The 54,541-nt window shown below is 61.4% G+C and carries 61 protein-coding genes, 2 tRNA genes and 3 pseudogenes (1 of these 66 cut by a window edge); 42 read left to right on the top strand and 24 right to left on the bottom strand.

All coding sequences use genetic code 11. From position 1 onward, the window contains the following. Positions 1-496, top strand: the 3' portion of a protein-coding gene (locus RFN30_RS24210; protein ID WP_320264590.1) for an SAM-dependent methyltransferase. Its footprint begins 401 nt before the window's first position; 496 of the gene's 897 nt are visible here — the last part of the coding sequence; its start codon lies off the left edge, out of view; its stop codon occupies positions 494-496. A 7-nt stretch (positions 497-503) separates the two neighbouring features. Here the strand turns inward: RFN30_RS24210 and blaOXA are convergent, their stop codons facing one another. From blaOXA to RFN30_RS24195, 3 genes are all read right to left on the bottom strand, one after another. Next, a complete protein-coding gene (blaOXA, locus tag RFN30_RS24205) occupies positions 504-1,313 on the bottom strand; it encodes a class D beta-lactamase (RefSeq protein ID WP_320264589.1) in 810 nt (269 codons plus the stop codon). 448 nt (positions 1,314-1,761) lie between these two features. Next, complete coding sequence (yidD, locus tag RFN30_RS24200; protein WP_320264588.1) at positions 1,762-2,136, bottom strand: membrane protein insertion efficiency factor YidD; 375 nt, start codon at positions 2,134-2,136, stop codon at positions 1,762-1,764. 75 nt (positions 2,137-2,211) lie between these two features. Further along, entirely contained in the window at positions 2,212-2,373 is a 162-nt protein-coding gene (locus RFN30_RS24195) for a hypothetical protein (RefSeq protein WP_320264587.1), read from the bottom strand. A 95-nt stretch (positions 2,374-2,468) separates the two neighbouring features. Between RFN30_RS24195 and RFN30_RS24190 the strand changes: the two genes are divergently transcribed. Next, positions 2,469-3,365 (top strand): LysR substrate-binding domain-containing protein, encoded by an 897-nt coding sequence (locus tag RFN30_RS24190; protein ID WP_320264626.1) that lies wholly within the window; start codon positions 2,469-2,471, stop codon positions 3,363-3,365. A 19-nt stretch (positions 3,366-3,384) separates the two neighbouring features. On the opposite strand, the gene RFN30_RS24185 is transcribed toward RFN30_RS24190, so the two are convergent. Continuing rightward, positions 3,385-3,831, bottom strand: a complete 447-nt coding sequence (locus tag RFN30_RS24185; RefSeq protein ID WP_320264586.1) for an iron-sulfur cluster assembly scaffold protein — start codon at positions 3,829-3,831, stop codon at positions 3,385-3,387. A gap of 237 nt (positions 3,832-4,068) precedes the next feature. Here RFN30_RS24185 and folE point away from each other — a divergent pair, with 237 nt between their 5' ends. The 3 genes from folE to RFN30_RS24170 all read left to right on the top strand — a co-directional run bounded on the left by folE (position 4,069) and on the right by RFN30_RS24170 (position 6,373). Next, positions 4,069-4,695, top strand: coding sequence for a GTP cyclohydrolase I FolE (gene folE / locus RFN30_RS24180; protein ID WP_320264585.1), 627 nt, complete (start codon positions 4,069-4,071; stop codon positions 4,693-4,695). 166 nt (positions 4,696-4,861) lie between these two features. Continuing rightward, positions 4,862-5,320, top strand: coding sequence for a phosphoribosyl-AMP cyclohydrolase (gene hisI / locus RFN30_RS24175; RefSeq protein WP_320264584.1), 459 nt, complete (start codon positions 4,862-4,864; stop codon positions 5,318-5,320). An 84-nt stretch (positions 5,321-5,404) separates the two neighbouring features. After that, positions 5,405-6,373: a patatin family protein gene (locus RFN30_RS24170; RefSeq protein WP_320264583.1), complete on the top strand. Its 969-nt coding sequence runs from the start codon at positions 5,405-5,407 to the stop codon at positions 6,371-6,373. A gap of 20 nt (positions 6,374-6,393) precedes the next feature. On the opposite strand, the gene recJ is transcribed toward RFN30_RS24170, so the two are convergent. The 5 genes from recJ to RFN30_RS24145 all read right to left on the bottom strand — a co-directional run bounded on the left by recJ (position 6,394) and on the right by RFN30_RS24145 (position 12,658). After that, positions 6,394-8,178 (bottom strand): single-stranded-DNA-specific exonuclease RecJ, encoded by a 1,785-nt coding sequence (gene recJ / locus RFN30_RS24165; protein ID WP_320264582.1) that lies wholly within the window; start codon positions 8,176-8,178, stop codon positions 6,394-6,396. A gap of 140 nt (positions 8,179-8,318) precedes the next feature. Continuing rightward, positions 8,319-9,302 (bottom strand): class II fructose-bisphosphatase, encoded by a 984-nt coding sequence (glpX, locus tag RFN30_RS24160; RefSeq protein WP_320264581.1) that lies wholly within the window; start codon positions 9,300-9,302, stop codon positions 8,319-8,321. Between the two features lie 206 nt (positions 9,303-9,508). Further along, on the bottom strand, positions 9,509-10,822 hold the full coding sequence (locus RFN30_RS24155; protein WP_320264580.1) for a homoserine dehydrogenase: 1,314 nt from the start codon (positions 10,820-10,822) through the stop codon (positions 9,509-9,511). Positions 10,823-10,983: 161 nt separating this feature from the next. Then, positions 10,984-12,201: an LL-diaminopimelate aminotransferase gene (locus RFN30_RS24150; RefSeq protein WP_320264579.1), complete on the bottom strand. Its 1,218-nt coding sequence runs from the start codon at positions 12,199-12,201 to the stop codon at positions 10,984-10,986. Between the two features lie 49 nt (positions 12,202-12,250). Next, on the bottom strand, positions 12,251-12,658 hold the full coding sequence (locus RFN30_RS24145) for a hypothetical protein (RefSeq protein WP_320264578.1): 408 nt from the start codon (positions 12,656-12,658) through the stop codon (positions 12,251-12,253). Between the two features lie 97 nt (positions 12,659-12,755). On the opposite strand from RFN30_RS24145, the gene phaC reads away from it, so the two are divergent. The 3 genes from phaC to RFN30_RS24130 all read left to right on the top strand — a co-directional run bounded on the left by phaC (position 12,756) and on the right by RFN30_RS24130 (position 16,281). Further along, complete coding sequence (gene phaC / locus RFN30_RS24140) at positions 12,756-14,591, top strand: class I poly(R)-hydroxyalkanoic acid synthase (RefSeq protein WP_320264577.1); 1,836 nt, start codon at positions 12,756-12,758, stop codon at positions 14,589-14,591. 200 nt (positions 14,592-14,791) lie between these two features. Next, positions 14,792-16,087 (top strand): YcbK family protein, encoded by a 1,296-nt coding sequence (locus RFN30_RS24135; RefSeq protein WP_320264576.1) that lies wholly within the window; start codon positions 14,792-14,794, stop codon positions 16,085-16,087. Between the two features lie 119 nt (positions 16,088-16,206). Continuing rightward, positions 16,207-16,281: transfer RNA gene (locus RFN30_RS24130), tRNA-Glu, on the top strand. Between the two features lie 265 nt (positions 16,282-16,546). Here RFN30_RS24130 and RFN30_RS24125 read toward each other — a convergent pair. Beyond that, the gene (locus RFN30_RS24125; protein ID WP_320264575.1) at positions 16,547-17,674 is read right to left on the bottom strand and encodes a sensor histidine kinase; all 1,128 of its coding nucleotides are present in this window, start codon (positions 17,672-17,674) and stop codon (positions 16,547-16,549) included. A 156-nt stretch (positions 17,675-17,830) separates the two neighbouring features. Here RFN30_RS24125 and RFN30_RS24120 point away from each other — a divergent pair, with 156 nt between their 5' ends. Continuing rightward, on the top strand, positions 17,831-18,517 hold the full coding sequence (locus RFN30_RS24120; RefSeq protein ID WP_320264574.1) for an aspartyl/asparaginyl beta-hydroxylase domain-containing protein: 687 nt from the start codon (positions 17,831-17,833) through the stop codon (positions 18,515-18,517). Between the two features lie 4 nt (positions 18,518-18,521). Here RFN30_RS24120 and RFN30_RS24115 read toward each other — a convergent pair whose 3' ends face one another. The 3 genes from RFN30_RS24115 to RFN30_RS24105 all read right to left on the bottom strand — a co-directional run bounded on the left by RFN30_RS24115 (position 18,522) and on the right by RFN30_RS24105 (position 19,773). Beyond that, the gene (locus RFN30_RS24115) at positions 18,522-18,827 is read right to left on the bottom strand and encodes a DUF982 domain-containing protein (RefSeq protein WP_320264573.1); all 306 of its coding nucleotides are present in this window, start codon (positions 18,825-18,827) and stop codon (positions 18,522-18,524) included. 199 nt (positions 18,828-19,026) lie between these two features. Continuing rightward, positions 19,027-19,263: a hypothetical protein gene (locus RFN30_RS24110; protein WP_320264572.1), complete on the bottom strand. Its 237-nt coding sequence runs from the start codon at positions 19,261-19,263 to the stop codon at positions 19,027-19,029. Positions 19,264-19,377: 114 nt separating this feature from the next. Continuing rightward, a complete protein-coding gene (locus RFN30_RS24105; RefSeq protein WP_320264571.1) occupies positions 19,378-19,773 on the bottom strand; it encodes a hypothetical protein in 396 nt (131 codons plus the stop codon). 219 nt (positions 19,774-19,992) lie between these two features. On the opposite strand from RFN30_RS24105, the gene map reads away from it, so the two are divergent. The 11 genes and pseudogenes from map to RFN30_RS24055 all read left to right on the top strand — a co-directional run bounded on the left by map (position 19,993) and on the right by RFN30_RS24055 (position 28,179). Then, entirely contained in the window at positions 19,993-20,820 is an 828-nt protein-coding gene (map, locus tag RFN30_RS24100) for a type I methionyl aminopeptidase (protein ID WP_320264570.1), read from the top strand. A 36-nt stretch (positions 20,821-20,856) separates the two neighbouring features. Next, positions 20,857-21,327: pseudogene (locus RFN30_RS24095) on the top strand (UPF0758 domain-containing protein); the annotation flags it as partial. A gap of 115 nt (positions 21,328-21,442) precedes the next feature. Beyond that, positions 21,443-21,706, top strand: a complete 264-nt coding sequence (locus RFN30_RS24090) for a hypothetical protein (protein WP_320264569.1) — start codon at positions 21,443-21,445, stop codon at positions 21,704-21,706. Further along, the gene (locus tag RFN30_RS24085; RefSeq protein WP_320264568.1) at positions 21,687-23,171 is read left to right on the top strand and encodes an AAA family ATPase; all 1,485 of its coding nucleotides are present in this window, start codon (positions 21,687-21,689) and stop codon (positions 23,169-23,171) included. The genes RFN30_RS24090 and RFN30_RS24085 overlap by 20 nt, the downstream gene beginning before the upstream one ends. A gap of 630 nt (positions 23,172-23,801) precedes the next feature. Next, positions 23,802-24,143: a P27 family phage terminase small subunit gene (locus RFN30_RS32330; RefSeq protein ID WP_347349919.1), complete on the top strand. Its 342-nt coding sequence runs from the start codon at positions 23,802-23,804 to the stop codon at positions 24,141-24,143. A gap of 1 nt (position 24,144) precedes the next feature. Further along, a complete protein-coding gene (locus RFN30_RS24080) occupies positions 24,145-24,438 on the top strand; it encodes a hypothetical protein (protein ID WP_320264567.1) in 294 nt (97 codons plus the stop codon). Positions 24,439-25,316: 878 nt separating this feature from the next. Then, the gene (locus RFN30_RS24075) at positions 25,317-26,177 is read left to right on the top strand and encodes a hypothetical protein (protein WP_320264566.1); all 861 of its coding nucleotides are present in this window, start codon (positions 25,317-25,319) and stop codon (positions 26,175-26,177) included. A 204-nt stretch (positions 26,178-26,381) separates the two neighbouring features. After that, on the top strand, positions 26,382-26,918 hold the full coding sequence (locus tag RFN30_RS24070; RefSeq protein ID WP_320264565.1) for a hypothetical protein: 537 nt from the start codon (positions 26,382-26,384) through the stop codon (positions 26,916-26,918). Next, positions 26,911-27,480: a hypothetical protein gene (locus RFN30_RS24065; protein WP_320264564.1), complete on the top strand. Its 570-nt coding sequence runs from the start codon at positions 26,911-26,913 to the stop codon at positions 27,478-27,480. Before RFN30_RS24070 ends, RFN30_RS24065 begins: the two co-directional genes overlap by 8 nt. Beyond that, complete coding sequence (locus tag RFN30_RS24060) at positions 27,470-27,655, top strand: hypothetical protein (protein WP_320264563.1); 186 nt, start codon at positions 27,470-27,472, stop codon at positions 27,653-27,655. Before RFN30_RS24065 ends, RFN30_RS24060 begins: the two co-directional genes overlap by 11 nt. Then, complete coding sequence (locus RFN30_RS24055) at positions 27,652-28,179, top strand: HK97 family phage prohead protease (protein WP_320264562.1); 528 nt, start codon at positions 27,652-27,654, stop codon at positions 28,177-28,179. The genes RFN30_RS24060 and RFN30_RS24055 overlap by 4 nt, the downstream gene beginning before the upstream one ends. A gap of 193 nt (positions 28,180-28,372) precedes the next feature. Here the strand turns inward: RFN30_RS24055 and RFN30_RS24050 are convergent, their stop codons facing one another. Next, positions 28,373-29,875 (bottom strand): hypothetical protein, encoded by a 1,503-nt coding sequence (locus RFN30_RS24050; RefSeq protein ID WP_320264561.1) that lies wholly within the window; start codon positions 29,873-29,875, stop codon positions 28,373-28,375. A gap of 198 nt (positions 29,876-30,073) precedes the next feature. Here RFN30_RS24050 and RFN30_RS24045 point away from each other — a divergent pair, with 198 nt between their 5' ends. Both RFN30_RS24045 and RFN30_RS24040 read left to right on the top strand, forming a co-directional pair. Further along, positions 30,074-30,742, top strand: a complete 669-nt coding sequence (locus tag RFN30_RS24045) for a LamG-like jellyroll fold domain-containing protein (RefSeq protein WP_320264560.1) — start codon at positions 30,074-30,076, stop codon at positions 30,740-30,742. Between the two features lie 89 nt (positions 30,743-30,831). Beyond that, entirely contained in the window at positions 30,832-31,896 is a 1,065-nt protein-coding gene (locus RFN30_RS24040; RefSeq protein WP_320264559.1) for an acyltransferase family protein, read from the top strand. Here the strand turns inward: RFN30_RS24040 and RFN30_RS24035 are convergent. Beyond that, entirely contained in the window at positions 31,893-32,198 is a 306-nt protein-coding gene (locus RFN30_RS24035) for a hypothetical protein (RefSeq protein WP_320264558.1), read from the bottom strand. The genes RFN30_RS24040 and RFN30_RS24035 overlap by 4 nt on opposite strands. A gap of 444 nt (positions 32,199-32,642) precedes the next feature. Here RFN30_RS24035 and RFN30_RS24030 point away from each other — a divergent pair, with 444 nt between their 5' ends. Next, positions 32,643-33,020: a DUF768 domain-containing protein gene (locus RFN30_RS24030; protein WP_320264557.1), complete on the top strand. Its 378-nt coding sequence runs from the start codon at positions 32,643-32,645 to the stop codon at positions 33,018-33,020. A 332-nt stretch (positions 33,021-33,352) separates the two neighbouring features. On the opposite strand, the gene RFN30_RS24025 is transcribed toward RFN30_RS24030, so the two are convergent. After that, positions 33,353-33,574 (bottom strand): hypothetical protein, encoded by a 222-nt coding sequence (locus RFN30_RS24025; RefSeq protein ID WP_320264556.1) that lies wholly within the window; start codon positions 33,572-33,574, stop codon positions 33,353-33,355. 224 nt (positions 33,575-33,798) lie between these two features. Here RFN30_RS24025 and RFN30_RS24020 point away from each other — a divergent pair, with 224 nt between their 5' ends. Next, entirely contained in the window at positions 33,799-33,984 is a 186-nt protein-coding gene (locus tag RFN30_RS24020; RefSeq protein WP_320264555.1) for a hypothetical protein, read from the top strand. After that, a complete protein-coding gene (locus tag RFN30_RS24015; protein WP_320264554.1) occupies positions 33,981-34,259 on the top strand; it encodes a DUF768 domain-containing protein in 279 nt (92 codons plus the stop codon). The genes RFN30_RS24020 and RFN30_RS24015 overlap by 4 nt, the downstream gene beginning before the upstream one ends. Before the next feature lie 60 nt (positions 34,260-34,319). On the opposite strand, the gene RFN30_RS24010 is transcribed toward RFN30_RS24015, so the two are convergent. Next, the gene (locus tag RFN30_RS24010) at positions 34,320-34,535 is read right to left on the bottom strand and encodes a hypothetical protein (RefSeq protein WP_320264553.1); all 216 of its coding nucleotides are present in this window, start codon (positions 34,533-34,535) and stop codon (positions 34,320-34,322) included. 895 nt (positions 34,536-35,430) lie between these two features. Continuing rightward, on the bottom strand, positions 35,431-35,595 hold the full coding sequence (locus RFN30_RS24005; RefSeq protein WP_292571117.1) for a hypothetical protein: 165 nt from the start codon (positions 35,593-35,595) through the stop codon (positions 35,431-35,433). 99 nt (positions 35,596-35,694) lie between these two features. On the opposite strand from RFN30_RS24005, the gene RFN30_RS24000 reads away from it, so the two are divergent. The 14 genes and pseudogenes from RFN30_RS24000 (at position 35,695) to RFN30_RS23935 (ending at position 47,535) form a co-directional block, all read left to right on the top strand. Next, positions 35,695-35,886 (top strand): hypothetical protein, encoded by a 192-nt coding sequence (locus RFN30_RS24000; RefSeq protein ID WP_320264552.1) that lies wholly within the window; start codon positions 35,695-35,697, stop codon positions 35,884-35,886. Between the two features lie 341 nt (positions 35,887-36,227). Next, positions 36,228-37,445, top strand: a complete 1,218-nt coding sequence (locus tag RFN30_RS23995; protein ID WP_320264551.1) for a site-specific integrase — start codon at positions 36,228-36,230, stop codon at positions 37,443-37,445. A 71-nt stretch (positions 37,446-37,516) separates the two neighbouring features. Beyond that, positions 37,517-37,825, top strand: a pseudogene (locus RFN30_RS23990) (JAB domain-containing protein); the annotation flags it as partial. Positions 37,826-37,979: 154 nt separating this feature from the next. Further along, positions 37,980-39,125 carry a TRAP transporter substrate-binding protein gene (locus tag RFN30_RS23985; protein WP_320264550.1) on the top strand — a complete coding sequence of 382 codons (1,146 nt, stop codon included), beginning with the start codon at positions 37,980-37,982 and terminating at the stop codon, positions 39,123-39,125. A gap of 91 nt (positions 39,126-39,216) precedes the next feature. Then, complete coding sequence (locus tag RFN30_RS23980) at positions 39,217-39,885, top strand: TRAP transporter small permease subunit (protein ID WP_320264549.1); 669 nt, start codon at positions 39,217-39,219, stop codon at positions 39,883-39,885. After that, positions 39,882-41,633, top strand: coding sequence for a TRAP transporter large permease (locus RFN30_RS23975; RefSeq protein ID WP_320264548.1), 1,752 nt, complete (start codon positions 39,882-39,884; stop codon positions 41,631-41,633). The genes RFN30_RS23980 and RFN30_RS23975 overlap by 4 nt, the downstream gene beginning before the upstream one ends. 133 nt (positions 41,634-41,766) lie before the next feature. Further along, complete coding sequence (locus RFN30_RS23970; RefSeq protein WP_430699082.1) at positions 41,767-41,973, top strand: DNA-binding protein; 207 nt, start codon at positions 41,767-41,769, stop codon at positions 41,971-41,973. 99 nt (positions 41,974-42,072) lie between these two features. Continuing rightward, positions 42,073-42,242: pseudogene (locus RFN30_RS23965) on the top strand (JAB domain-containing protein); the annotation flags it as partial. Between the two features lie 169 nt (positions 42,243-42,411). Next, positions 42,412-43,296 carry a cytochrome c oxidase subunit II gene (locus tag RFN30_RS23960; protein WP_320264547.1) on the top strand — a complete coding sequence of 295 codons (885 nt, stop codon included), beginning with the start codon at positions 42,412-42,414 and terminating at the stop codon, positions 43,294-43,296. A gap of 21 nt (positions 43,297-43,317) precedes the next feature. Next, entirely contained in the window at positions 43,318-45,093 is a 1,776-nt protein-coding gene (gene ctaD / locus RFN30_RS23955) for a cytochrome c oxidase subunit I (protein WP_320264546.1), read from the top strand. Continuing rightward, the gene (locus RFN30_RS23950) at positions 45,090-45,794 is read left to right on the top strand and encodes a cytochrome c oxidase subunit 3 (RefSeq protein WP_320264545.1); all 705 of its coding nucleotides are present in this window, start codon (positions 45,090-45,092) and stop codon (positions 45,792-45,794) included. Before ctaD ends, RFN30_RS23950 begins: the two co-directional genes overlap by 4 nt. A gap of 10 nt (positions 45,795-45,804) precedes the next feature. Then, the gene (locus RFN30_RS23945) at positions 45,805-46,527 is read left to right on the top strand and encodes a heme-copper oxidase subunit III family protein (RefSeq protein ID WP_320264544.1); all 723 of its coding nucleotides are present in this window, start codon (positions 45,805-45,807) and stop codon (positions 46,525-46,527) included. 23 nt (positions 46,528-46,550) lie between these two features. Then, the gene (locus RFN30_RS23940; RefSeq protein WP_320264543.1) at positions 46,551-46,943 is read left to right on the top strand and encodes a cytochrome C oxidase subunit IV family protein; all 393 of its coding nucleotides are present in this window, start codon (positions 46,551-46,553) and stop codon (positions 46,941-46,943) included. A 118-nt stretch (positions 46,944-47,061) separates the two neighbouring features. Continuing rightward, positions 47,062-47,535, top strand: coding sequence for an aminoacyl-tRNA deacylase (locus tag RFN30_RS23935; RefSeq protein ID WP_320264542.1), 474 nt, complete (start codon positions 47,062-47,064; stop codon positions 47,533-47,535). Between the two features lie 40 nt (positions 47,536-47,575). On the opposite strand, the gene RFN30_RS23930 is transcribed toward RFN30_RS23935, so the two are convergent. From RFN30_RS23930 to tig, 4 genes are all read right to left on the bottom strand, one after another. Next, entirely contained in the window at positions 47,576-48,394 is an 819-nt protein-coding gene (locus RFN30_RS23930) for a DUF2189 domain-containing protein (protein ID WP_320264541.1), read from the bottom strand. A gap of 480 nt (positions 48,395-48,874) precedes the next feature. After that, positions 48,875-49,255 (bottom strand): c-type cytochrome, encoded by a 381-nt coding sequence (locus tag RFN30_RS23925; RefSeq protein WP_320264540.1) that lies wholly within the window; start codon positions 49,253-49,255, stop codon positions 48,875-48,877. Positions 49,256-49,496: 241 nt separating this feature from the next. Then, complete coding sequence (locus RFN30_RS23920) at positions 49,497-50,021, bottom strand: hypothetical protein (RefSeq protein WP_320264539.1); 525 nt, start codon at positions 50,019-50,021, stop codon at positions 49,497-49,499. A 179-nt stretch (positions 50,022-50,200) separates the two neighbouring features. Next, positions 50,201-51,700 carry a trigger factor gene (tig, locus tag RFN30_RS23915; RefSeq protein WP_320264538.1) on the bottom strand — a complete coding sequence of 500 codons (1,500 nt, stop codon included), beginning with the start codon at positions 51,698-51,700 and terminating at the stop codon, positions 50,201-50,203. Between the two features lie 344 nt (positions 51,701-52,044). Here tig and RFN30_RS23910 point away from each other — a divergent pair. Beyond that, positions 52,045-52,129, top strand: a tRNA-Leu gene (locus RFN30_RS23910). A gap of 97 nt (positions 52,130-52,226) precedes the next feature. On the opposite strand, the gene RFN30_RS23905 is transcribed toward RFN30_RS23910, so the two are convergent. Together RFN30_RS23905 and RFN30_RS23900 are read right to left on the bottom strand one after the other, a co-directional pair. Continuing rightward, a complete protein-coding gene (locus RFN30_RS23905) occupies positions 52,227-52,808 on the bottom strand; it encodes a GDYXXLXY domain-containing protein (protein WP_320264537.1) in 582 nt (193 codons plus the stop codon). Then, positions 52,805-53,923: a DUF2157 domain-containing protein gene (locus RFN30_RS23900; protein WP_320264625.1), complete on the bottom strand. Its 1,119-nt coding sequence runs from the start codon at positions 53,921-53,923 to the stop codon at positions 52,805-52,807. The genes RFN30_RS23905 and RFN30_RS23900 overlap by 4 nt, the downstream gene beginning before the upstream one ends. 234 nt (positions 53,924-54,157) lie before the next feature. Here RFN30_RS23900 and RFN30_RS23895 point away from each other — a divergent pair, with 234 nt between their 5' ends. Continuing rightward, positions 54,158-54,298 (top strand): DUF1127 domain-containing protein, encoded by a 141-nt coding sequence (locus RFN30_RS23895; protein ID WP_320264536.1) that lies wholly within the window; start codon positions 54,158-54,160, stop codon positions 54,296-54,298. Between the two features lie 49 nt (positions 54,299-54,347). Beyond that, entirely contained in the window at positions 54,348-54,488 is a 141-nt protein-coding gene (locus RFN30_RS23890) for a DUF1127 domain-containing protein (RefSeq protein ID WP_071096637.1), read from the top strand. Positions 54,489-54,541 lie beyond the last annotated feature (53 nt).

Genomic DNA, 54,541 nt, shown 5'->3' with positions numbered 1-54,541 from the left:
AGCCTGGAAACGCCAGCGTATCGCCGAAGCCGGCCTTGCCGAACCCGCCGGCACAGCCTTCGTGCCGGTGAATTTCGAGCGCCAGCTTCTGTCGGAAGAACTGCCATCGGCCGGTCTCAAGCCGACCGAGGCGAGCTTCTTCATATGGCTTGGAGTGGTGCCCTATCTCACTCGGGAAGCTATCTTCGGCACCCTGTCCTACATTGCCGGCATCCCTGGCTCCGAGGTCGTGTTCGACTATAGCGAACCGGCTGAGAACCGCGACGTGGCGAGACGGGCGACGCTTGCCTTCCGTGCCGCACGCGTCGCATCCGTCGGCGAGCCTTGGATCAGCTTCTTTGATCCTCGCGCGCTGGCGAAGTCCCTCAACGATCTCGGCTTCGACGACATCGAGGATCTCGAGAGCGGCGACATTGCCGCCCGTTTTGCCAGGGCCCCTAATGCTGGCCGCGGCAATTCGGGCGGGCACTTGCTGCGCGCCCGCCGAAGCGTCTGAAATCCGGTCACTTCACCAGCTGCGGCAGATCCTTGAGGAAGGCCGCCCGCGTCGCGAGGCCCTTCGGCATGTCGCTGCGCTTGGCATCGACAACCAGCCGGGCGAACACGATGCGGCGGCCATCCTTCTCGGCCCAGCCGACGAACCAGCCGAGCGACCGCTTGTTCTTGTCGAGTCCCGTGCTGCCGGTCTTGCCTTGCACCGTCCAGTCACCGGCCTTGAAGCTCGGGATGATCGCTTTCGTCATCTCGTGCGCCTTGGCCGAGACCGGCATCTTGCCGGCAAGCAGCCGGCGCAGGAAGTCGGTATGCTCGACCGGCGAGATTTCGAGCGAGGAATCCACCCAGGAATTGGTCAGGCCATCATTCTTGCCGGCCGTCCCTGAGACATCCGCATTGCCGTAGCCGAACTTCGATACGTAGCCGGCGAAACTTTTCGCGCCGAGCCGGCGCGTGATCTCGCGCGAATACCAGATGATGGAATCGCGTTCCCAGATCGTCGGGTCGACGGTCTTCCGGTCGCGCTTCACCGCGTTGAACTCGGGCTTGTAGTCCCAGCTCGGCGTGTGCTGGTCGCTCAGGATGCCGGCATCGTAGCCGATCAGCGCCAGGGGCACCTTGAAGGTTGAAGCCGGGCTGACGCGCTGGTCGCAGACGCCGTCCTGATAAAGCGTCGCGCCGCTTTCCTGGTCCTGGATCAGCGTGCAGTGAATGTCCTTCAGTGGCGCCGATTGCGCCCGCATCGGCAGGCCGAGCATCCAGGCCAGAAGGAACAGAATAATGGCAATAAAGAACGGATAGCGGTCCATCTGGCGCATCGAAGCTCACTCCGGAAAGGGATTACGGGACGGCGGCTTAGCGAGGCGTCTTGTCTCGATTTTGTCTCAAATTCGCAGTGTTTGTGCAGCTTGGCGTTAACCCTACCAGACCGTTAAGACCCGACCCGATTTCGAATACAGCGGGCTATAGGACAACCGGTTTTCGGACCGGCCTGCGCTCCCGCGGATCTTGCCTGGCAGCGCTTTTCGGCTCCTGCTCGCCGGCTGCGGGATTTTTGTTCGTCGCCTTCGCCGCGTCGCGCGGGTGCGGCGCAAGTCCGAGGAATTCGGGAAGCAGTCCATCGCCTCGCTTGGCAGCATGGACGTGAATGGCCAGAAACAGCGACATCATGGAAGCACCTCATGTTCCGAGACTCCAGTGTCGTTTCAGCGTGAGAGTGTCGCCACCCGTTTCCGGCCTATTGTTCGGTCGAGCGATGCTTCGCCGTCAGTCATTCGATTCGCCGCGTTTCCTGCCGATCCCCCAGTAGCGCCATGGCATGAACCAGACGTAGCGCCGGGCAAGCGTCTCCGGCACGCGGTCGATGCCATGCGTCCCGAACGGTCCGCAGCGCGAGACCCGGAACAGCGCCATCCAGCCGCCGGCCCACAGGCCATGGCGGCCGATTGCCTCATATGCGTATTCGGAGCAGGTCGGCAGATGCCGGCAGCTGTTGCCGACAAAGCCGGAAAGCGTAAGCTGATAGAGGCGCACCAGTGACGTGCCGAGGACACGACCCGGCGTCTTGCGCCAGGGTCCCTGCCAGTTGCGCCCATGCCGGATCGGCCGCACGCCATGCGCATGTCCTGGATGGTCGCCCATCCGCACGTCTCCAAGCCAGTTTCCTTGAGCGATAGATGTGGGCTTCGGGCCGGGAACGCAATGACCTTTTGCCTCTCATGGCCTGGTGTGGCGGATGGGGCGCCTGTCGGTCAACGGCTCATGATGGCGGAAGACATCCTGACGATCCTGGCAACCGCGGCCGCGCCGGGCTTCGCCTTGCCATTGAAAGGTCGCGATCCGTATCACGTCGGTCAAAATGGCCAGGATCTGGATCATGGCAGTGCTCCTTTGAGCGCCCATTAGACTGCCTCTGGCCTTTGTCCTCAAACGAGTATAATTTCCGCGTCGGATAACTTGAGGTTATGCGAAAGATGAAGCGGGGCCGGCTGCCGCTGACGGCGCTGAGGAGTTTCGAAACGGCCGGCCGGCACTTGAGCTTCAGCCGCGCGGCGGAAGAGCTTTATGTTTCGCAGGCCGCGATCAGCCGGCAGATCCGCGAGCTCGAGACCTTCCTGCGCCAGCCGCTGTTTCTCCGCCTCCATCGCCGCGTCGAGCTGACGGATGCCGGGCGCCGGCTGCTCGCCCAGCTGATCAGAAGCTTCGACGACATCGACCACGTGCTTTCCGAGCTCACGGCCTCGCCGGCGCAAGCCGTCGTGCGCGTCAGCGTCGAGCCATCGCTAGCCGCCATATGGCTGCTGCCGCGGCTCAATCGCTTTCGCCAGATGCGGCCCGACATCGATGTGTCCCTCGAAGTCGATCCACGGCCTATCGAGTTCCGCAGCGATCAGCCCGAACTCGCCTTGCGTTTCAGCGCGCACGCCACATCATGGCCGCGCAGCGAGGCCGAGCACTTGGCGTCGACCGTCGATTCACCGGTCCTGTCGCCCGGGTTGCTCGCATCCGGCCCTCCCCTGGAAAAGCCGATCGACCTTCGCCACTACACGCTGCTGCATGAGGAAAACCGCCAGGGTTGGGCGCGCTGGTTCCAGGCAGCAGGCGTGCCCGCCGACGCGATACCCGCGCGTGGGCCGATGCTGGCCGACGTCTCGCTTTCGAAGCAGGCTGCGCTGCTCGGCCATGGCGTGGCGCTCGGCGATCTCTTGCAGGTCGGTGAAGAGCTCGCGTCCGGCACATTGATCAAGCCGTTCGATGTCGACGTCGCCTCCGGCGCCTACTGGCTGGTAGCGAGGAACTTAAGGGAACTTTCCGAGCCGGCCAGGGCTTTCGCCGACTGGGTACGAAGCGAATTCGCCTTGACCAGGTGAATGACCTAGGGCACAGCCCTCAAGCCGCCTGTCCGGCGCGCTTCTTCTCGATCTGGCCGATCGCGTCGACCACCGCGTCGAAGGTCAGCATGGTCGAGGCATGGCGCGCCTTGTAGTCGCGCACCGGCTCCAGATACTTCAACTCGGCGAAACGGCCTTCCGGCGGCGCACCGTTTTCTTTCAGCATCTTCAGCATGGTCTCGCGCACCGCGCGCAGTTCGTCGGCGTTCGCGCCGATCACATGCTTCGCCATGATCGAGGATGACGCCTGGCCGAGCGCGCAGGCTTTCACGTCATGGGCGAAATCGGTCACCACATCGCCGTCCATTTTGAGGTCGACGGTGACGGTCGAGCCGCATAATTTGGAATGCGCTCTGGCGGTGGCATCGGGGTGGTCGAGCCGGCCGATCCGGGCGATGTTTCCGGCGAAGCCGAGAATTTTCGCATTGTAGACGTCGTCGATCATATTTTTCCAATCCGTCGCCGCCAAGCGAACAGCGTTTGCCGCTGTTGCGTCTTCCTTTCGCTCTGCCCGAGCATATATAATGCTGGCAGCCGGGCATCGACAAGGCAACCTCAAGCCATTGTCATCGCTCATCTGTTCACGCCGCTTACGGGCTGGAAACCGGGCGAGTTTCACCCGAAAGGTCGTGGTCCGTTCAACTCGTCCCACCTTTGAGTGGGACTACGGGAGACGCCTTTTATGGATGCCGTCATCAAGAAACTCATGCCCCCCTCCTCCTACATGGAGAAGCCTGTCACCGACCGCCCAAGCGAGGCCGAGGTGGAAGCCGCCGTGCGCACGCTTTTGCGCTGGACCGGCGACAACCCGAACCGCGAAGGTCTTGTCGACACGCCGAAGCGCGTCACCAAGGCCTTCCGTGAGATGTTCAACGGCTACGACATGTGCCCGGCCGAGGAGCTTGGCCGCACTTTCGAGGAAGTGGCCGGCTATGACGATCTGGTCATCGTCAGGGACATAAAGTTCCACTCCCATTGCGAGCACCACATGGTGCCGATCATCGGCAAGGCGCATGTCGGCTACCTGCCGGACGGCAAGGTCGTCGGCCTGTCCAAGATCGCGCGCGTCGTCGATATCTTCGCCCATCGCCTGCAGACGCAGGAAGCGATGACCGCGCAGATCGCCGGCGTCATCCAGGACGTGCTCAACCCGCGCGGTGTCGCCGTCATGATCGAGGCCGAGCATATGTGCATGGCCATGCGCGGCATCCGCAAAGAGGGCTCGACCACGCTCACCTCGACCTTCACCGGCGTCTTCAGGGACACGCCCGAGGAACAGGTGCGCTTCGTCACCATGGTGCGCAGCTGATCGTCCGCCCTCACCTGCTAAAGGCGTAGGCTTAGTCGAAAATGGTGGTTTCCGAGATCCGGAGCGGAGCGTATTGAAGTACGTGAGCACCGGAAGCGGAAAGTCGCCATTTTGCAGACTAGGCTCCCAAGCATCAGCACGTCTTCAAGTCGAACAAGGACCGGCAATGTCGGCACTCGAATTTCCCGAAGCTCCAGCAGACAAGAAGGCGTTGGAGGAAGGCACCGTCCTTTCTCCGCGCTTCGATGCCGCCGGCCTCGTGACCGTCGTCGTCACCGACGCCGGCGACGGCATGCTCTTGATGGTCGCGCATATGAATGCGGAGGCGCTGGCGCTGACGCTGGAAACCGGCATCGCGCATTATTGGTCGCGTTCGCGCAATGCGCTGTGGAAGAAGGGCGAGACCTCGGGCAACTTTCAGCGTGTCGTCGAGATGCGCACGGATTGTGACCAGGACGCGATATGGTTGAGCGTCAAAGTATTGGGCCACGACGCAACTTGTCACACCGGCAGACGTTCCTGCTTTTATCGGACGGTGGAGCTCAGCGACGGCAAGGCGGTGCTTGCCGACGACGGCAGCAAGCCGCTGTTCGATGCGGAACGGACGTATCGGAAGCCGGTGTGAACCATTCAATATTCACAAACCACTCACATTCACTATTCTCAAACATCCTTGGTGTAGAAGGGATAAGGGACAAGGGAGATCATGATGCTCGAATGGGCGTCATTGCGCAGCAGACCTGACGTTCAGGAGGCCAACGGCCCTGCATCGTCCGGCGGCGTGCCCGAGCCGAAGGCGAAGAAGGCAGGCATCTCGCTGGCGCTCGGTGGTGGCTGCGCCCGCGGCTGGGCCCATATCGGTGTGCTGCGCGCGCTGGACGAAGCCGGCATCGAAGTGTCGATGATCGCAGGCACCTCGATCGGCGCGCTCGTCGGCGGCTGCTATCTCGCCGGCAAATTGGACGAGCTTGAGGAATTCGCCAGGAGCCTGACCAAGCGGCGCCTCTTCGGGCTTCTCGATCTCAATCTGCGCGGCAGCGGTCTGTTCGGCGGTATGAAGCTCGACGCGCGTTTGCGTGAGCACGTGGACGGTATCCGTTTCGAGGACCTGTCGAAACCGTTCGTCGCCGTCGCTTCCGAAATCCGCACCGGCCACGAAATCTGGCTGTCGAACGGATCGCTGATCACCGCCATGCGCGCGTCCTACGCGCTGCCCGGCGTCTTCGAGCCCGTCAACTGCAACGGCCGCGTGCTGGTCGACGGCGCGCTCGTCAATCCCGTGCCGGTCTCGGTCTGCCGCGCCTATGAGCAGCCGCTGGTCGTTGCCGTCAACCTCCATTACGACCTGTTCGGACGGGCCGCGGTCATCAAGCACAGCGCGGGTGAGCTCGTCATCGAGACCGACGCGCCGCGTCCCGGCCAGGCCAATCCCCAACACCCGCCGCACCAGACCCGCCTTGGCATCACCGGCGTCATGGTCGAGGCCTTCAACATCATCCAGGACCGGATCTCGCGCGCCAGGCTCGCCGGCGATCCGCCCGATATGTCGCTGCAGCCGAAGCTCAGCCATATCGGTCTGACCGAGTTCCACCGTGCCGACGAGGCGATCCGCCTCGGCTATCATGCGACGATGGCTCAGATCAGCGAATTGACGCGGCTGCAGACGGTGCTCGCCTGATCCGGAGCATCGACCGTAATTCAAGCAATCGCGGCATCCGCGATGCGGAACTGCACCGTCCGGTTACCGTTCCAGTAATTGCCTGACAGCGAACCGGCGACATGCACGGTCTTGCCCCTGTTCTTGAACAGGAATTCGCCGAGCGCGGTGTCGACGGCGCGGAACGCGATCGCCTGAAGGTTGCCGCCGCTTTGCGACTGCAGGTCGGCGCGGATGTGGTTGGTGCCGATGGCCCGAGCATCGGTGAGCCGGTGGCGCGGCAGCACGAACACCGGCGCGATATGTCCGGCGCCGAACGGGCCAGCTTTCTCCAGCGCGTCGAGGAGTGCCAGCGTCGCGCCCTCGGCGGCCAAAGCGCCGTCGATCGCCAGGCTTTCCTCGCTCTGCAGCCGGAACACGTCCGCCGCAGCGCGCTCCTCGAAGAAGGCTCTGAGCGCGCCGAGCTTGGCGCGCTCGACGGTGATGCCCGCCGCCATGCCGTGGCCGCCGCCCTTGACGATCAGCCCGGCCTCGGCCGCCTCGCGCACCAGCCGGCCGAGATCGAAGCCTGAGACCGAACGCCCCGAGCCGGTGCCGATGCCGGTTGAATTGAAGGCGATGGCGAAAGCGGGCCGGCGCGCATGCTCCTTGAGCCGCGAGGCCAGCAGCCCGACGATGCCGGGATGCCAGCTGTTGCTGGCGGTGACGACGATCGCCGGGCCGTTGCCGCCGGCAAGCTCCGCATCGGCCTCGGCGCGCGCCTGCGCCAGCATCTCCATCTCCATCTGCTGCCGTTCCTGGTTCAGCCGGTCGAGCGTCTCGGCAATGCTTGCGGCTTCCACAGGATCGTCGGTGGCGAGCAAGCGGCTGCCAAGCGCGGCATCGCCGATGCGCCCGCCGGCATTGATGCGCGGCCCGATCAGATAGGCGAGATGGAAGGTGTTGATCGGCTCGCCGATGCGCGAGACCCGCGCCAGCGCCGCCAGCCCCTCATTCTTCTGCTGGCGCGCCATCTGCAGGCCTTTGACCACGAAAGCGCGGTTGACGCCGGTGAGCGGCACCACGTCGCAAACCGTCGCCAGCGCGACGAGGTCGAGGACCGACAGCAAATCGACCGGCGCAGCGTTCGGCAACCGCTCGCGCAGCACCTTCGCCGTCTGGACAAGGCATAGGAAGACAACGCCTGCGGCGCAGAGATGCCCCTGCCCCGAAAGATCGTCCTCGCGGTTCGGGTTGACCACAGCGTCCGCCGCCGGCAGCGCGCCGCCGACCTGGTGATGGTCGAGCACCACGACATCGGCGCCGGCTTGCTTGGCCGCCTCGACCGACGCGGCGCTGTTGGTGCCGCAGTCGACGGTGACGATCAGCTTCGCGCCGCGCGAGATCAACTCGCGCATGGCCTCCGGATTGGGGCCGTAGCCTTCGAAGATGCGGTCGGGGATATAGATCTCGGACGGTATCGAGAAATGCGCGAGGAAGCGCCTCAGCAGCGCTGACGAGGCCGCGCCGTCGACATCGTAATCGCCGAAGATCGCCACCTTCTCGCCGGCCACGATCGCATCCGCGATCCGCGCCGCCGCCTTCTCCATGTCGGTCAGCGAGGCCGGGTTCGGCAAAAGCTCGCGAATGGTCGGATCGAGGAAGCGCTCGGTCTGCTCGACGCTGACGCCGCGCCCGGCAAGCACGCGCGCCACGATGTCCGGCACCCCGTGGCCTTGTGCGATGGCCAAAGCGGCCATGTCCTGCCGCTCGGTCAGCCGGTGCTCCCAGGAAACACCGGTCGCCGACTGCCTGACATCGAGGAAGAACCGTTTCTCGCCCGTCATGCGACGCGCCGTCTGCACATCATCATTGCGCAGATATCAACAGGCGGCGGTCGGGGCAATTGCGGGAACGTGGGTAATTCCAGGAAAACTGTGGAGTGGCTTTCCTCGAATTGCCGCAAAAGCGTCCAAACGGGACGAAATCAAAACTTGTCCAGATCCTGGTGACGCGCCTTGATCTCACGCACGGTGCGCGAGGACGAGCGCAGCACGATGGTATGGGTGGTGATGAAGGTGCGGCCGAACTTCACGCCGTCGAGCAGGTTGCCGTCGGTGACGCCGGTTGCGGCAAACAGCACGTCGCCGCGCGCCATGTCCTGCGCCCGATAGACCCGCTTCGGATCGGAAATGCCCATCTTTTCGGCCCGCGCCATCTTCTCAGGCGTGTCGAGGATCAGCCGTCCCTGCATCTGGCCGCCGGTGCAGCGCAGTGCGGCCGCGGCCAGCACCCCTTCCGGCGCGCCGCCGGTACCGAGATAGATGTCGATCCCTGTCTCTTCCGGGTCGGTAGTGTGGATGACGCCGGCGACGTCGCCGTCGCCGATCAGCCGGATCGCGGCGCCCGTGGCACGCACGGCGTCAATCAGCTTGGCATGGCGCGGACGATCGAGAATGCAGGCGGTGATGTCGGACACCGCGACACCCTTGGCCTTGGCGAGATTGGCGATGTTCTCGGCCGGCGGTGCATCGATGTCGATGATGCCTTCGGCATAGCCCGGACCGATCGCGATCTTGTCCATATAGACGTCCGGCGCGAACAGCAGGCTGCCCTTTTCCGCGATGGCGATGACGGCCAGCGCGTTGGGCAGGTTCTTGGCGCAGATCGTCGTGCCCTCGAGCGGATCGAGCGCGATGTCGACCGCCGGACCTTTGCCGGTGCCGACCTCCTCGCCGATATAGAGCATCGGCGCCTCGTCGCGCTCGCCCTCGCCGATCACCACCGTGCCCTTGATGGCCAGCCGGTTGAGCTCCTGGCGCATGGCGTCGACGGCGACCTGGTCGGCTGCCTTCTCGTCTCCGCGCCCGCGCAGCCTGGCAGCGGCGACAGCGGCCCTTTCGGTGACGCGCACCACTTCCATGGTGAGGATACGGTCGAGGCCGGCTGCGATGTTCTGGGCCATATTCATAAATAGGCATTCCTCGTTGATACTGCACTGCGCCTCCCGCCAGAGGCGCGCTTCTTCTGGCAAAGCTCCATGACAACGGCAAGACTTGCCATGTCAATTTTTGAAATGGCAGCAATATCAATCGATTAAAGGTGAAGTATGACTACGCATGTCTCCGAAAGTGGGAACCGGTTTCGGGCCAAGACATGCGTGAAATCAAATTGCACTTATTCCGCCCGCTCGATGCGGATCACCTGCGGCTTGTCGGTCAGATGGCCGTCCTTGGTGACGCCTTCGACCGCCTTGCGCACCGCTGCTTCCGTCGTCTCATGGGTGACGAGGATCACCGTCTTTTGCGCCTCGGTTTCCGGCCCGGCTGACTGCTGCACGATCGATTCCAGCGAGATGTCATTGTCGGCCATGCGCTTGGCGATCGCGGCGAAGACACCGATGCGGTCGTGCACGGTGAGCCGGATGAAATAGCCGCCGGCATGGCTGCGCATCTGCGCCTTCTTGTAGGGCTTCAATTCCTTCGCCGGCCAGCCGAAGACCGGCCCGTGCTGGAAGCCCGGCCGGCTCTTGGCGATGTCGGCAATGTCGCCGACCACAGCCGAGGCCGTGGCATTGCCGCCCGCGCCTGGGCCCGAGAGCAGCAATTCTCCCAGGATGTCGGTCTCGATCGCTACCGCATTGGTGACGCCGTGCACCTGCGCGATGACGGAAGCCGTCGGCACCATGGTCGGGTGCACGCGCTGCTCGATGCCGCTGTCGGTGCGCTGGGCGACGCCGAGCAGCTTGATGCGATAGCCGAGGTCGGCCGCCGCGCGGATGTCGGCCTGCGTGATGTTGGAAATGCCTTCCATATAGATGTCGCTGGCGGCGATCCTGGTGCCGAAGGCAAGGCTGGTCAGGATCGATAGCTTGTGCGCCGTGTCGTGGCCTTCGATGTCGAAGGTCGGGTCTGCCTCGGCATAGCCGAGCCGCTGCGCATCCTTCAGGCAGGCGTCGAAGGAGATGCCTTCGGCCTCCATGCGGGTCAGGATGTAGTTGCACGTGCCATTGAGGATGCCGAAGACGCGGGTGACCTGGTTGCCGGCCATCGCCTCGCGCATCGTCTTGATGACCGGAATGCCGCCGGCCACCGCCGCCTCGTAGTTGAGCAGCACGCCCTTCTTCTCGGCGATCTCGGCGAGCTGCACGCCATGCTTGGCCAGGAGCGCCTTGTTGGCGGTCACGACATGGCGGCCGGCCTCGAGCGCCGCCTTCACCGAGGCGCGCGCCGGCCCTTCGTCCCCGCCGATCAGCTCGACGAAGACATCGATATCGGCCTTCTCGGCCAGCTTCACGGCATCGTCGAACCACTTGGCGCCACTCAGATCGACGCCGCGGTCGCGCTTCGGGTCGCGCGCCGAAACCGCGGCGACGACGATATCGCGGCCGCACTGGCGGGTGAGTTCGGCGGCCTTTTCCTTGAGCACGCGCGCCACCGAGGCGCCCACCGTGCCGAGGCCGGCAATTCCAACACGCAACGCTTCAGCCATGTCCGGCGACGCCCCTCAAAGATTGGTCGGTGTGATGTGCGGTGAACTAGAGCATGATGCCGAAAAGTGTGAAGCGGTTTTCGGACGACATCATGCTCTATCTCTTTTGATTGAGAGCCGGATTTAGATTTCAGGCCGAACGGGCCTGAAATCATCCGGCTCTAGCGGCGCGCGGTGAGCGGCACAACGTTGTTGGGCTGCTTGGCGGTCGAGGCGAGGAAGCGCTTGATGTTGCGCGCCGCCTGGCGGATCCGGTGCTCGTTCTCGACCAGCGCCAGACGAACGAAATCGTCGCCATACTCGCCGAAGCCGATGCCCGGCGCCACCGCCACGTCGGCATGCTCGATGAGCAGCTTGGAGAATTCGAGCGAGCCGAGCTGGCGGAACTGTTCCGGGATCGGCGCCCAGGCAAACATCGAGGCCGCCGGCGCCGGAATGGTCCAGCCGGCGCGACCGAAGGAATCGACCATCACGTCGCGCCGCTTGTGGTAGACCTCGCGCACCTCGGCGATGTCGGCGCCGTCGCCGTTGAGCGCATGCGCCGCCGCCACCTGGATCGGCGTGAAGGCGCCGTAGTCGAGATAGGATTTGACGCGCGTCAGCGCCGCGATCAGCCGCTCGTTGCCGACAGCAAAGCCCATGCGCCAGCCCGGCATCGAGAAGGTCTTAGACATCGAGGTGAACTCGACGCAGACGTCGATCGCGCCAGGAACCTGCAGCACCGAGGGCGGCGGATTGCCGTCGAAATAGATCTCGGAATAGGCAAGGTCCGACAGGATGATGATGTCGTTCTTCTTGGCGAAGGCGACCACGTCCTTGTAGAAATCGAGCGAGGCGACCAGCGCCGTCGGGTTCGACGGATAGTTGAGGATCAGCGCCAGCGGCTTCGGGATCGAGTGACGGATGCCGCGCTCGACCGCCGGGATGAAGCCGTCATCGGGCTCGACCTGCAGCGAGCGGATGACGCCGCCCGACATGATGAAGCCGAAGGCATGGATCGGGTAAGTCGGATTGGGGCACAGGATGACGTCGCCGGGCGCGGTGATCGCCTGCGCCATATTGGCGAAGCCTTCCTTCGAGCCGAGCGTCGCCACCACTTGCGTGTCGGGGTTGAGCTTCACGCCGAAGCGTCGCTGGTAGTAGGCGGCCTGGGCGCGGCGCAGGCCCGGAATGCCGCGCGAGGAGGAATAGCGATGCGTGCGCGGATCGCGCACCACTTCGCACAACTTGTCGACGATGGCCTTCGGCGTCGGCAGGTCCGGATTGCCCATGCCAAGGTCGATGATGTCGGCGCCGCGCGAGCGGGCGCTGGCCTTCAGCCGGTTGACCTGCTCGAACACGTAAGGCGGAAGCCGGCGGACCTTGTGAAATTCTTCCATTTCAGTTCCAGACGATCAAACGGGGGCGCTTTCGGCGCGCGATATAAACCTAATTGCAGTTAGGGTCGAGGGCGGGATCGCATTTGCCTTCGATCTGCTTCAGCGTGTCGTCGCCATGCGTCCTGGCGAGCGTGTTGAGCGCGGCCGTATTGGGGGCTGGCTTCGCGCGGCCGCCCTTGGCAACCTGCGCCTGCTGCTCGGCCTTGAGCTCGCCGAGCTTGGCGGCGGTCTCTTCCTTGGACAGCTGCTTGGCGGCCACTTGCGGCGGAATGTTGAGGTTCGGATAGGAGCCGGTGTCCTTCGGGCCCTCGGTCAATGCCGTCGGCGCCGAGCTGTTGGCGCTAGTGCTGGTGCAGCCGCCGGCCAGCAGTGGCGCGCACAGCACCGCGGCCGCGACGGCGATGCGGCAAATCGAACCGGCGCCGAGAAAATAAGTCCCGCCAACATTAATCGTCATATTGTTTTCCTGGCAGCCGGGTTAGAGCGTGTTGGACCCGGTCAGATGTCCCATGATAATATGTCAAGAAAACGCTCCGGGAGGAACCCCGCGAACCATGTCCAAAGCGCCCGATTCGGACAAAGCGGAAAATGGCGGACCTTCGACCGTCGAGCAATATCTGGTGAAAGATCCCGAGCGCTTCGCGTTGAACATGGCGCGCATGATCGAGCAGGCCGGCAAGGCGGCCTCCGCCTGGGCCGAGCCGCGCGAAAAGGGTGAGGTGCGCGACCATGTCGCCGAACCCGTGGTCGACATGGTCAAGACCTTCTCCAAGCTCTCGGAATACTGGCTGGCCGACCCGCAGCGCGCGATGGAAGCGCAGACGCGGCTCTTCGCCGGCTATATGACCGTCTGGGCGAACGCCATACAGAAGGTCAGCCCCAATGCCGAAGCGCCTGAGGACGCGATCAAGCCCGAGCGCGGCGACAAGCGTTTCCAGGACCCGGAATGGGGCCGCAACGCCTTCTTCGATTTCCTGAAACAGGCCTATCTCGTCACCTCGCGCTGGGCCGCGGACCTCGTCGACCATGCCGAGGGCCTGGACGAGCACACCCGCCACAAGGCGAGCTTCTACGTCAAGCAGGTTTCCAACGCGATCGCGCCCTCGAACTTCATCCTGACCAATCCGGAACTGTTCCGCGAGACCGTCGCCTCCAACGGCGAGAATCTTGTGCGCGGCATGAAGATGCTGGCCGAGGACATCGCCGCCGGCAGGGGCGACCTGAAGCTGCGCCAGGCCGACTACGCGCCGTTCGAGATCGGCAAGAACATCGCCACGACGCCCGGCAAGGTGATCGGCCGCAGCGATGTCGCGGAGATCATCCAGTACGACCCGGCGACGGAAACGGTGCTGAGGCGCCCGCTGCTCGTCTGCCCGCCCTGGATCAACAAATACTACATCCTCGATCTCAACCCGCAGAAATCCTTCATCCGCTGGGCGATCGAGCAGGGTCACACGGTCTTCGTCATCTCCTGGATCAACCCGGACGAGCGCCACGGCGCCAAGGGCTGGGAGGCCTATATCCGCGAGGGCCTGCAATATGGCCTCGACATGGTCGAGAAGGCGACCGGCGAGAAGGAAGTCAACGCGATCGGCTATTGCGTCGGCGGCACGCTGCTGGCCGCGGCACTTGCGCTTCTGGCGCAGGAAGGCGACCACCGCATCAAGTCGGCGACCTTCTTCACCACCCAGGTCGACTTCACCTATGCCGGCGATCTCAAGGTCTTCGTCGACGAGGATCAGGTCGCCGCGGTCGAGCGCTCGATGAGCGAGAAGGGCTATCTTGAAGGCACCAAGATGGCGACTGCCTTCAACATGCTGCGCTCGGGCGACCTGATCTGGCCCTATGTCATCAACAACTATATGCGCGGCAAGGATCCCCTGCCCTTCGATCTGCTCTACTGGAATGCCGATTCGACGCGCATGGCGGCGGCCAACCATTCCTTCTACCTGCGCAACTGCTATCTCGAGAACAATCTCTCGCGCGGCACGATGGAACTTGCCGGCCGCACCGTCTCGCTGGCCGACATAACGATCCCCGTCTACAACCTGGCAACGAAAGAGGACCACATAGCGCCGGCGCTCTCGGTGTTCCTCGGCTCGCAGTTTTTCGGCGGCGACGTCGAGTATGTGATGGCGGGCTCCGGCCATATCGCCGGCGTCGTCAATCCGCCGGCCGCGCATAAGTACCAGTACTGGACCGGCGCCAAGCCGGTGGGAGATTTCAACACCTGGTTCGCCGGCGCGCACGAGCATTCGGGCTCGTGGTGGACGCACTGGCAGCACTGGATCGAAAACCAGGACAATGTGCATATCCCCGCCCGCAAACCCGGCAAGCGTATGAAAACCTTGGGGGATGCACCGGGCACCTATGTCAAGGTGCGTGTGTAACGGACTGTAATGTCTGGTGAGTTGACGGCCCGCCAAAACAGGGCGAAATGGTGGCGTTAATCGTTTTCGCAGCCTCAGTTCGCCTTCAGACGCAGCATAAATCCGAGGCTTGCAGATTGACGAATATCCCGTTTCCGGTTCGGGAACAGGAGGTCATCGCCAAAGGCACTGGAGCGCCCTGGCGATGATGTACCGACCGGATGCCGAGGGGGAATTTTATTTTGAAACCAGCAGGTTGGCGTCTCGCACGAGGGGAAAGCCGCAGCATTGCGGCAGCGCTTTTCTCCGTGCTCCTGGCCTCCTGCACCTCGACCGGCGACCCGACGATGTCGGTCGTTACGCCCGCCTATAATTCAACCGCCACGGAGATGAGCGCGGTCACCAGCGCCAAGCCCGTAGCTTCGACCGATTCGTCGCTGCAGGCAGCGTCTGCCGCGCCCGAGGCGGCATCGACCGTGATGAGCGAAGGCGACACGCCCTTGCCGGAAAAGGTCGCCTACGTGCCGGAGACGCGGCCCGGAGCCGCCTTCCCGGCGGTCGCCGAGCCCGCCGGCGCCACCTCGATCGCCGGGAACACGCCGCAGCCGCTGGTACAACCGGCGCAGACGGCCGACGAGACGAAAGCCGCCGCCGAAAAGGTCGCTACCGGCGATGCCGCCGCGGTCGCATCGCAAGCCCAGACCCAGGCCGCACCGGTCATGAACAATGGCGGCGTCTACGTGACGGCGGGTGACCCGGCGCAGCAGCCGATCGCCGCGCCGAAGAGGGGCCTGTTCGCCTCGCTGTTCAGCACCACGCCGGCTTCCGCCGCGCCCGCGCCGCTGATCAACAACGCGCGCTCCGGCGACCAGCCGGCCGTGCAGGCCAAGACCACGCCGCCGCCGGCCAAGCCGATCGTGACGCTCGCCTCCGCGACGCCGGGCGACAAGCCGGTGCAGCTCGCGTCCCTAGGCGACGACAGCAGCAACCACATCACCGGCGCCGACGCCTTGCCGGGCGTGCGCCAGACGGCGCTGTTCGAGATCAAGCGCAAGTCCGGCATCGACGACGAGAGCGATGTCGACCTCAATGAGGACGAAGGCGGCTCCTACCAGGTGGCCTCCGCCGCCGGCATGGCGAGGCTCGCGCCCAACGGCCTCTTGAAGCAGAACGAAGGCGTCGACGTTGCCTGCCTGAAGCCGTCGCTAGTGCGCGTGCTGAAGACGATCGAAGGCCATTTCGGCCGCAAGATGATCGTCACCTCCGGCTATCGCGACCCGTCTCGCAACCGCCGCGCCAACGGCGCCAAGAATTCGCTGCACATGTATTGCGCCGCCGCCGACATCCAGGTGCCCGGCGTCTCCAAGTGGGAACTGGCGAACTATGTCCGCTCGATGCCCGGCCGCGGCGGCGTCGGCACCTACTGCCACACCGAATCAATCCATGTCGACGTCGGCCCCGAGCGCGACTGGAACTGGCGCTGCCGCCGGCGTGGCGGCGGTGGTGAGGACGGCTGACACTCTCCGCCACTTCGCCGAAAGCGCGGTTTTTGCCACGTTCGAAAAAAGTTGTCGCATGTGGCCGCGGATGGGTTGCCGGTTGCGAACAACGCAATTATAAGCCGCTTCGTCTGAGCGCGCCCATCGTCTAGCGGTTAGGACACCGCCCTTTCACGGCGGTAACAGGGGTTCGATTCCCCTTGGGCGTACCAGCAAAAATCAAGGACTTAGCTACCATCTCCCCTCTTACGTCGAATGTCCGCCGAATATACGTCCGCGAATTTGCGTGAACGGCGCTGACTGATTCCGCCGGAGTTCCTGCGACTATCGGCAGATCCAAGCGGGAGCCGTGGGAGGGCTGGGAAACGTGCGGCTGATCAGAGCGTTGGTGCGGTTGGTCTGGCAATGGCTGCTGCTACAGTTGGAAAAGGCCAAGAGGCGCTAGCATGAAAAAGCCCGCCACCGAAGCAGCGGGCTCTAGTTCGGGAGGAGTCGGGCATCCCCATTGCCCGTGGACAAACGGTACGCCCCGCTTAGCTGGATAATAAGCTCGCGCTGGTTGAGCCTCTGCATATTCAAGCTGCGTGACTTTTCTGCCACAAGACAAGAAAGCCCGGCCACATAGCAGCCGGGCCAAAATCGAAATCTGGTTTCGGTTTCATTCCCCTTGGGCGTACCAGCATTTCCCACGAATACGCCATGGACAGCACGCACGAGATCGCTTCCGTTCAATGGGCTCATCCGCGTCGAGCATGGGTGGAAACGCGCCGTTAACGTCGTTCTTGGGTGACGGGAGTCGGCATTAACTCGAAAGTGTAAAGTACGGCTCGCCCTCAGCCGTGGAGGAGGCAATGAAATTGCTTCGGATCGCGCTTGTGTGCACGGCCATGGTCGGCCAAGCAGGCGTGTTGCCCGTTCGCGCTGACGATCAGCCTGCTCCGCAGAACGGTGAAAAAAGCGCCAGAACGGCCGCCGGTTCATTGCGAGGGGCAGAATTGCCTGCCCCCAGCCGAGGACCCAGTCCTGGACTGCAAGGGCCAGGATTGCACGCCGGCTCCGACAACTGACCAGATGCCGGCTCCGGAGATCAAGAAGGTCAAGTGAACAGCACCGGCAGGCATCAGTCGAGTTGACTGGCGCTCCACTAGAGAACCGCCCCAAACACCACCGTCTGCACCAGCCCCCGCCGGTTCTCCAGCCTGATTGTCCCCCGTACCGCTCGACAATCTCCTTCGCGATGGCCAAGCCCAATCCCGCCCCCGGGATGAACTGCGTGCGCGCCGGATCGACCCGAAAGAACGGCTCGAAGGCTTTGTTCAACAGGTCGGGCGGAATGCCGGGGCAGCGATCGGCGATGGTGAGGACCGCCCGGCCGCCCTGCCCGGTCAACGAAACGATGCAGCCCTTGCCGTGCATGGCGGCGTTGACAATCAGGTTGCGCAGCGCGCGGCGCAGGCCGAGCGCGCAGACTTTCACCGACACCGTGTCGAGATGATCGATCGTCATCGCGTGACCGAGCGCCGTCATCTCGGTCTCGATGTCGCGGACCAGCCGGTCCAGCTCCACGGCCTCGACCGCATCCTGCGGCGCGATCGACAGCTCCAAATCCTGAAGTCGCCGATGCGAGCGCTGGTCCGCGGCTCCCGTCTGCGGCGGAGTGATCCTAAGCCGAACGGCTATCGGAAGCTCTCGGAACAAATCTCCGTGAGCGATGGCTGAAAGCAATCACCCACTATACTATAAACCGGTCGAGGCAATGCGATGTCGAACGTCTACAATCTTGGAACCGATCTGGTGCGTCGTATCTATGAAAAGCGCATAGATGCACCGGCGATTCTTGACACCAGCACCCATTTTCCCAACGCGACGAAGTTCGCGGCCGCATGGCAGAGTATTCGAGACGAAGCGCTGTCGGTGCAGTTGAACAGGGTGCCGCGCTTTCACGACATTATGCCCGAGCAGGCCGAAATCTCGGCCAATGACGGCCTCGATTGGCGCATGTTCGTGCTCAAGGCCTACGACATGACGATCCCGGAAAATCTGGCGCGGATGCCTACCCTCAGCCGGCTGCTGTCCGAATGCCCCGAGGTCAAATCGGCGGCTGTCTCATTCCTGGCGCCGCGCAAGCACATCCCGGCCCATCGCGGTCCCTTTCGCGGCATCATGCGATTCCATCTCGGCCTGGTCATCCCGAAACAGGCGGATGGCCGGCCGGCGACGATCATGATGATCAACCACGAGGAAAGGCGGATCTCCGACGGCGAGTGCATGCTGTGGGACGACACTTTCGAGCACGAGGTCATGAACAACGCCGATCAGGCGCGTATTGCCTTGCTGCTCGATGTGTGGCGTCCGGAAATGCCGCTGGACATGGAGATCCTGTCCAGACTGATCGTTCGCGGCGTGCAGGTAGGAATGCGCTACCGAGGGGTATCTTTCACCGGTTGAAGCTTTACGCCCTCGCCTCGCGAAACCCTCTTGCGCTGCCGCCGCGCTTGACCGGCAACATCATGTCCCGGGCGAGCAACCCGCTGACGCGGCAGAAGGCCATGAAGGCCCGGCAGGCGTCCTCCGAGCTTGCCACATCGACCGTCGCGCCGAAGCAGGCGTTGAAGGCGGCGTCATAGACCTTGCCCTGCCGGCGCTTCGGCCAGTTCTGCAGGAAGTCGAGCGCCTGCTCGACGCTGTAGATTTCCTCGACCGGCAGGCCAGGCGCGGGCGTGATGCGCACCGGCACCTCGAATTGCAGTCTGTCCATTCCCTGTCTCCCGAACCGGCGCGGCTGGAGCAACGCCGTTCGTTCCGAAAATTTGCTTTTGCCGCCTTCTGGCCCACGAATGTGACCTCAGTGCGGTGAGCGGTCTGGCCCTTGGTGCGGCAGATCGGCACTCCGCCGGATCGTCCGACAGGGCGATGCAACTGCTACCGCCTGTCGAAGATTTCCCCATCCGGTGCGTCTACTGGTTGGCCGGATCCGTCTCCGCCTCGTAGGCCATGCGGGAGACCACCATCAGCAGATAGGCGGACGGTACGGCGAAAATGGCAGCGAGCACGAGCGCGGCCGTCCCTTCCATGCGAAGCGTTGCGGCAACGGCCCAATAAACGGTGCCGATGCAGATGACTGCCTGGACGGCGAGAAACGAGGCTGCCGCGGCAGCGCGCGTGAGCGTTTTGAACGACTTGATACGTTGCATCGAGAAATGTCCAATGGACGCGCCACGCGACCGGCGGACGGCCGATGGCCGTCGCCAGGTCGCGGCGCGAAGGAATGTTTGGGGTGTGAAGGCTGCGGTCGGCGACCGCCGGGCTCAGGCGGTTGGTGGCGCCCGAGGCTGGTTGGCATGCGAGGGCGGCGCGGCCACCAAGACAGGCGCGATGCGTGCCTGTGCCGACCAAGCCTGGCCGGCAACAACGAAATCGGGAACTGGGGCGAGCGCGCCGGGATTCCCGCTCACGAGCTTTACGGGCAGCGGCCGCCCGGCGCGGACTTCGACGGCCTGCGCCTTGCCGGTGACCCTCAGCAGCGCGAGCGTTTCGCCCTGCCGCGCAGCACTAATGCCGGCGCCGCCCGAGGCCGCCGCTGTGGAAGCGGAGACTTCAGCCTGGACGAAGCCCACCAGCGCAAGCACGAGCAGCGCCATCAGGGCCGAGCATGCGGTCCTGACCGGCAGCAGCGTCGATCTTGCGTGTTCCGATGCCGTCAACGGCACAAATCTCCTCTATCCGGTCCCGCCCTACCCCATGGGGCGGCGAAAGGAAAGCTTGCGGCGGCCCGGACGCGCCAACCCCTGCGCCAGCGAATATTCCGCGCAGCGAACCGGTTGAAGGCACTTCGTCCTTGAACCTTGCGGCTTCCGGTGCCAAATCTGGAGAAAATTTTCCGCATCGGCTCGCGTCAGGAGCCAATCCGCGAACGGACAAGAATGGTTACCTATCTCGACGCCGCAACGGCCCCCTTGAGAAACACCGGCCAGATCCGCCTTTACGGCGAGGACGGCTTTGCCGGCATGCGCAAGGCCTGCGATCTCACCGCGCGCTGTCTCGACGAGCTTGTATCGATGGTGAAGCCTGGCGTCACCACCGAGGCCATCGACCGCTTCGTCTTCGAGTTCGGCATGGACCATGGCGCCCTGCCGGCGACGCTCAACTATCGCGGCTACACCAAATCGTCCTGCACCTCGATCAACCATGTCGTCTGCCACGGCATTCCGGACAACAAGCCGCTCAAGGACGGCGACATCGTCAACATCGACGTCACCTATATCCTCGATGGCTGGCATGGCGACTCCTCGCGCATGTATCCGGTGGGCACCATCAAGCGCGCTGCCGAGCGCCTGCTCGAGGTGACTTACGAATGCCTGATGCGCGGCATTGCCGCCATCAAGCCCGGCGCCCGCACCGGCGCCATCGGCGCCGCCATCCAGACCTATGCCGAGGCCGAGCGCTGCTCGGTGGTGCGTGACTTCTGCGGCCATGGCGTCGGCCAGCTCTTCCATGACGCGCCGAACATCCTGCACTACGGCACCGTCAGCGAAGGCGTCGAGATGCGGCCCGGCATGATCTTCACCGTCGAGCCGATGATCAATCTCGGCCGCCCGCATGTGAAGGTACTGTCGGACGGCTGGACGGCGGTGACGCGCGACCGTTCGCTCTCGGCGCAATACGAGCACACGATCGGCGTCACCGACACCGGCTGCGAGATCTTCACGCTCTCGCCGAAAAAGCTCGACCGGCCCGGCCTGCCAGCCTAGTTTCCTGGCCAAAGCCTGAAGGGGAGAGGCCAGGCTATGGGAAAAATCGACGACGAGCGGGCATTCTTTTCCGAAGCCTGGATCGAACCGCCACAGAAGCTACAAAAAAAGACCGTGGCGGCGGAGAAGCCGCATTATCACGGCCATCGCGACCGCTTGCGCGAGCGCTTCGTCGCGGGCGGCGCGGACGCTCTGCCCGACTACGAGCTGCTCGAATTGCTGCTTTTCCGGCTGATCCCGCGCGTTGACACCAAGCCGATCGCCAAGGCGTTGATTGCCCGTTTCGGCTCGCTGGCTGAGGTGCTTGGCGCCCCGGCATCTCTGCTCGAGGAAGTCAAAGGCATCGGCCCGACGGTGGCGACCGATCTCAAGGTCATCGCCGCCACCGCCCAGCGCATGGCGCGCGGCGAAGTGCGCGGCCGTGAGGTGTTGTCCAACTGGACGCAGCTTCTCGATTATTGCCGCTCGGCCATGGCCTTCGAGAGCCGCGAGCAGTTCCGCATCCTGTGTTAAGCTGTTGATTTAATTACGGGACGTCCCGCAATGCGGATTTTGACGCCCCCCTGCCCGTTGGCTGGTGCTGCGGGCATCTAGGCCCATCATTCCAACTGGAATCACGACATTGAAAATACGTTCAGCGCGGGCTGTGCGCCAAGCACCGAGCCCGCGGGGATTCGTTACGCTTGCGAAGTTCAATTTTGAGGTGACGCCAGACGTCACCGTTTACGACTGCTGCGTGGTCAAAGCACCGGACGGCAACATCCTGCTTTATGGGCCTGGCCGCGCCGCCAATACGCTGTCCGTATCGCGGGCCGCCCGCCAGCAAATTATTGAGATGGCGCTCCGCGCCGTGGGGATGGATCTGAATGTCAAAGCCTCAGCCTAAAGAGACACTGCTCGACCTTATCAAGGCTGGCGACACTGAACGCCTTGGTGACTTCTTCTATACCAGCGCAGCGAAGGCCAGGGGCACTGTTAAGGTGCGTCCCGTCGACATCGGCTGGGAAGACTACACCCTTACCCCCGACAAGTTCGAGCCGGCTGACACAGACCCGGCCGACATGGACGAAGCCATGCGATGGGCCGTCATTGTCGATGACATTCCGGAATGCGAGGCCGACACCAAAGCGCAGATGTATGTGGACCGCGAGACCGGCGACATGATCATTGCCGCGCTGTCTGGTCCGGCACATGACCACGACGTTGCGATCCGCATGGTGGCGAGAGACCTGAAGGCCGAGCAGGCGAATGCACCATCTCGTAAGGTTTTGCGAGAGACTGCCAGGATCGCCGACAACCAGAACAACCAGAAGATCGGCAAGTTCACCATCACGCGATTCCGTGATCTCGGCAAAGCCAAGCCCAAGCCTGTCGTCGTCAAAGGCGTTCGGTACGCTGACGAGATTTCCTACATGGTGGCCAAGCCTGGCGGTGGCAAGTCGGTGCTCGAGACCGACATCTGCTACCACATCGCATCCGGCCGTGACTGGCACGGACACAAGGTCGAGCAAGGTTTGGTGGTCTACTTCGCTGCCGAGCGCAAGGCGCTGCAAGATCGCCGCGTCATGGCTTACCGCAAACACTATGGCGACGAGCGCAAAGATGTTCCGCTTGTGGTGATAGGCGGCACGCCGAACCTGACCGACGACAAGCGTCAGGACGCGCAGGAGATGGTCAAGATCATCAGGGCGCTAGAGGTGGAATACGGCTTGCCATGCCGCTGCATCACGATCGACACCTTGGCGCGAACATTCGGCGGCAGGGACCAAAACCTTGGCCAAGACATGATGAAGTACGTCCACAACGTCGACTTGCTCAAAGAAACGTTCCCCAGCGCGCATACCAGCGTCATCCACCATGAGGGCTGGGAAACCGGTCGGGCCAAGGGCGGAATCGATTTCGACGGCGCCGTGGATGCAAGCTTTCGCATCACGAAAACCGGTGACACATTCAAGCTCGCCTGTGACGGCGCGAATGATGGCGTAGAAGGCGATATCCTTTGCTTCACTATGAAATCGGTTGAGCTTGGCCTTGACGAGGACGGCGAGCCGATCACCGCGCCAGTAATCATACCCGCGGCTGACGTTGTTGGCGACTTGGTAAAGGCAACTGAGACGAAGCAGGCGAAGGCCGAGGCCGATGCGTGGGACATCCTTCTAGAGCTATCCGCTGGCGGGCACGCCGTTGGCGGCGGTATGTGGCTGGCCAAGTTCCGAGAGACTGAGCCGGAAGCCAACGAAAGGACGATGCAATCTCGGTGGCACAGAGCCGTCAAGGCATTGGAGAAGACCGGCCGAGTGGCATCATCCGGCTCGCCGAAGGTCTACACCCTAGTCGAGATGCAAGGGTGAGATGCATGCATTTTATGCATCTGCATCTGCATCAAAGGACCAGCTAAACGGCGAGATGCAAAGATGCAGATGCATCCCCCCTTTAGGGGATGCATCAATGCATCTGCATCCGCCTGTGGTGAAACTGAACAATCATAGTAGGAGGAAGCAGCATGAGCCTATTCGACAGCCCGACCGCAGCAGAGACAGCCAGGTTCGATGGAGCGTACCGCGGCCGACGATTGAGCTGGGCTGAATTCTATCGGCTGACCGGCCGCGAACCCGCTAACGATAACAAGCCGGCCGAGAAGGCAGCGTAGCTGGAGGGAAGCCACGGCTCTCCGAAAAAGGAGAGCCGCGACAACCCCGCCTGGCCCGCCCCAAAAACCTAGGTTTAGTAATTTCTAATGGGCTAATGTGTGCAATGCAACAATTTTATTGCGGCGCACAATGATTTGTTAACCTACCCGGCTTGGCCGGTTCATAATGATCGCGCCTCGCCCCGGTGGGGGAATCTCGATCTCTGGAGCGAACCAAGCCCCAGACCGCTCGTCCCCCCATAGCGCGCATGCGTGAGGGACCGGTTCAACAAATATTCTGCCGCCGCCTTGAGCAACAAGGCGTTGCGGCCTGAGAATAGGTAAAATCAGCATGAAATCACATACGATTCAGGCGGCAAAACCGCCCGCCCACCTACGTCCAGCGACAAAGAAGTGGTTCAAATCCGTTACGGAAAATTACGAGTTGGAGGGCCACCACCTGCGCCTATTGACCCTCGCCGCCGAGGCCTGGGACCAAGCCCAGACTGCGCGAGAGGTTCTGGACAGAGACGGCCAGACTTTCAGCGATCGCTTCGGCCAGCCAAAGGAAAGACCGGAAGTTTCCATCAACAATTCGGCTCGCATCGCGTTCGCTAGGCTCACCAGGGAGCTGGCTCTAGATGTCGACGCACCAGCCGATAGCCGTCCGCCTCGTACGCGGGAGTACCGCTAAAATGGTCCGGCGTATCAAACGGCGCCGCTCGAAGCGCACCGAAATCCCGCTGGTTGACGCCGACCTGTTGATGCGGGCGGGGCGCGACTATTTCGAATGCCTTGGTGACTATGGATTCGACCCAGCGCCGAGACCGGGCATGATCGAGGATGAGACGATGCTCGCAATCTGGGATGACCACTGCGACGAACTCGAGGCCGAATGGAGCAACCCGCGCTCGCAGTTCTACGCGTGGCCGGAACAGGGCGAGCCGTATATTTTTGAGGTGCTGCGGAGGCAACGTGAGGCGGCTTAAGACAAAGCGAAAGCACGCCATCCGCGTCGAGTTCCCTGTGACGCCAGAACTGCGGGAAGCCTTTCGCACCTACGTCGATAGCGAGCCGCGATGGCCGGCAAGCCTGTGGCCGGAGTTCCAGCAGTTAGCTCACCTGCTCGAGGAGGCCGGCGCTCCAATCGAGCGGTTGCTTGCCGGACATGTCTGTTGGCACCCTCGCTCGGGTGGCGCGGCGATGCCGCAAGAGTTGGCGGTGTATCGGAGGCTGGTGGCGGCCTAAAAAAGAAGGGTAAGACGCTGGGATTTCTCCCAGCGCCTCCCGTCTTCAGATCAAGACCTTCAGGATCGCGGCTATCGCCAAGAGGCAAGCCGCGAGATTGATCTTAATGCTGATGGTCACTGTGGTGCGTTTCCACATCTGTGGATGCCCTTTCAGGACCACGCCGGCGCAGCCCAATAGGGTTGCGGTTAGCGCACCATCGAAGGACTATCCCGGCCTTCATGGCAGCATCGGACCGGCGTCAGCGTTTCGAACCGCGTTCGTCGGACCCCGTTGGATCCCAGGGAGGTTGCTCGGATTGTCCCTCGGCGTCCGCCGTTCGGATTCCTCGCAGTCCCGGCACGGGCCTCAAGGGAAGCCATTTGGGGTGACCGCTTATCCAAGGCGGGGCCATCTGGGGCTTGAGGTTGATTCGGACATTAGCATTTCGGTTGCGCGTACGCAATATATAGCGCGCATACGGCAGATTGATACCAAATCTTGACAAGCGAGGCGATTTCGCCTATAAGACACATGTTCGAGTCGTGCGGCCTTTGATGGCGCACCTTCAGGCCGCCGGCACAGCCGGCACAAAGCAAGACGGCTGCGTGGGGCAGCCAACGGGAACAGAGCACAATCAATGGAAAATCTGGATTCCGCCGACCAGGCGGAAGGTCGCGTGGCGGCTAATGACAACCGCCGCGGTCACGTCAATCCCGTGATGGATCGAGCAAAGAGCGGGCGGCTGTTCGATAGCCCTGCCGACAATCTCCTGGCCGTGCGGACGCTGAACCGGATGGACGAGCTTCTATCGCGCGCCGAGTCCGAGAACGCCTATCCCAAATGGTTGGAAGGCAAGGCCGACCATGAAGATTACTTCGGCCAAGACGAGTCCGTCGAATGCGAGGGGCGGAGCGCCGAAAAAATCATCGAAGACTACTTCAACGGCCCGATGGCGATGCACGAGCGAGCCGTTGCAGCGATCCCCGGCAAGGAAATTGGGAAAGACCAATATGGGCTTCCTGAGTTTAGCCCTCCGATCGAGCGCGCCTATTGCAGCACTGCTCAGTCGGGGCGCTTCAAATTCAACCAGGCTGGCATCATTATCGGCTATCGCCTCAACAAGAACCCGCTGAATGGCGATGACATATGGGTTGAACGCCACGGCAAGAAATATCCCGACAACGCCGTGAATCCTCGCCAAAAAAAGCAAAGGGATCCGCGCTTGCGCGACGAAGGGCGGACTTATGCCGACGATCTCGCGCCCTCGGCCGCCAACGACAATTTCGCAGAGCGGGCGACCATTGCCTGGATTAAGGAGCGGATGGCGCCAGGCCATTATGACGCCGTTTACGACGCCACGGCCGGCCAGGGCTTTGGCGCGATAGGACGTGCGGCGGGCTTCTCAGGCAAGCAAGCGGACGCTGTCGGCAAGGACCGTGTCCGATGCGGCGTTCTTGCCGCAGCCAGGCTGCTTGAGGAGTATGACGATGCCGGGTGAACCTAAACGGCTCGTCTAGAATCTACATATTGAAGGTTCACTTCTCGCGGCCGTTCGCTCTGTTCGGCTGCGCCGCAGCGATCGCCCCACGCGATAGCTGCACCCGTCTTTCTGGCAGTTCCAGAGGCGGGACAATCAGCCAGGCTTCGGCCTGGCTTTTTTAAACACATCGCATCAGCGAATTTCTAAACTCAAGGAAAACAGATGGCTTCTACGAAGCAAGCCGTCGATGCGATCGTGCGTCGCATCGGCTTTGATCCCGGCCGCGTAAGCGCGGTCGCGAGAGTACTAACCGAAGCGGGCGAGTTGCCGTCAGGCGCTCCCGGCAAATCACCAGAATTGTCGCCGCAGCATGTTACCAAACTTATGGTCGCTACCGCGCTGGACGCGCCGCTCCGCGCGGTCGCCGACACCGTGGGCGAATATGTTGCTCTCCGCCGTGAAGGCGTTCCCGAGGGTGCACCAGAAGGCATTGGCGACACCGCTGGTGACGTCCTAGACATCCTGGCCGAGATCGCCGCCGCGGGTTCGACCGACGCAAAAGCACGGGCGGCAAACACCATCATCACGGTGGTCAATTCTTGGCCCGAGACCGTCCTTGTCGATCCGATCGATACGCGCCGCTTCAGTGCTGGCGAGCCCGGCCGTTGGCAGGCTTATGGCCATCGCAAGTCGGTGGAAATCAATGGCGGCGCCTTTGTAGACGTCATTAATGACCTGTTTGGAGACCACAATGCTTAAGCGATCCAATGTTGTGAATGCCGAGGCGGCGCCCTTCCGAGTGCCGTCGCTTGCCGAATGCGATGACGTCTACGCCGGCTTGCTCTCAAGGCGCGCTGAACTCAACGAGCGCCTCCGCGAACTTATCGCCGAAGGGCGGCAGATCGAGAAGTTGATCGAGGCGGATCCAGCCCCTGAGGTTCGGCCTAGCATCGCAGCCCTGCTTGGTGACGGTCCGACCGCCAACGCCGCCAACCGCAAAAGGCTCGCCGAGGTGCGTACGGACAAGTCCGACCATGAAGCCGCTTTGCGAGCCATCGAAAGCCGAATCCGTGACGCAAAGACACCGGCCGTGAGGCAGGCCATCGCGCTCGTTCGACCTGAGTGGGACCGGCGCCAGAAGGTGTTGTGCGAGGCGCTTGCTGTTGTTGAGAGGGCGCACCGTGACCTTGCTATGCTCGCGGACGACGTCGAGGCTGAGGATATCGGCTCGAGCCATTTCGGCCAGCGGCCCCACTTCCTCGGCGACGCCCGCGACGGGCATGTGCAGCGCTACCTGAAGGAGGCCGGTCATGTCGGTTGAGCGGACTGATACCTCTCGCGCCAAGAGCGCGGGCGTCAAGCGGCGCATCAAGATGCCGGATGGCAAGGTGCGGATAGCCGCCACAGATCCAAAAGAAATCGCGAGCGAGTTGCGCGCCAAGTCAAGTCTCGGCCGCAGGGAGGCGCGCCAGGACGCGTTGGAGGCCAAACTTTGAGCGACAACGTAATCTCTGGTTATTGCGTGCGCTTTGGGGATATCACGACGATCGGCTCCGACTTTCGCGAACGCATTGCGCCTGGGGCATTCACTGACTCTCTGCGAGACAGAGATATCGTGATGCTGTTGAACCACGATAGCGGGAGAGTTCTGGGGCGCACGAGCGCGGGAAGCCTCAAGCTAGTCCAAGACCGCATTGGCCTGTACTTCTCGCTCGACGTCGATCCCACAACACCTGAAGGCCAGACGGCGCTAGGGACGGTACGCAGGCGAGACGTGAAAGGTTGCTCATTCGCTGGCCGGTTCCTTGAAGAGGAATGGGAAGACGGCGGCAATCTTCTTCCGCTGCGAACCGTCACCAAGGTCGAACTGTGGGAGGCGACCCTCACCGGCTTCCCGGCTTATGAGACAACTTCCGCTGTCCTGGCGCGCTCTGCCGACGCGCCGGCCAACGCCTCTGCAGCAAGGCGCCGCGTGATCGAAAAGATGGAGCGCGATCACCGGTTGCGGGGGATTCGATGAGACCCCGCATGCCGCGCCGTAAACCGAAAGGCGGCCAAGCCTCAAACGCCGCCAGCTGCAGGTAACCAGAAGGCCGCGCTTCGCCGCATCCGCAAGCCGGATAAAGCAGCAGCTGTCGGCGGGACTGATGCGGTTTCTGAAGGTGGGTTGAGGAAAATTCGGACCGAGGCGGCGCATTGGCTGCGGGGATTAGCTAATTGCCTCCCTTTTCGCTTTGATGGGTTTGCGCGAGACCCAGCTTCAATCGCTCAAGCAGAACGCCAAGGAAGAGTGGCGCCTTGCCCTCCTTCATTTCCCTTGACGGAACCAGTTTGTCGACAGGATTGAAGGCAAGCTGCTCTAGCACCATTGCGGCAATCTCTTGCTGGTAGTCTGGTGCCTGCTTCTGAAACCCCTCGACGGAAACCGCCATAGAGTACTTGTACGCATAGTGCTCCCGCAACCGGAACAAGGATGAATACCGGATAGCCGTAAAGGATACCAACCAAGCTGCTGGCACTAAAATTAGCACTCGGCCAAGAACCTGCCCTAAATACTGCCACTCGGATCCTGGAGCCGTAGCATCTATGATGTGAATCTGCGGCCAGTATAGTTCGATAAACGGCTTAGCTATCGGTACAACAATCAGCGCTATCAGTGGTATGGCACTGATGAATAGAAATCCGATCGCTCCATAAAAAACCTGTCCAGCTGCCTTCAGTTCTGTCGTCAAACTGGCCCGAATTCCTTCGAAATTGCTGGCCAGACCGGCGACGGTAGCTGACGACAGCATCTCCTCAGAGCGTGCAATGATCCTGGCGATTTCAGTATCCTTTGCAGCCATGCCGTCGATCAAGTCGCCGAGTTTTTTCTCGCCGTCTTTGAATTGGCGTTCTCGATCTGAAAGTTGCTTGTCGAAAATTGCCAGTTTGTCCTCAGATGCGTCGACGGACGTTTCTAGGTCTTTAGCTTTGTCTAATATGTTGTCTACGGACGCAGCACTCTCTGTGACCTTGGCCAGGTAGCTCGAAATGGTAGTGCGATCTGAATCGCTTTCTGTGCGAAGTCGCTGAACCGTGGCGGCGGCCTCGGACGCATCATGCTCCAAAGCCAAAATCTTTTCAGACGAAGAGCGGCTCGTTGCGTGTGATGCCTTGGCACCCGCCAAAACGCGGCTGCCCTCTTCAATCAAGCCAGACAACGCTTTTGCTGCCACTCCAAATCGATAGCCCGAACGCGGCCTAATTAGTGGCGCAACACCTAGCAGGTTGGACAGAAGGTCGTCGGATCTTGTTGATAGGGTTTGGAGCTCGGATACTAGCGGCACCTGCTGTCCATTCTTTGCCGTGGCGACAAAGTTGGAATAGTCCAGCTTGCTCAGCCCTCCATAACTCGCCGAGATACTGCTAATTCGCCCATCAGCCGCGCCGGCAGCATCCTTCAACGCGACAAGGCCGGTCTCAATGCGCGTGACGAGGCTACCCGGCACAATCGGCGATGCTTGTGACTTGAGCAGATCGTCAACCATTTCGGCCGTGAGAACAACTCTTGCCTGCACATCGGAAAATGAGTCTTGCGTCCCGTTGATTACACGGGAGAAATCAAAAACCTGGCCGTCTTGATCAACCAACTCCACTAACGTGCGGGTAAGGCCCGCAAATTGCGCAATTAGGTCCTCTTTCTTCCCCGCAATCTGCTCGATCTTTTCCGGCTGCATGGCCCACCCTCTAGCCCAATTTCATTCCACAAACCCGGCAACGTTTATAACGGTCTGCTTAGAATTGGTAGCCGAATCGACCCGCTTATACTTGCCATAGGGAGCGTCCAGAACGTCGCTCCAGTCTCAGGATTCACAACATGACCAACCAACCAGCCGCGCCCGAGCCGCCGCCGCACGCATATGGAGGTGCATAATATGGCCAGATCATTCGCTGGCGGAACGGATCAACTCTATTGGTCAATGCCAACAACCTCACCGGCGGTTGGCTCTTTCGCCTTTCGCATGAAAACCACGCAAACCACTGTCAACGCGGCGGCAGTCGTCTATTGGGATACTTCCAGCCGATGGGGCTTTGGTTTCATTCTGAACAACACGGCCGGCAAGCTGATGGTGCAAGGCTATTCATCAAGCGCTACGCCAGCAATACAGTTGCTCTCCACGACGACGATTAACGATGGTAATTGGCATTCGGTCGTATTTAACTACAACCGAAACAACGGTGGGGCGAACGCTCTGTTTGTTGATGGCGCGCAAGAGGCCAGTGGCAATTCTAGCGCTCTGTGGAACAAGGTCGGAAATAATTTGCCGATCGTCTTGGGCGACAGTCTCGACACCTTTTGGCCTTCCTACGTGGGGGAGATCGCCGAGATCGGGCATTGGGCCGACGCGTCGAATTCACAGCTCGATGCTGCCGAGATAGCGGCCCTAGCGAAGGCTTTTTCCCCCATGCTCATTCGTCCTGCATCACTTTTCTTCTACGCTCCGATTGTCAGGGAGACGCGGGAATTGAAGGCCGGACTAACGGCGACGGTAACAGGTGGGGCGGTGTCCGACCATCCTCGCAAGCTCGGGCCAGGCTGTTAGCGAACTGAAGAACTCCGTCACATCAATCCGCGCGGGAGCAGGACCCCACTCAGTCGCTGCAAGATTAGTATTGATGTTTAAAGCCTTCGATGCATATTGTTGCCTTGTCGTTGGGGCGACGGGGCAAAGGGGTGAAGCACAATCCATCGTTGGATGGAATTAGAGCGCTGGCCGCGCTTGCGGTCGCGATGTTTCACTGCAAGTTACCCTTCACGCCGGGCGGTTTCATTGGTGTCGACGTCTTCTTCGTCCTGAGCGGCTTCCTCATCACCTCGCTGCTAAAGAGCGAGACAGAGCAGACCGGAACGATAGCCTTGACACAATTCTATGTCCGCCGCGCTCTCCGGCTCTGGCCGCCATTGTTGGTTTTTCTTGCAGTCTATGCCGTCGCCGCGCCAGTACTCTTTGCTCCTGCGAGTGTCTGGCAACAGTTGGCGCTGGCGGGCCTCTATCTCGCCGATTACGGCCGCGCGTTTTGGGGAGAGCCCAGCACCCTTACGCACACCTGGTCTCTATCGGTCGAGGAGCATTTCTATATGCTCTGGCCGGCGGTGATCCTATTGATCAGTCGGCGCTGCAGCGACCGTCAGGCCGTTGTGCTCTTGCTCGGCCTGTTTGTCGCCGCCTCAATGTGGAGGATGATTGACCTAATTGCGTGGGGAGATTGGCGCCACACCTACTTTCGGTTCGACACGCGAATGAGCGGGCTGATCTTGGGTGCCGCAGTCGCTTATCTGCCGTGGCGACCCAGTGCCTCGCAAGCCAATCTTCTGGGCATAGCAGGGCTTATCGGCATGGCTGCTGCGATAGCACTCCTCGACAAGTACGTCCTCGCCCTTCTGCCTGTCGGCATGCTTATCGATATGTGCTCGGCAGCGTTGGTTCTGGCAGCCATCCAGGAAGGCTCGATCATTGCCGGGGCGCTTAGGGCCAGGCCGCTGGCAGCCTTGGGTCTCATCTCGTATTCGCTATACCTGTGGTCCGTGCCAATTGCCGTCGTTTTTAGAAGTCACTTCGGCCCCTACACGTCTTTCTCGGCGACTGCGGTTCTATCGATCGGCATCGCTACGGCATCATGGTGGCTGATGGAACGACCGCTAAAGGCTTATCGGCTTAAGGTGGCAAAGCCGATGATGTTGGCCGTGACTGTCTAAGTCGCCTTGTCCACCAGCGGCGCTTTCCGCTTCGGCGGAACGTAGCGTGTCACAAGCCTGACGGTGTCGGCATCCACGGTGACGGGAATGCCTAGGTTCACCGTGATCCTGCCTTCGTTAACGTAGGTGACATCGCCCAACAGTTCGATCGGCTGCCCCTTCTTCACCTTCGATGTTCGGTCAAGGATCGAATGGGGAAAGCCATACGACGGGATTGAGACGCTGACACGGTCCTCTGTCACCCGACGACGCACCGTCGCGGTGATGGCGACTTCGTCGCCAATGTGGATGCCCTTCGCCATGGTTAACGAGTCTGGCGCGGCCAAAGGCTTCGTCAAGATGTTGCTAATGTAACGGTCTGGAACCTTTTCTTCAGAGCCATGTTGAGGAATCGGACGGCGCCTCTTTCCCTAACCCGAGAGCGCCGCGCCGGGATGATTTGCCGCCTGTCACCGGGAGGGTGAGAGACGCCGGCATCTCCCGACAAAGAGCCCGCCCAGCGTCGCACCGGGAGCGGCTCTTTCATCGAATAAGCCTCTTGCTATCGGAAGGCCTACTTGTTCCCCACTGAAGCAAGGAAGATGCTTTTAGCATGTCCTGGGTCCGGAGGACTGCGTTCCGGCACGGATTAGAGAGGGGAGCCCGCTCCGCATAGCGTCCTGGAGCGGGTTCTTTCCATTCTGCCTCTTGGGGCCGCCAGCTTTTCGTCAAGCGGAACCTAATATAGGCCTCGTGCTTATCGCAAAATGAGCACTCGCGGCGCCAATTTTCTCGACCGGTGGATGGCAGAGCATCTGCCGAACGCGATGACGGATGACCCGGCCGCCATTAGCGACCTAGTAGTTCAGATGACGAAGGCTGCGGAACGCGAAGGCATCGACAGGGACGAGATCAATGAGGAGGTCGACAGTGTCTTTGAGGTGATCTTCGACGCGATGCAGCACCGCGAGGGCGGCCGGGCAGAAGGCGAAGAAAGCGACAAGACGGCAGAGGCCGCGCTTGATCTGTTGGCTGGTCGTTTAGTGAGAGAGACGGGCATTATCCACGAGCAAGCCGAAGAGCTGATCAAGCAGATTGGAACCGATTGGGACGCCCTGCTTCGGGAGGCTTATTTCCTAGAATGACAGCAGTATCATCGTCGGACCAATGCGCCGGAGTTTGGGACCTCAGTCGCGGTTGCGGGCTTAGAGGTAACCGGACACTCTGCGTCGACTGAGCCACTCCCCCCGAGTGAAAGTGTCGGCGCTAGCCCGGCCCGCGAATCCTGTGTCACCATGATAAGCGAGCCGGGCTGCGGGTGTTCCACCAGCCCTCTTTTACCATTCAGAATTCGCCGAATTGTTCGGAACTGAATGCTAGCCCGGCCATTATTCGGAGTGGCGGTCGTCGTCCCCCTTGGCCGCCAGCTCTAAGCCCAAGCACAAGCCCGTCGTTCTCTCCCTGAGGCGGCGGGCTTTTAACGAGCGCTTTGCCGTCGGTGCTTAGAGAGGGCGCGCAACAGGTCAGCTTCGTCGGTGGTGCCGTCGTCGAAAACTTGGAAGACTTCCATGGCCAGGAACTCCCGCTGCTCACGGTCTTTCTTGGCTAGGCGGCGCTCGTCGCACAGCCGGTCAAACACCCGCTGGAGCATGGCCAGATCAGCGGGTTCGTAAACACCACTGTAGCGGGACAATGACATTTGTCGACGCCCTCAACGCCGCTCCGAATTATCTCACACTGCAGGCCTGACGCGAAGAAAAATCAGGAGGTCTGTCGGCAGCGTCAGTCCTTTGCGTCTTCTGGCACGACCGCCGGCGGCCCGGGTCCGTGGATGATCCCCGTGGCTCAGCCGACGCCGAATTTTTTTGCCTGACCTGAACAGTCCGCCCTCCAGATCATTCTAGAGATTAGGAGGCCATTTTCATGAGTGACGAGAACAAGAGAGAAGGTTCGTCGCGACAGGGCGCGATTGAGGTGCTGGCCGATCGCCTGGTCAGAGAGGCAGACATTACCGAAGAGCAAGCCCGCGAGCTGATCAAACTGATCGGGATCGATTGGAATTCCCTGCTTCGAGAGGCTCATTTCCTGAAGGCGCGGCACCGCCTATGAGCGAACGCGGGGCAGAATTCTTTGGAAAGTGGGTCACCGATAACGTGATGCGCGGCAGCGTCGGCGCCGACATCATTTCTGTGGCGGAGCTGACGACCAAGCTGTTCGCCGATGCGAAGGCCGCAGGTGTTTCCGAGGACGAGATCGAAGAGGAGGTCGGGAGCGCCTATGAGGCGATCCGGGCTGCGATTGTTGGCTCCGGGCTGCGATTGTTGGCCTTGAAGAGGTGGGCAAATCCGATTGATGGCTTGAAGTCAAAGGCAGTCAGCAAATAAATCCTTCGGCGGTGCGGCGACCCCATTATGAGGATCGCCATTGGAAACAAATACCCCTTTTCAGAAGGTACGCTCGGCCGCAAACTTGAAGGCGGCACGGGTCTGTCGGTCGATTGTCTCACTTGCAGGCGCAAGGCTGTCCTCGACGTGGCGGAATTGGTGAAGCGGCTCGGGCCGGACCAGGGGTGCCTGCACTACGACCTGATCAAGGTGATCTTCTGCCACGAGTGCCGCGCCGCCGGCCGAGACGACCGAAACTTGCAGTTCACTAATCATGCGGTGACGCCAGAGCAGCGGAAGGGGTGGACGCCTTGTCCATAGCCACCGAAACTATTTGTGGGGCCTTTTCGTTGGGAGGGGCACCTTCGCTGGCAATTCTTGGGTGCCGCTCTGAGGCTCCGTGCTCTGAGGCTCAATCGGTGAGAGAACCTGTGGCCGTTCGAAAAGGAGCGGCGAAACGTACCCTATAACCAAAGCGATGGTTGCGATTAGGAGAGTGACTAGGAGCCGCCGCCGTCGCTTTGGCTGGGGTTGAACGGGTGGCTCCACAGGAGGAGGCGCAGGCGCAGGCGGCAACTCGATTGTGTGAGGCTGTGACCAGGGGCCGATCTTTGCGTCGTGGTCCGCGGCGGAGGAATACTTACGATCCAGCGCGGCCTGCTTTCGGCGCGCTTCCTCGTCGAATTGATACTTGCGGGCACCACGCCAGTTTGCCTGGAACTCATCCTTTGCCATTGCGCAGATTAGCACGCGGCGCCGCTATCCAGCCAGCGCGCGTACCACCGCAATCCCCACCCCGATCGCGAGGCCTGTGGCCAGACTTTCGGCCAGGCGCGGCAAGATGGCGCCGTACGACACTCGGCGTTGCGGAGCGTTCAGAATGTAGGCAAGTTCATCGAATGTGCGCTGGTGACTATAAATGGATTACATAAAACAACGTTTGAGTCCAGAGGAGAATAGCGTAGGCGTTTTCGCCTACGTTGCTTGACAATCTTGGCGATAGCGCCTGCATCTTTACTGGGCATTACAGCGGTAAAGCGGTATTTGACTTTGGAGCGGATCTTCGTAATGATGCATGCAGCCCGCCGAGATCGGGCGGGCTGGTTCGGATGGCCGATGTCGACGCTTCGGCATCAGGCGCGCCGTGAATTTGATAGCAGCGGCGCGCCGTCTACTCGGCTGCACCCTTGGGCAAGAAGCCCTTGGCCTCCAGATCCGCGATGAGCAAGATTTCGACATAGGAGGCGACGGTGCGGCGATCGGCTTTTGCGGCTCGCTCGAGAGCTTCCTTCACGGCGGGCTCAATTCTAAGGCCGAGGGGTGCGGTACGGGCCATGTGGTCACTCCTGTTTGCAATTGTTAGCAGATGCTAGTTGACAATGTGCTAGCATCGTTATACCAATGCTAGCATCAACTAGCAACGAGGAGCTACACCATGGATGCGCAGACGGTTAACGACAGTGGGCTGGCGCTTGGCGCGATAGTCACGATGACCGGCGCGGTTGTCGGGACGAGCAGGCTGCCTGACGGACGCACCTCCTATCTCGTCCAGTTCGATCGCAAGGGCGAGACGGCACGGGACTGGTTCTTTGCGGAAGATGTGGCGGATTTGGGCTTCGACGACTGACGGCAGCCAGTTGACATCGAGGTGGTAAAGCGGTCCTATAGGTTACTGCGCTCGCCGGCCTCGGCGGGCGCAGTTTTGCTTTCTGGAGGGGAAATGAAAGCGGCGAATGACAACTCACCTCTCTACCTCTCAGAGGAGGCTATTGCGCAGCGTGTGCTCGGGCCTCGCGCCAAGGCACGCTGGATGGCGATAGCAGCCGTATGGGAGCGTGAGGGGCTTCCGCGAATAGACCCTGTGACTCGCTATCGCTATTGGCCGGCAGTACGGTCTTTCCTCGACCGTCGCCACGGCCTGCATCAAAGCCACCTGCCCTCAACTGTCGACGGTGCGGAGAATTGGAATTGACTGACTTTCCGGGGCTTAAACGCAAGCGCAACAAGGACGGCACGTTTCGGGAGTATTGGGAGGCTCGCGGCGACTTGGCCAAGCGAGGCTTCCGCCCGTCGTCTATCCGGCTGCATTATCCGAACACGCCCGAGGGACGCCAGGAGTTATCCGCCCGATGCAAGATACTGCAGGCCGAAATGCTTGCTTGGGCTACGTGCGACGGACACGCCGCACCCGGTTATGACGGTACGCTGAAAAGCCTGTCACGCTTGTTCCAGACGAATGCGGATTCCCCATATCTGTCCATGAAGTGGAACAGCCGGGAGAACGTCACCAAGTGCCTAACGATTATCGAGCACACGGTAGGCGCCCGTCAGGTCGGAAAACTTCTCGGACCCGACTTCAAGATCTGGCACACCAAATGGGGCACACCGAAAGAGCCGACTGAGAAAGTGGCAAGTCCCCCTGCCCGCCCTTGGCGCGCAAAGCACTGCATGGACGCTGTTCGCCAATTGATCGGCTACGGCGTGACGCTCGGCTATGACGACTGTTTTCGCGCCGATACCATCCTTTCCAAGATCCGCTTCAAGACGCCACCGGCACGCAAATCGATCATGACAGCACAGCACGTCGAAGCAGTTCGAAAGACAGCCCACGCGGAAGGCTGGCCGTCCGTTGCCCTGGCAACGGTTTTGCAGTTCGAACTCGCGATGCGTCAGAAGGACGTAATCGGCGAATGGGAGCCAACCGGAGACGCCAAGGGCGGTATCGTTCATCGAGAGACAAGGTGGGCGAACGGCATGGTGTGGTCGGATATCGATTCGAACATGGTCTTACGGAAGGTGCACACCAAGACCGGATTTGAGGTTGAGCACGACCTGAAACTACATCCGATGGTGCTCGAGGAAATCGCTCTGGTGCCACTAGAGAAACGCATAGGCCCGATGATCCTGGCCGAAACGACTGGCGAGCCATACAAGCACCGGAAGTTCACAGAGCGGTGGCGCAAGATCGCCAACAAGGCAGGCGTCCCATCCACCGTATGGAACATGGATGCCCGCGCTGGCGCCATCACCGAAGCCTACGATCTCGGCGCGACCGAAACAGACGTGATGAAATCGGCCGGTCACAAAAACCGCCAGACGAGCGCCAGATATAACCGCGGCACGATCGAGCAAACCAGTCGCGTCGCTCAACTGCGCATGGCGAAACGCAACACGAACAAACAATAGGGGACGCGTAGGGGACGTTTAAGGGACGTCTCCTGTATCCATTTGTAAACGCAATAGAAATTGGAGGAGGGAAACACATCCGCATCCTCTTCCTCGACAAGAAGAACGGGCTGATCGCCGACGAGGTGCAGCAGACCGGCACCGTCGACCACACCCCGGTCTATCCGCGCGAGGTGGTGAAGCGGGCGCTGGAGCTTTCCGCCAGCGCCATCATCCTGGTGCACAACCATCCGTCTGGCGACCCGACGCCCTCGCGCGCCGACATCGACATGACCAAGCAGATCATCGATACGGCCAAGCCGCTCGGCATTGCGGTCCACGACCACATCATCATTGGCCGCAAGGGCAACGCCTCGATGAAAGGCCTTCTGCTGATTTGAGCCGGCGGCACCCAGAATCTGATCGATGAGGCGCTCGAAGGGGCGATGCCGGCTGCGGTCTCGACCGCGATCGTCTCGCAATTTTTGCGTGGGTGGTCGTTGAGGAGTATTGTCTGGCAAAGGCTTGAAAAGCCGACACCTTCGGGAGGAACCGATGACCGAAGCTAGGATTCAGACATGGAATAAGAGGTCCCGCCGCAAGTTCCTTGGCGAGGCGGCCGTGGCAGCTGCGGCGATCGTTGCCGCGCCAAGCGTTGTCAAGGCGCAAGGGCCGGTCAGCATGCGCTGGCAGAGCACATGGCCCTCCAAGGATATCTTTCACGAATTCGCGCTTGATTTCGCCAAGAAAGTCAATGACATGACAGGTGGCGACCTCAAGATCGAGGTGCTGCCGGCGGGCGCCGTGGTGCCTGCGTTCGGCCTGCTTGACGCGGTATCGCAAGGAACGCTTGATGGCGGCCACGGCGTGCTCGTCTACCACTACGGGAAGCAGACGGCGCTCGCGCTATGGGGATCCGGCCCGGGCTTCGCCATGGACGCCAACATGCTGCTGGCGTGGCACAAATATGGCGGCGGGAAGGAGCTCCTTGCAAAGCTCTATGATTCCATAGGCGCCAATGTGGTTTCGTTCCCCTATGGACCGATGCCGACGCAGCCGCTCGGCTGGTTCAAGAAACCGATTTCTAAGGTCGAAGACATCAAAGGCCTCAAGTTCCGTACCGTTGGCATCTCGATCGACGTCTTCACCGGCCTGGGCGCGGCGGTCAACGCGCTACCTGGCGGCGAAATCGTTGCGGCATTGGATCGCGGCCTGCTCGATGCGGCCGAGTTCAACAACGCCTCATCCGATCGGGTGCTTGGTTTTCCGGACGTGTCCAAGATCTGCATGCTGCAGAGCTATCACCAGAATGCCGAGCAGTTCGAGGTCCTGTTCAACAAAACGAAATACGACGCCCTGCCCGATCAGATGAAGGCAATCATCACCAATGCGGTCGAGGCAGCGTCGCAGGACATGGCCTGGAAGGCGATCGACCGTTATTCGAAAGACTATTTGGAGATGCAGACGCAGGACAAGGTCAAATTCTACAAGACACCGGAAGCAATCCTCAAGCGACAGCTGGAGGTCTACGACGAGGTCGTGAAGAAGAAGGCGGCTGAAAACCCGCTGTTCAGGGAGGTCCTTGAATCGCAGCTCGCCTTTGCCCAGCGGGCAACGCGATGGGAACAGGACACGGTCGTCAGCCGCCGCCTGGCCTTCGATCATTACTTCGGGCCTGACGGCGCCGCAAAGAAGATCTGAAGCACAGTTCGAGCCGGCAAGGCACCATCGGGGCCATGACCGAACGGTGCCTTGCCTTCTTACCAAAACTCCGGCCATCCGGCTGCCTCGCATGAACGTCCAGCATTTCCTGAATACAGTCGATGCAATCAGCGCGTGGGTCGGCAAGGCCGCGGCGTGGCTTATCATCGGGCTGATGACGCTGGTCTGCGTCGAAGTCTTCAAGCGCTACATCCTGAACATGCCGACGGCGTGGATATTCGACGCCAGCAACATGCTCTACGGCTCGCTGTTCATGCTCGCCGGAGCCTACGCGCTGGCGCAGAATGCCCATGTGCGCGGCGACTTTCTATACAGCTCGATGCGGCCCCGGACTCAAGCCGCGCTCGATCTTGCATTGTACGTCCTCTTCTTCCTCCCCGGGATCGCGGCCCTCGTCTACGCAGGTTACGATTATGCCGCGCTTTCGTGGCGGATTGGGGAGCATTCGACCGTGACGGCGGAAGGTCCGCCGATCTACCATTTCAAGTCGGTCATTCCGCTGGCTGGGGCCCTCGTGATGCTTCAGGGCGTGGCCGAGATCGTCCGCTGCATCGTTTGTCTCAGGACGGGGCAATGGCCGAGCCGCCTGAAGGACGTCGCGGAGATCGACGTCGTGGAGGAACAACTCGCACTCAGCGAATTTGTGGATGAAGAGGCGCGCAGGACCGCCATCGAGCGCGCACAAAAGATAGACGAGGAAGCGCGGCAGCGCGGGATGGGTGGAGACCTGCAGAGTTGAGCGATCCAGCCCTTGGACTCACGATGCTCATGCTCATCGTGGTCGTCATCGTCATGGGTTTCCCGACGGCCTTCACGCTGATGGGCCTTGGCATGTTTTTCGGGTTCTACGCGTTCTACAACCCGGCGGAGCATTGGATCGACAACCGCGTCTTCGATCTGATGGTCGAGCGCACTTATGGGGCAATGACCAATGACGTCCTAATCTCCATCCCGCTTTTCGTGCTCATGGGATATGTGATGGAACGCGGGGCGCTGGTCGACAAGATGTTCTACAGCATCCAGCTTTCGTTCCGACGGGTACCGGCGTCGCTGGCCATTGCTACGCTCATCGTCTGCACCTTCTGGGGCATCGCCAGTGGCCTCGTCGGCGCGGTTGTGGTCTTGATGGGGGTGATTGCCTTCAATCCGATGCTGCGCGCCGGATACGATGTGAAGCTCGCTTCCGGCGTGATCACTGCGGGCGGCACGCTGGGCATCCTGATCCCGCCGTCAGTCATGATCATCGTCTATGCGGCGGTTGCGGGCCAGTCCGTCGTGAAGCTCTATGCCGCGGCGATGTTCCCCGGTTTTTTCCTCGCCTTCCTTTATCTCGTCTACATTCTTGGCTGGGCGACAATCAATCCGAAGATCGCCCCGCCTCTGCCTGAGGATCAAACAAAGGTTCCGGTGCCGGCGTGGATGCGAAGCTTTCAGACAGTTTACTCGCGCAACATTCTTGGTGGACTTCTTTCCGCATTGTTCTCGCCGTCCCAGGCTACGGCGCTCGAGACGGAGAACGGACACCTCACATATTGGAAGCTGTTCAAGAATTTCTGCGTTGCGCTGGTACCGTTCGCCTTGACAGTACTCACCCTCTTGTTGGTGTGGTGGTATGTCGTCATCTATCCACAAGCATCGGCCGACGTCGAAGCTCCAGTCGGATTGGAGCAGCTCGGCGCTCCGGCAGTGGAGGAACTCGGCGCACCTGCGGTGGACACAGGGCCGGCAACCAGCTTCTACGTCACCTTCGGTATCATCGCAGCACTCGCCGCAGTGGTGCTCGTCCGCTACTACCGGAACATGACTGCCGAACGGCTCGAGGTCCTGAAGCTCCTGGTCTCGTCGGTCATGCCGCTGGGTATACTTACCGTCGTCGTGCTCGGTGTCATCCTGTTCGGAATCACGACGGCGACCGAGTCCGCGGCAGTCGGGGCTGCTGGGGCCTTTCTGCTGGCGTTCCAGGCCCGAACGCTCGACTGGAAGCGCGTCAAGGAAGCAGTGTTCCTGACCGCGAAGACCACAGCCATGGTTTGCTGGCTCTTTGTCGGCTCGGCGCTGTTTTCGGCCGTTTTTGCGATCCTCGGCGGCCAGGTACTTCTCGAGCAATGGGTGCTGTCGCTCGACTTGTCGCCCGTGCAGTTCATGATCCTTTCGCAAGCGATCATTTTCATTCTCGGCTGGCCCCTCGAATGGACCGAGATCATCATTATCTTCGTCCCGATCTTTCTGCCGATGTTGAAGCACTTCAACATCGACCCGATCCTCTGGGGGACTCTCGTCTTCGTGAATTTACAAGCGGCGTTCTTGTCACCCCCTGTCGCGATGTCGGCGTTCTACCTCAAGGGCGTCTCCCCGCCGCACGTCACGCTCAACCAGATATTCGCAGGCATGATGCCCTACATGCTGATCGTCATCCTCTGCATGATCATCATGTACATCTGGCCCGGCATGACACTCTGGCTTCCAAACTACCTTTACGGCGGATGAGTAAAACTGCCGTTCTCGGGAATGCTTTCCGTGACCACACGTTTTTCGCCCGCTCCGATTTAGACATCGCCCAGATCGAATGACGGATAGGTTGGGTCTGCCTGAAGGATATGGTCAATGGCTCCACCCAGCGCTGAACCTTCCAACGGTCAAAGCAGGGTGTCGCTCATCTCTTGGCACGCTAAGAAGCTGGCGCTCGATGCGCGTCGGGCCTAGCTTCGTTAGGATCGGCAAAGCCGTTCTCTATCCGATCGCCGAACTAGATGTGTGGGACGAACAGAACTGCGCTGCTTGTCATGCGTCAAAGCGACTAATCGAGAGCTTAGGTGATCGAAGGTGATGCTCCCGTTTGCGCATTCTCTGGCCGATCCCAATTATCGGCATCAGTCCGTTTGAAACGGTCAGCATCTGTTAATCTAATCAATTAGTTATGAGTGTCATCGGCATGGTGCATAATCACCCGTCCGGCGACCCGACGCTCTCGCGCGCCGACATCGAGATGACCAAGCAGATCATCGACACGGCGAAGCCCCTCGGCATCGCTGTTCACGACCACATCATCATCGGCCGCAGGGCAACGCCTCGATGAAGGGGCTGCTGCTGATCTGAAGCGTTTTGCCCGATGTCCGAGGCCCCCGACTCCAAAGCTGTGGAGCGATCAACATCGTCTCCTCAATCGGACAGTCGGCTCTGGAATTTCAACCGGAAATCGAGCATGATGCGGCTTGGTATTTGCGTTGGATGCTTCGCGCTCCCATGAAATACCGGAGGACGGGACATGGCCATTGCGCTTGTACTCGTGTTGATTGTCGTGGGCTCGGTGTTGTTCCACTTCCTGAGCCCATGGTGGTGGACGCCGATTGCGTCGAACTGGGACTATATCGACAACACCATCATCATCAGCTTCTGGATCACCGGCGTCGTCTTCTCCGCCGTTGTGCTTTTCATGGCCTATTGCGTGTTCCGCTTCCGCCATCGCGAGGGCAACCACGCCGCCTATGAGCCAGAGAACAAGCGGCTCGAATCGTGGCTGACGGTCGGCACCGCGGTCGGCGTCACCGCCTTGCTGGTCCCTGGCCTGTTCGTCTGGAGCCGCTTCGTCAACGTTCCCAGCGGGGCGGCCGATATCGAGGTTGTTGCCCAGCAATGGCAATGGAGCTTCCGCCTGCCGGGCAAGGACGGCAAGCTTGGCACGTCCGATACCCGCGACGTATCGGCTGAAAATCCGCTCGGCATCGCGCCCGGCGACCCTAACGGCCAGGACGATATCGTGGTCGAGGCGGCCGACCTGCACTTGCCGGTCGGCAGGCCGGTCAAGGTGCTGTTGCGCTCGATCGACGTCCTGCACGATTTCTACATCCCGGAATTCCGCGCCAAGATGGACATGATCCCGGGTTCGGTCACCTATTTCTGGTTCACCCCCACCAGGACCGGCACCTTCCAGGTCCTGTGCGCCGAGCTGTGCGGCCAGGGACACCCGCTGATGCATGGCGTGGTCGTGGTCGACACCGAGCAGGACTATTCGGCCTGGGTCGGTCAGCAGCAGACCTTTGCGCAGTTGTCGGCGCCCAAGCAAACTGGCTCGGCGAGCCAACCGACAGGAAAGACGATGGCGTCCGCTTTGGACGTCGCGGCAAAACTCGAAATGCTCGAGGCCCGCTGAACAGGGCACGGAGGTGCTCCCATGGTCGACGTCACATCGGCAGATGCCGTCCCCCCCGCCGAAGTCGGGGAGGTGGAACTCTACCATCCTCACAGCTGGTGGACGAAATACGTCTTCTCGCAGGACGCCAAGGTCATTGCCATCCAATATGCGGCGACGGCAACGGCGATCGGCCTTGTGGCGCTGGTGCTGTCCTGGCTGATGCGCCTGCAGCTGGGCTTTCCCGGCACGTTCGACTTCATCACTCCGGAAGCCTATTACCAGTTCATCACAATGCACGGCATGATCATGGTGATCTACCTGCTCACCGCGCTCTTCCTCGGCGGCTTCGGCAACTATCTCATTCCGCTGATGGTCGGTGCCCGCGACATGGTCTTTCCCTATGTCAACATGCTGAGCTACTGGGTCTATCTGCTCGCCGTTCTGGTGCTGGTGTCGAGCTTCTTTGCGCCGGGCGGACCGACGGGCGCCGGCTGGACGCTCTACCCGCCGCAGGCCATCATGACCGGCACGCCGGGCGGCCAGGACTGGGGCATCATCCTGATGCTCTCCTCGCTCATCCTGTTCATCATCGGCTTCACCATGGGCGGCCTGAACTATGTGGTGACGGTGCTGCAGGGCCGCACGCGCGGCATGACCTTGATGCGCCTGCCGCTCACCGTCTGGGGCATCTTCACCGCCACCGTCATGGCGCTGCTCGCCTTCCCGGCGCTGTTCGTTGCCTGCGTGATGATGCTGCTCGACCGTGCGCTCGGCACCTCCTTCTTCATGCCGGCGATCGTCGAGATGGGCGAGCAGTTGCAGCATAATGGTGGCAGCCCGATCCTGTTCCAGCACCTGTTCTGGTTCTTCGGCCACCCGGAAGTCTACATCGTGGCGCTGCCGGCCTTCGGCATCGTCTCCGACCTGATCAGCACCCATGCGCGCAAGAACATCTTCGGCTACCGCATGATGGTCTGGGCCATCATCGCCATCGGCGCGCTGAGCTTCCTGGTCTGGGCGCACCATATGTATGTCAGCGGCATGCATCCCTATTTCGGCTTCTTCTTCGCCACCACCACCTTGATCATCGCCATACCGACCGCGATCAAGGTCTATAACTGGGTGCTGACGCTTTGGCGCGGCGACATCCACCTCACCATCCCCATGCTGTTCGCGCTCGCCTTCATCGTCACCTTCGTCAACGGCGGCCTGACGGGGCTGTTCCTGGGCAACGTCGTCGTCGACGTGCCGCTCTCCGACACGATGTTCGTCGTCGCCCACTTCCACATGGTCATGGGCGTCGCGCCGATCCTGGTGATCTTCGGCGCGATCTATCATTGGTATCCGAAGGTCACCGGACGGATGCTGGACGAGACGCTCGGCCGCTTCCACTTCTGGGTGACGTTCCTCGGCGCCTATCTGATCTTCTTCCCCATGCACTATCTCGGCCTGATGGGCATTCCGCGCCGCTATGCCGAGCTGACCGACATGACCATCATGACGGAGTCGGCCCATCATCTGAATTCGTTCATCAGCATCATGGCCTTCATCGTCGGCTTCGCGCAGATGGTGTTCCTGTTCAACCTGATCTGGAGCATCCGCCATGGCCGCGAGGCCGGCGGCAACCCGTGGCGGGCGACGACGCTCGAATGGCAGACGCCCCATACGCCGCCGGCGCACGGCAATTTCGGCAAGGAGCTGCCGATCGTCTATCGCTGGGCCTATGACTACAGCGTGCCGGGCGCCAAGGAGGACTTCATCCCGCAGAACGTGCCTGGCTCCTTCGGTCTCGGCCCATCCAGGGAGCCAGCATGAGCGTCATCCTGGTCTTTCTGCTGGTGATCGCCGGCTTTGCCGGCTGGTGGCTTTCGCACCAGCGGCTGACGGCCAAGCCGTGGCTCGAGCAAGGCCTGGCGGGGGATTTCGTCGGCCTCGATCGGTCGGTCCTGCCCACAGCCAAGATCGGCCTCGGCGTCTTCCTCGCCGTCGTCGGCTGCCTGTTCTCGCTCTTCACCAGCGCCTACTTCATGCGCATGGGGCTGTCGGACTGGCGGCCGCTGCCGCTGCCGCGCCTGCTGTGGCTGAACACCGGCGTGCTGGCGCTGAGCAGTGTCGCGCTGCAATGTGCCGTGGTCGCCGCGCGCAGAGGCCAGATGGACATGGTCAGACTCGGGCTTGCAACGGCCGGACTGACCGCCCTCGCCTTCCTCGCCGGCCAGTTGATGGCTTGGCGGCAGCTCACCGAAGACGGCTACCTGCTGGCCTCCAACCCGGCCAACAGCTTCTTCTATCTGATCACCGCAATGCATGGCCTGCACATACTGGGCGGGCTGGTCGGCCTCGGCAGGACGAGCGCCGGCGCCTGGAACGGAGCGCGGCCGGAGCGGCTGCGCCTCGGCGTCGAGCTCTGCGCCATGTACTGGCATTTCCTGCTTTTCGTCTGGCTCTGCATCTTCGCCGTTCTGGCCGGCTGGGCGGCGACGTTCGTGAGCATTTGCCAACGGCTGCTGACCTAGGAGACCGGCGATGGCCGAGACGACACTGACGCATACGACCCAGATGGAGCCCAGGCCCCCCGGTTGGCGCGGGATCGCCGCCGACTGGGCCTCGGATCAGCGCGCGTTCAAGAACGTGTCCTGGGGCAAGGCCATGATGTGGATCTTCCTGCTCAGCGACACCTTCATTTTCGGCTGCTTCCTGCTGTCCTACATGACCGCGCGGATTTCCACGCGCGTACCGTGGCCGAATCCTAGCGAGGTCTTCGCCTTGCGCATCGGCGGCTCGGAGATCCCGCTCATCCTGATCGCCATCATGACCTTTGTGCTGATCTCGAGCAGCGGAACCATGGCCATGGCAGTCAATTTCGGCTACCGCCGCGATCGCCGCAAAACCGCGATCCTGATGCTTTTGACCGCCGCGCTCGGCGCGACCTTCGTCGGCATGCAGGCCTTCGAATGGACCAAGCTCATCACCGAAGGGGTACGGCCCTGGGGCAATCCCTGGGGAGCCGCGCAATTCGGCTCGTGCTTTTTCATGATCACCGGCTTCCACGGCACCCACGTGACCATCGGTGTGATCTTCCTGATCATCGTGGCGCGAAAAGTCTGGCGCGGCGATTTCGACATTGGGCGGCCCGGCTTCTTCACCAGCCGCAGGGGCCGCTACGAGAATGTCGAGATCATGGGACTCTATTGGCACTTCGTCGATCTGGTCTGGGTGTTCATCTTCGCCTTCTTCTATCTTTGGTGAGAGGCGGGCTTTGAGAGGAAGACATGGCTGAAGCAACCGCAAACGGTCTCGGACAACACGCACTGCACTCCACCCACGATGCGGTGGCCGCCGCCAAGGCGGACACGCATCAGGAACACCCGATCAAGCTCTATCTGGTGGTCTGGGCATGGCTGTTCATCTTGAGTACCTGCTCGTATCTGGTCGACTATTTCGGCCTCCACGGTTACCTCAGATGGTCGTTGATCCTGATCTTCATGATGCTCAAGGCAGGACTGATCGTCGCTGTCTTCATGCATATGGCCTGGGAGCGGCTGGCGATGATGTATGCGATCATCCTGCCGCCGATCCTGGTGCTGGTTTTCGTGACGATGATGGTCTTCGAGGCCGACTATACGCTTTTGACCCGTATCGCATTTTTCGGGCCCGGCCCCTGACGCGGTCCGAGTCCGGCCGCAGCACAACCAGCCGGGCACGGTGGCATGAAACCATCGGGTCACCGGTCCGTTTTTGGTTTGGCGTGAGCGTCGTAAACTCAAGCAGAGGACGCGGACAATGACGATAGCAAACAGACTGAGAGACTTCATCGACGGCAAAGGCATCCCCTACGACACTGTCGCGCATCATCGAACCGCCACCAGCAGGCAGGCCGCCATCGCGGCGCATGTGCCCGGCAGCATGATGGCGAAATCCGTGCTCGTTCACCACGAGCTCGGTTATGCGCTGGCCGTGGTCCCAAGCACCCACAGGATCGAGCTCGCCAAGCTGCAGGACATCATGGACAAGCGCCTCGGGCTCGCTTCCGAGGACGAGGTGGTATCGCTCTTCGATGATTGCGACATCGGCGCCGTACCGCCGATCGGCGCGGCCTATGACGTGCCGGTCATCCTGGACGAAAGCCTCGGCGACGCCGCCGATATCTATTTCGAAGGCGGCGACCACAAGACGCTTGTGCATGTCAGCGGCAAGGATTTCCGCAACCTGACCACGGGCGCGCGTCAGGCACGGTTCAGCCACCCGGCCATGTGAGAGCACCGGCACTCCCGCCGGTGCCCGTGACAGGGTTCGCTCAGTTCGCCGGTCTTGGTGCGGCCGGCGTGTCCACCACCTTGCGATACACGTGCCAGGTGGCATGGCCGAGGACTGGCAGCACAACCGCCAGCCCCGCGAACACCGGTAGCGATCCGATGATCAGCCCAACGGCGACGATAAGTCCCCAGACGGCCATTACGATCGGGTTCGCCAGGACCACGCGCACAGAGGTGTGGATGGCTTCGTAAGCGCCGACATCGCGATCGAGCAGCAACGGGAAAGCCACCACGGTGGTGCATAACACGACCACCGCGAATACGAACCCGATGGCGTGACCCAGCACGATCAGGGTCCAGCCGCGCCCGGTGGCGAATATCTCGGCGATGAAGCTGGACAGCGACGCCGGCGGCTCGGGGCCAAACAACTGCTCGTAGAAGATCTTGGCGGTCAAAAGCCACGCGATGAAGATCGTAAACAGCATGATCCCGACAGCGGCGATGGCCGGCAGCGCCGGGGAGTTCCTGACCTCGAAGGCATGACGCCAGGACGTGTCGAGCCCGGCCTCCCGCCTGCGGCTGATCTCGTAGAGCCCGATCGCCGCGAACGGACCGATCAGCGCAAAACCGGACACCAGCGGAAAGAGCAGCGGCAGCGCGTTCGCTCCCGATGTCCAGGTGGCAAGCACCACGCCGACGAGCGGATAGATCATGCACAGAAAAACAATGTGTGAGGGTTTGACCATGAAGTCGTCGACACCGCGTCGAAGTGCATCGAAAAGATCGGAGAGACCGATTTTCCGGACTTTCGTGTGCTCCAGCGTTTCGCTGGCCCCTGCAATCACATGAAAATTTGCCATGCCCATTCCTCCAGACCAGGTCCGGCAAGGTCGCGGATATGACGGTGCTACCGCTCTGCGTGTGGCCACGCAAACCGCGACCTGCACCGGCAGCCAACATACTCCTTCGTGCCCGATTTGTCGTCTTTTCATTGGAGCGCGTGCGGTTGCCGGCCAGCGCTGCATGCTGGTTCCGGAGCTTTTTTTGCGGTATTCTTCTACAGCGCCGCGCGCCCCTGAGGGGCGCGCAAAAGGACGCTGGATCACTTTGATTGGCCCATGATCCTTTCCCGATTTTCGGGGTCATGCGCCTGGTCGAAGGCGAACGTCATGGACACGCGGACGCTACTCATACTCGGCCTTGGCATCGTTATTCTGCTGGTGTTGGGATTCTTTGCGCTGCCGGCATGACGGCGCTGGGCACGAGACTTCAGCAACGCAATTGCCGGCCACCCTCGTCGGGCGCGCCGGCGACCACAGACAGAGCCTTGGAGAACCCGCTTACTTGGAAAACTGTTTCAGGTAAGCAATGACGTTGGCTATGTCCTGATCGTTCTTGAGGCCAGGAAACGCCATCTTCGTCCCTTTGACCATCGCCTTGGGATCGTGAAGATACTTTGTCAGCGTAGCCTCGTCCCATTTGATACCGGATTTTCCGGCCTCGATCATGGCCGTGGAATAAGTGAAACCGGGATGCGTGCCTGCGGTGCGCCCGATGACGCCGTGCAGAGACGGGCCGACCTTGTTCTGGTCCTGGTCGGCAATGTGGCAGACCTTGCACTTGGTGAAGACCTTCTCGCCTGCGGCAGCATCCTGCGCCTGCGTTGGGCTTGCAAAGAAGGTCGCAGCGGACAAGACGATGAAAAGCGCGGTTGAGCGCATGGCACTTCCTCCCTGATCGTTGTTTACATCCGACGATCCGCACCACGCAACTCGCTGGCGTGTCCTGCATGGTCGAGCGGAATATCCGCGTCCCCTCAGTGGAATTGCGGCATCTACATACCACAGAATTGTGCCGATGGGGCAGAAAAAGCCGGTTTTTGCGAAGGTTTAGTGCATCAGGCCGGGTTTGCTCGGCATTCTTGGCGCCGTCTTATGCGCGAGCCGCTTCCATGCGCCACGATCAGGGCAGATCGGTCTTGCAGGTCGCGGCAATTTGGCTGACCGCCACCGAAAGCCCGGCGAGATCGAAATCGGCCTCGCCGCGTCCGGACAGCAGGCCGAAGCGCCAGGACAGGAACAGCCGGTTCGCCGAATCCAGCCGCTTGATGCCGTCATCCCCTTCCCTGACCAGCAATTTGCCGTGAGGGCCGACAGACCAGCTTTCATCGAATTTGCTGCCGCCGTCGACCATGACCGACATGGTGATCTTGCGGCTGGCCGAAACCGCGTCGTTGAGCTGCAGCCATTCGCTCCAGCGCGGTTCGCCGTCGGGCCGGCAGGCCAGCGTCAGCACCGGGCTGTAGCCCAGCGCGCCGCCGCCGGTGATCAACTTGTTGGTGGCATAAAGCGACGCCGTCACCTGGCCGTCGCTGCCAGCGTCGACACGCCAGTTGCCCAGATCAGGTCCGGCCTGAGCAATGCCGGCCGCCGTAAGCAAGAGCGCCGCAGCAACGACCACGCCTCTCAACTTGAACGCCACAACCACCTGTGTCTCCGAACAACCCCGCGACATGCGATACCGCGCAGATAATCATCAACGTTCGGTATCGCCAGCAGCGGGCATCCATCTGGAGCCGGTTGTGTTGCCGCGCGGCAACAACGAATACGGCAACGAAAAAGGCCGCCTCGAGGGCGGCCTTTCGAAAATCGCGTTGTTGAGCCGTATTACTCGGCGTCCTTGGCGGCCGTCTTCTTCGGCGCGGCCTTCTTCTTGGGCTCTTCCGCCTCGCCGGCGGCTTCGCCCGCCTTTGCCTCGCTTGCCTTGGCCTCGGCCTTCTTCGAGGAAGCCTTCTTCGCCGGCTTGGCCTTGGTCGCGGTTTCTGCCTCCTCGTCGTCGGCCATCAGCTCTTCCTTGCTGACCTTGACGTCGTCGACCGAAATCTGACCGAGCAGGTAGTCGACGACCTTCTCCTCGAACATCGGCGCGCGCAGCGAATTGATCGCCTCGGGATTGCTACGGTAGAACTCGAAGGCTTCCTGCTGCTGGTTGGCCGGGAAGCGGCGGACCTGCTCGAACAGGCCGCGCTGCAGCTCTTCGTCCGACACGGTGACGCCGGCCTTCTCGCCGATCTCGGCAAGAACCAGACCGAGACGCACGCGGCGTTCGGCCAGACGCATATATTCGGCGCGCGCCTCTTCCTCCGTCGTCTCCTCGTCGGCGAAGGTGCGGCCGGCGGCTTCGAGGTCGCGGTTGACCTGCGCCCAGATGTTGTTGAACTCGGCCTCGACGAGCTTCGACGGCGCCTCGAAGGAGTAGGCGGCATCGAGCTGGTCGAGCAGCTGGCGCTTCACCTTCTGGCGCGTCATCGAACCGAACTGGTTCTCGATCTGGCCGCGCACGATCTCGCGCAGGCGCTCAAGCGACTCCAGGCCAAGGTTCTTGGCCGTCTCGTCGTTGATCTCCAGCGCGCCGGGTGCGGACACTTCCTTGACGGTGACGTCGAAGGTGGCTTCCTTGCCGGCCAGATGCGCCGCCTGGTAGTTCTCGGGGAAGGTGACGGTGATCTGCTTCTCGTCGCCGGCCTTGGTGCCAATCAGCTGATCCTCGAAGCCCGGGATGAATTCCTTGGAGCCGAGCACCAGCGGCTGGTCGGTGCCGGCGCCGCCGGCGAAGGCCTCGCCGCCGATCTTGCCGACATAGTCGATGCTCACGCGGTCGCCTTCGGCGGCCTTGCCGTCCTTCGGCTCGTAGCTGCGAGCCGATTCGGCGACACGCTTCACCTGATCGTCGACTTCCTGTTCCGGCACGTCGTAAACCTGACGCGTCACCTTGATGTCGGAGAAATCCTTGACCTCGATGGCCGGGATGACCTCGTAATTGAGGCGGAACTCGAAGTCGGCGCCGCCGGCCAGGATCTTCTCGGCTTCCTTCTCGTCCTCGGTCATGATGACTTCGGGCTGCATGGCGGCCTTTTCGCCGCGGCCCGAGATGATCGAGCGGGTCGAATCGTTGAGGATCTCGTTGACGACCTCGGCCATGAACGACTTGCCGTACATCTTGCGCAGGTGCTGCACCGGCACCTTGCCGGGGCGGAAGCCGTTGATCCGCACCTTGTCGCGGGCATCGTTCAGCCGCGCCATCAGCTTGGCTTCCATGTCACCGGCCGGCACGGTGATCTTGATCTCGCGCTTGAGACCGGAGTTGAGCGTTTCGGTGACCTGCATCCTAAAACCTTTGTTTTCACCAATGAGGCAGCCAAACGGTTCTTAGCCGTTCACAGCCTGCCGGTATAATCTTGCCGGAAATGGCTTTTGGTACGGAACCTGGTGATTTGACCGCCAATGCGGTTCAAACTCTCCTGACCTGCGCTTCCAAAAATGTGAAGAAGTCTTTGTTTTTCCTACTTCTTCTTACATTCTGCAGAAGCGGATAGTCGCGTCCCGTCACATTCGACACGCCTTTTGTCACAGGCTAGGCTAATTTTCAACCATCTTCGCGATTAGGCGAATGACCGTGATCTGGACCCCGACATTGACAGAATGATGGCTACATGGGATTGCCGGGGAACGCGGATGTGGCGGAATTGGTAGACGCCCTGGATTTAGGTTCCAGTGCCGAAAGGCGTGGGGGTTCGAGTCCCTTCATCCGCACCATCCTTCGCTCTGACGAGCTTCGGATGGCGAGCCACCCTAGTTCTGCTCGTTAGACAAATGCGCACCTTTCGTCCTCCGAAGCCTTAGCGAAGGAGGACTAATACAGCGGTTCCTCGAACAGAGTCTTGTCGCCGTCCATCAGCGCCTTGATCTGCGCCGTGCCGTTGGCCGACAGCGCCAGCTTGATGCCGAACGGCCGTACCCGCATGTCGCTCTGGATCGCCATCCCCTCGCCTTCCGGCAGATAGAAGCGATCGATCCCGTATTCCGGCGCGATCGTCGCGTCCGGTTCACGCAGACCCCAACCGTCGGCGACGCGTCCGGCTATGTCGGCCTCGTCTGGGCCGGCCGGCGCCGGCGCCTTGCCGAACCACGCGGTCGTTGGCTGCCAGTAGCCGTCGGCCCCCTTCTTCAGCCGCACCACGATCGATGTGTCGTTGCTGGTGAACTTGCCAGCCGGGATGTTGGCGATCAGCTTCACCGGGATCCGCGATATGCTGTTGTTGATGGAAATGTAGTCGCCGCGCAGGAGATCGCGCGGATCGACAGGCTCGACCTTGAGCAGGACTTCCTTGCCGTTGCGCAGGATCGCCGCGCGCCCGGCAATGATCCAGCTGAGAAAGCCGATCTGGACAAGCCCCAGCACCAGCGCTGCGATGATCAGTCTCTTCCCGCTCATGCCGCTGCTCCTCCTCCGGCAGGCGCCCTCATGCGTTTCTCGATGCGGATGATGATCAGCGCCAGTATCCCCAGCAGCACGGCCGCGGACAGGAAGAAGCCCGCCGTGCCGAGCATCGACTGCAACATCACCCCATAGATGATGGCGAGCTCGAAAGCGAAGCCGGCATAAGCGACCCAGCGCAAGCCCCTGCTCTCGCGGCCGCCGAACATGATCGCCGCCACGATGCCGGCAAGCGCGGCCGCCGAGGCAATGGCAAAACCACTGCTGTAGCTCACCTCGTCGGCCAGTTCGAACTGGACCATGGCCAGGCCGGCAAGAAAGCCAATGAGCGCGTGCAAGGGCAGTCGGCCGCCGAGCTGCACGATCCTGTCGACCGGTTCGGCTGCGAAGATCGCCGCCGCAAACAGCAGCGCCGAGACGAGCACGAGCGGAATGGCGACCTCGAGTGTGTTGCGGTCTATGGCCAGCAGCGCCAGATAGAACAGGATCGACAGGATGATCAGGTGCCGCGCCGCCTGGCTGCGCGTCCAGAATGAAATGGCAAACAGCACCAGCGCGACAGCGGCGAAGAAATACGGGAACTCGGCCCGGCGGAAAAATCCGCCCCATTTCAGGAACAGCCAGGCATCGGCGATGCCGACCGAGGTGACGGTAAGCGGGTTCGAGCGCAATGCGACCGCCGCCAGCGCCGTGCCGGCGCACCAGGTCAGCAGCGCTGAGGCCTCGTCGCCCGACAGGTGATACATCTGGCCGATCAGCGCGATCGATCCGCCGAAGGCCGCGGCAGCGACGATCCACAGCGCCTCGCCGATGGCCGCATGGTCGCGCGTCTTCGAGAATGCGCCGCCGACATAGCCGCCGAGGATGACGGCAAACAGCGCCGCCACCCGCGCCAGGCGCGGAATGACTTCCCAGTTGGCGGCGACGAAGATCAGGATCGCCGCGCCGAACAGAAGTGCGGCCATCATCGCCAGGATCGAACCGAAACTCAGCGACGCTCGTTCGTTGGCGCCCACGTCGCGCGTCAATGCGTCTGCCGTCGCCGCATCGATCAGGCCCGCTTCCCGCCAGCGGGCGATATCGCCTCTCACCTTCGCCGCATAGCCCGCCATGCCGCTTCCCCCGACCTTGGTCATTCTTTTAGCCGGAACAGCCAAACCGTTGACGCAGCGGCATTTTCCGATTCGGCCTTCTTTGTGTCTCAAGCGTGGGTGCCGTTAATGTTGCATTGCACAATTTGCATTGCTGCCATGCGCCAATGGCACTTTTAAACCGATATAACCCCACCTATTTTCTGTTCGTACACAAACGGAATGATCCGAACCAAAGACGAAACGAGCACTACCATGAGCCTGATCCGCAACTACCGCAACTGGCGCCGCTACCGGGAAACCGTTTCCGAGCTGAGCCGCCTGTCGAACCGTGAACTGACCGACCTCGGCATCAGCCGCAGCGACATCCACTACGTCGCCCGCAAGGCGGTCTAATCCGCTTCGGACCGCGAATGGTCCGAACCAGTTTTGAAAGAGTAAGGCAATGAACCTGATCCGCAGCTATCGTAACTGGCGCGTTTATCGCGAGACGGTTTCCGAGCTGGGTCGGCTTTCGAACCGCCAGCTCCATGATCTCGGCATCGTCCGCGACGAGATCAAGATGATCGCCCGTAAGGCGGTCTGATAAGGAATTTCGCCAGGGTCGACCTCCTCCCCGACCCTGACGGATACGGTCAA

The organism is Mesorhizobium dulcispinae (assembly GCF_033977345.1).
In the GTDB taxonomy this organism is placed as follows: Bacteria; Pseudomonadota; Alphaproteobacteria; order Rhizobiales; family Rhizobiaceae; genus Mesorhizobium; species Mesorhizobium dulcispinae.
Note: the sequence above shows the minus strand (reverse complement) of the source record. Positions and strands in the feature narration are given on the sequence as shown.

Bases quoted from the DNA above. Each gene is read 5' to 3' on its own strand.
- blaOXA (WP_320264589.1), bottom strand. From the start codon at position 1,313: ATGCGCCAGATGGACCGCTATCCGTTCTTTATTGCCATTATTCTGTTC.
- yidD (WP_320264588.1), bottom strand. From the start codon at position 2,136: ATGGGCGACCATCCAGGACATGCGCATGGCGTGCGGCCGATCCGGCAT.
- RFN30_RS24195 (WP_320264587.1), bottom strand. From the start codon at position 2,373: ATGATCCAGATCCTGGCCATTTTGACCGACGTGATACGGATCGCGACC.
- RFN30_RS24190 (WP_320264626.1), top strand. From the start codon at position 2,469: ATGAAGCGGGGCCGGCTGCCGCTGACGGCGCTGAGGAGTTTCGAAACG.
- RFN30_RS24185 (WP_320264586.1), bottom strand. From the start codon at position 3,831: ATGATCGACGACGTCTACAATGCGAAAATTCTCGGCTTCGCCGGAAAC.
- folE (WP_320264585.1), top strand. From the start codon at position 4,069: ATGGATGCCGTCATCAAGAAACTCATGCCCCCCTCCTCCTACATGGAG.
- hisI (WP_320264584.1), top strand. From the start codon at position 4,862: ATGTCGGCACTCGAATTTCCCGAAGCTCCAGCAGACAAGAAGGCGTTG.
- RFN30_RS24170 (WP_320264583.1), top strand. From the start codon at position 5,405: ATGCTCGAATGGGCGTCATTGCGCAGCAGACCTGACGTTCAGGAGGCC.
- recJ (WP_320264582.1), bottom strand. From the start codon at position 8,178: ATGACGGGCGAGAAACGGTTCTTCCTCGATGTCAGGCAGTCGGCGACC.
- glpX (WP_320264581.1), bottom strand. From the start codon at position 9,302: ATGAATATGGCCCAGAACATCGCAGCCGGCCTCGACCGTATCCTCACC.
- RFN30_RS24155 (WP_320264580.1), bottom strand. From the start codon at position 10,822: ATGGCTGAAGCGTTGCGTGTTGGAATTGCCGGCCTCGGCACGGTGGGC.
- RFN30_RS24150 (WP_320264579.1), bottom strand. From the start codon at position 12,201: ATGGAAGAATTTCACAAGGTCCGCCGGCTTCCGCCTTACGTGTTCGAG.
- RFN30_RS24145 (WP_320264578.1), bottom strand. From the start codon at position 12,658: ATGACGATTAATGTTGGCGGGACTTATTTTCTCGGCGCCGGTTCGATT.
- phaC (WP_320264577.1), top strand. From the start codon at position 12,756: ATGTCCAAAGCGCCCGATTCGGACAAAGCGGAAAATGGCGGACCTTCG.
- RFN30_RS24135 (WP_320264576.1), top strand. From the start codon at position 14,792: ATGCCGAGGGGGAATTTTATTTTGAAACCAGCAGGTTGGCGTCTCGCA.
- RFN30_RS24120 (WP_320264574.1), top strand. From the start codon at position 17,831: ATGTCGAACGTCTACAATCTTGGAACCGATCTGGTGCGTCGTATCTAT.
- RFN30_RS24115 (WP_320264573.1), bottom strand. From the start codon at position 18,827: ATGGACAGACTGCAATTCGAGGTGCCGGTGCGCATCACGCCCGCGCCT.
- RFN30_RS24110 (WP_320264572.1), bottom strand. From the start codon at position 19,263: ATGCAACGTATCAAGTCGTTCAAAACGCTCACGCGCGCTGCCGCGGCA.
- map (WP_320264570.1), top strand. From the start codon at position 19,993: ATGGTTACCTATCTCGACGCCGCAACGGCCCCCTTGAGAAACACCGGC.
- RFN30_RS24085 (WP_320264568.1), top strand. From the start codon at position 21,687: ATGTCAAAGCCTCAGCCTAAAGAGACACTGCTCGACCTTATCAAGGCT.
- RFN30_RS32330 (WP_347349919.1), top strand. From the start codon at position 23,802: ATGAAATCACATACGATTCAGGCGGCAAAACCGCCCGCCCACCTACGT.
- RFN30_RS24080 (WP_320264567.1), top strand. From the start codon at position 24,145: ATGGTCCGGCGTATCAAACGGCGCCGCTCGAAGCGCACCGAAATCCCG.
- RFN30_RS24075 (WP_320264566.1), top strand. From the start codon at position 25,317: ATGGAAAATCTGGATTCCGCCGACCAGGCGGAAGGTCGCGTGGCGGCT.
- RFN30_RS24070 (WP_320264565.1), top strand. From the start codon at position 26,382: ATGGCTTCTACGAAGCAAGCCGTCGATGCGATCGTGCGTCGCATCGGC.
- RFN30_RS24065 (WP_320264564.1), top strand. From the start codon at position 26,911: ATGCTTAAGCGATCCAATGTTGTGAATGCCGAGGCGGCGCCCTTCCGA.
- RFN30_RS24060 (WP_320264563.1), top strand. From the start codon at position 27,470: ATGTCGGTTGAGCGGACTGATACCTCTCGCGCCAAGAGCGCGGGCGTC.
- RFN30_RS24050 (WP_320264561.1), bottom strand. From the start codon at position 29,875: ATGCAGCCGGAAAAGATCGAGCAGATTGCGGGGAAGAAAGAGGACCTA.
- RFN30_RS24045 (WP_320264560.1), top strand. From the start codon at position 30,074: ATGGCCAGATCATTCGCTGGCGGAACGGATCAACTCTATTGGTCAATG.
- RFN30_RS24040 (WP_320264559.1), top strand. From the start codon at position 30,832: ATGCATATTGTTGCCTTGTCGTTGGGGCGACGGGGCAAAGGGGTGAAG.
- RFN30_RS24035 (WP_320264558.1), bottom strand. From the start codon at position 32,198: ATGGCGAAGGGCATCCACATTGGCGACGAAGTCGCCATCACCGCGACG.
- RFN30_RS24030 (WP_320264557.1), top strand. From the start codon at position 32,643: ATGAGCACTCGCGGCGCCAATTTTCTCGACCGGTGGATGGCAGAGCAT.
- RFN30_RS24025 (WP_320264556.1), bottom strand. From the start codon at position 33,574: ATGTCATTGTCCCGCTACAGTGGTGTTTACGAACCCGCTGATCTGGCC.
- RFN30_RS24020 (WP_320264555.1), top strand. From the start codon at position 33,799: ATGAGTGACGAGAACAAGAGAGAAGGTTCGTCGCGACAGGGCGCGATT.
- RFN30_RS24015 (WP_320264554.1), top strand. From the start codon at position 33,981: ATGAGCGAACGCGGGGCAGAATTCTTTGGAAAGTGGGTCACCGATAAC.
- RFN30_RS24010 (WP_320264553.1), bottom strand. From the start codon at position 34,535: ATGATTAGTGAACTGCAAGTTTCGGTCGTCTCGGCCGGCGGCGCGGCA.
- RFN30_RS24005 (WP_292571117.1), bottom strand. From the start codon at position 35,595: ATGGCCCGTACCGCACCCCTCGGCCTTAGAATTGAGCCCGCCGTGAAG.
- RFN30_RS24000 (WP_320264552.1), top strand. From the start codon at position 35,695: ATGGATGCGCAGACGGTTAACGACAGTGGGCTGGCGCTTGGCGCGATA.
- RFN30_RS23985 (WP_320264550.1), top strand. From the start codon at position 37,980: ATGACCGAAGCTAGGATTCAGACATGGAATAAGAGGTCCCGCCGCAAG.
- RFN30_RS23980 (WP_320264549.1), top strand. From the start codon at position 39,217: ATGAACGTCCAGCATTTCCTGAATACAGTCGATGCAATCAGCGCGTGG.
- RFN30_RS23960 (WP_320264547.1), top strand. From the start codon at position 42,412: ATGGCCATTGCGCTTGTACTCGTGTTGATTGTCGTGGGCTCGGTGTTG.
- ctaD (WP_320264546.1), top strand. From the start codon at position 43,318: ATGGTCGACGTCACATCGGCAGATGCCGTCCCCCCCGCCGAAGTCGGG.
- RFN30_RS23950 (WP_320264545.1), top strand. From the start codon at position 45,090: ATGAGCGTCATCCTGGTCTTTCTGCTGGTGATCGCCGGCTTTGCCGGC.
- RFN30_RS23945 (WP_320264544.1), top strand. From the start codon at position 45,805: ATGGCCGAGACGACACTGACGCATACGACCCAGATGGAGCCCAGGCCC.
- RFN30_RS23940 (WP_320264543.1), top strand. From the start codon at position 46,551: ATGGCTGAAGCAACCGCAAACGGTCTCGGACAACACGCACTGCACTCC.
- RFN30_RS23935 (WP_320264542.1), top strand. From the start codon at position 47,062: ATGACGATAGCAAACAGACTGAGAGACTTCATCGACGGCAAAGGCATC.
- RFN30_RS23930 (WP_320264541.1), bottom strand. From the start codon at position 48,394: ATGGCAAATTTTCATGTGATTGCAGGGGCCAGCGAAACGCTGGAGCAC.
- RFN30_RS23925 (WP_320264540.1), bottom strand. From the start codon at position 49,255: ATGCGCTCAACCGCGCTTTTCATCGTCTTGTCCGCTGCGACCTTCTTT.
- tig (WP_320264538.1), bottom strand. From the start codon at position 51,700: ATGCAGGTCACCGAAACGCTCAACTCCGGTCTCAAGCGCGAGATCAAG.
- RFN30_RS23905 (WP_320264537.1), bottom strand. From the start codon at position 52,808: ATGAGCGGGAAGAGACTGATCATCGCAGCGCTGGTGCTGGGGCTTGTC.
- RFN30_RS23900 (WP_320264625.1), bottom strand. From the start codon at position 53,923: ATGGCGGGCTATGCGGCGAAGGTGAGAGGCGATATCGCCCGCTGGCGG.
- RFN30_RS23895 (WP_320264536.1), top strand. From the start codon at position 54,158: ATGAGCCTGATCCGCAACTACCGCAACTGGCGCCGCTACCGGGAAACC.
- RFN30_RS23890 (WP_071096637.1), top strand. From the start codon at position 54,348: ATGAACCTGATCCGCAGCTATCGTAACTGGCGCGTTTATCGCGAGACG.